Source organism: Lacinutrix undariae, assembly GCF_052934785.1.
The window spans coordinates 1,047,501-1,105,171 of sequence record NZ_CM128809.1 but is presented as its reverse complement, the minus strand read 5'-3'; the positions used below and the strand labels follow the sequence as shown (position 1 = coordinate 1,105,171).

Here is a 57,671-nt window from a genome sequence, read left to right as displayed (position 1 = left end):
TTTTTCCGATAAAATCGAAATAGTTACTATCTAAAGCTTTTTTAGCCGTTTCAAATGTAGGAAATGACTTGTATTGTGCGCTTGGGTAATCTTTTATTTGAGCTTTGCAGTCGTTCCAAGAATCAAAAACGCCTGTTTTATGACCTTTCCAAACGGTGTAATATTTTTTTTTCTTTTTAGACATGTTTTGTTAGCTATCAAATAAAAAATAGATGTAATCCTTATATAAGGTCTCTCTTAAGATAATAATTTTTCAACCACTTTAGGGAAATGTTCCATCTCTAATTCATGAATTTTGGCTGCTACGTCTTGTGGAGTGTCATTTTTTTCAACATTACATTTCGCTTGAAAAATAATTGCACCATCATCATAATGTTCATTTACATAATGAATAGTAATTCCTGTTTCGGTTTCTTTATTAGCAACAACAGCTTCATGTACATGACTTCCGTACATACCTTTTCCTCCAAATTTTGGAAGTAATGCAGGATGTACATTTATAACCTTATTAGGAAATTCGTTAATAATGTTTTCGGGGAATTTCCATAAAAAACCAGCTAAAACTATTAAATCAGGTTGCGATGCTTTTAGTATGTTAAGCACGTCTTCACGTTCTGTAAAAGCTATTCGGTTAAAAGATAATGCGCTAATCTTTAGTTTTTTGCAGCGATCTAGTACTTTGGCATGAGGATTGTTAGTTAATACCTGAATAACAGACGCATTATCTCTGTTGTGAAAAAACTTTATTAAATTTTCAGCATTAGATCCACTACCGGACGCAAAAATCACAATACGTTTCATCTGTTTGTTTTAGTTTTAAAATTAATATCAGAAGTTTCAATTGGCATCAAATTTACAACAATGTTTAGCAAAATTCTCAGTTAAAATTCATAATATTACAGACAATTTTGTTAGAGATATTCAAATAATAAAATAATAAATATTAACAATTAAAGGGTAAAACTGAAAGACTTAAAAGTAATTTTAGTAAATTACAAGCACATTTTTAAAGGAAAGGTGTGTTTTAAAATAAAGTTTTTTATTTTTGCCTTCTAATTAAAACTTAAAATTAAAAAAATTATGTCAGACATTGCATCAAGAGTAAAAGCGATTATCGTAGACAAATTAGGAGTTGATGAAAACGAAGTTGTTACTGAAGCGAGCTTCACAAACGACTTAGGAGCAGATTCATTAGACACTGTTGAACTAATCATGGAATTCGAAAAAGAATTCGATATCCAAATTCCAGATGATCAAGCTGAAAACATTGCAACAGTTGGTCAAGCTATATCTTATATAGAAGCTGCAAAATAATTCAAAAAGAATTTATGGAATTAAAGCGAGTTGTAGTTACCGGTTTAGGCGCTTTAACACCTATAGGGAATACCAAAGATGAATATTGGGATGCTCTTATAAGTGGTAAAAGCGGTGCTGCGCCAATAACATATTTTGATACCGAGAAGTTCAAAACCAAATTCGCGTGCGAACTGAAAAACTTTACCGCTACAGATTTTCTAGATAGAAAAGAGGCTCGTAAGATGGATAGGTTTACGCAATATGCCATGGTAGCTTCAGATGAAGCTATTGCGGACGCAAAATTGGACTTAGACAAGGTTAACAAATTACGAGTTGGCGTTATTTGGGGAGCTGGAATTGGAGGCTTGGAAACGTTTCAAAACGAAGTGTTAAACTTCGCACAAGGAGACGGTACACCAAGATTCAATCCATTTTTTATCCCTAAAATGATTGCAGATATTGCACCAGGAAACATATCTATCAAAAATGGATTTATGGGACCTAATTATACAACAGTTTCAGCTTGTGCCTCATCGGCAAACGCCATGATTGATGCTCTAAACTATATTCGTTTAGGACATTGTGACGTTATTGTTACCGGAGGAAGTGAAGCTGCTGTTACTATTGCAGGAATGGGAGGTTTTAATGCGATGCACGCCTTATCAACAAGAAATGAAAGCCCAACAACGGCTTCTAGACCTTTTGATGCAACCAGAGATGGTTTTGTTTTAGGAGAAGGAGCAGGAGCAATTATTCTTGAAGAATATGAACATGCAAAAGCAAGAGGCGCTAAAATATATGCAGAAGTACTTGGAGGCGGAATGTCTTCAGATGCTTATCATATGACAGCACCACACCCAGAAGGAATAGGTGTAATTGCAGTGATGAAAAATTGTTTAGAAAATGCAGGTCTTAAACCAGAAGATGTTGATCATATCAACACGCATGGTACATCAACGTCTCTAGGAGATGTTGCTGAACTTAAAGCGATATCTGAAGTGTTTGGTGATCATGCAAAAAACATTAATATAAATTCAACCAAGTCTATGACTGGTCATTTATTAGGAGCTGCAGGAGCTGTAGAATCTATTGCTTCAATATTAGCAATAGAACACGGTATTGTGCCTCCAACAATAAATCACAATGTAGTTGATGAAAATATTGATGCTAAATTAAATTTAACATTAAATAAGGCTCAAAAGAGAGACGTTAAAGTTGCTATGAGTAACACGTTTGGATTTGGAGGACATAACGCTTGCGTTGTATTCAAAAAACTAGATTAATTCCTGAATGAATTACATTCGTAACATATTAAATTCCCGTTCTAAAAGTAACGGGAATTTTTTTTTACAACTGAAGCAAATTATAGGCTTCAATCCTAAAAATAAAGATTTGTACGTAAAAGCATTTACGCATAGATCTATGAACATTAAGGACGAAAAAGGAAACGCTATTAATTATGAACGCTTAGAGTTTGTAGGAGATGCTATGTTAGGCTCTGTAATAGCCTTTTATTTGTTTAATGAAGTGCCGCATGGAGATGAAGGCTATTTAACAAAAATGCGCTCAAAAATTGTAAGTAGAGAGCATTTAAATACTTTAGGAAAAGACCTAAGGTTAATAGATTTAGTAGAAAGTAAAATACCAACCACAAATTTTGGTAATAATATTCACGGTAATCTTTTTGAAGCCCTAGTAGGCGCTATATTTTTAGATAAAGGCTACAAGCAATGTGAAAAATTTATTTATAAACGTGTGATTAATCCACACGTAGACATTGAAACTCTTGAAACTAAAGTTATTAGCTATAAAAGCTTACTTATTGAGTGGTGTCAAAAAGAAAAAAAACAGTTTGATTATAACGTGTATGAAGATACCGGTAATGATGATATCAAACACTTTTCGGTAAAATTATCTATTGATGATAAAATTATTGCAAAAGCACGTGCAACTTCAAAAAAGAAAGCCGAAGAAAAAGCTTCAAAACGTGCCTTTTTTGCATTTCAAGAAAAAATCACAGATTTTTATAAATAATTTTCAGTAGGAAAAGTTAAAAAAATATCAATTCAAACGTTTTCGCTTGCTATTACTGGTAATATTAATGAAAACTTCACATTAAAGTACCCGTATTATACTATATTTACAATTCATAGTTGATAGATTATGGTATTGCACAAACTACAAGTTGATGATTTTTACGACGCTTCCTTTGCGCTTCTAGCTATACATTGTAGGTTAGAAGACTATAGATTAGCATATCTTCTCAATAGGAAATTAGAAATAAGCCTACAACGAAAAGAACATGATTTGGATTATAAATATTTTGCAGCGACATATTCCATTTATGAATGGGAAAATGTTGAGCAATATACCACATGGAATTTAATCTCAAATGTCTGTAAAAAAGAAGAAGATGCGCTCCAAAGTTCTGGCTCGTTGTTTACTACAAAAAGTACAATGCTTAAAACATATCATTTAATTCCTGAATTAAAAAAGGTAGACTTTTTTATAAAGATTGATATTGACGATCAGTTTTTTAACGATAAAGATATCCTTAATAAAATTCAAGAAATACCACAGGTCATTACCGCTTATAGTGTGGATGCCGAACAAATAAAATCTAAGGACCATTTAATTTTTTAAATTGATGTTAAAAAGAAAAAAAACAAAAATAGTAGCAACATTAGGACCAGCAACAAGTTCTAAAGCTGTATTAAAAGGAATGCTTGAAGAAGGCGTAGATGTGTTTAGAATTAATTTTTCTCACGCAGATTATGCAGATGTTGAAGAACGCATTGCTATGATTAGAGAGCTTAACGAAGAGTTTGGCTATAACGCAGCAATATTAGGAGATTTACAAGGCCCTAAATTACGCGTTGGTGTAATGAAAGGTGAAGTTGTTGTTAATGAAGGTGACGAAATTATTTTTGCAACAGGAGAACGTTTTGAAGGAACTAAAGAACGCGTTTACATGACGTATGATAGTTTTCCTCAAGATGCTAAAGCTGGAGAACGTATTCTTTTAGATGACGGAAAATTAATTTTTGAAGTTATATCTACAGATGAAGTTTCTGAAGTTAAAGCACGCGTTATACAAGGAGGTCCATTAAAATCTAAAAAAGGAGTTAACCTTCCTAATACAGATATCTCTCAACCTGCACTTACTGAAAAAGATATTGAAGATGCAATTTTTGCTATTAAAATGAAAGTAGATTGGATGGCTTTGTCATTTGTACGTCATGCTGAAGATTTAATGCAATTACACGATTTAATTAGTGAGCATAGTGAACATAAAATTCCAATTATTGCTAAAATTGAAAAGCCAGAAGCTGTAGAGAATATCGATAAAATTGTTGCTCATTGTGATGGTTTAATGGTAGCTCGTGGTGATTTAGGTGTTGAGATTCCTGCTGAAGAAGTACCACTTATTCAAAAGCAATTAGTATTACGTGCTAAAAAGGCAAGAATTCCAGTAATTATTGCTACTCAAATGATGGAAACAATGATTAGTAGCCTTACGCCAACACGTGCAGAGGTGAATGATGTTGCAAATTCTGTTATGGATGGGGCTGATGCTGTAATGCTTTCTGGTGAAACTTCTGTAGGAAGTTACCCAATACAAGTAATTAAGCAAATGGCTAATATTATTAGAAGCGTTGAAGATTCTCCACTTATTCAAGTGCCACAATCTCCACCACATATTAAAACAAAACGTTATATCACAAAATCTATTTGTTACCACGCCGCTCATATGGCAAACGAAATTGACGCAAGAGCAATTTCTACATTAACAAATAGTGGATATACAGCATTTCAAATTTCTGCTTGGAGACCAAGTTCTCATATTTTAGTTTTTACATCTAATAAGCGAATTTTAACACAACTTAGTTTGCTATGGGGTGTTAAAGCTTTCTTTTATGATAAGTTTGTAAGTACAGATGAAACAATTGAAGATGTTAATGCTATTGCATGTAAGAAAGGATATATAGAAGCAGGAGATATGCTTGTAAGTCTAGCAGCAATGCCAATTCAAGAAAAAGGAATGGTAAATACATTACGTGTTACCGAAATTAAATCATGTAATCTTTAAGAACAAAGATTTATATATTAAAAAACTCCAATAGATGTAAATCTATTGGAGTTTTTTGTTTGTAATTATTATTTAGTTATTAGAAAGTTCCAATAAAATGGCTTCCTTCTACATTTACTAATTCTGCACCTTTAGTTACAATACCAGTTTCAGTATCTACAACATAAATGTTTCCATTTTGTCCAACAGGAGCTTGAGTTAGGTATATTTCTGTTCCATCAACTACAAAACCTTGGTATTGGAATAAGTAGAAATCTGGATCATAAGGAATAGTATCAATTTTAGTAGCAGTTTGGGCATTTAAATCAACAAGAGCAAAAAATCCTTGAGCACCAGCAACACCTTCTGCAGAACCATTATGACGGTAAGCAACTACAGCTTTTCCGTTTGCAGCAGGTCTCCAAGCAAGAATATAAGCACCTTCAATACCTAAAGCGTCATCTAAGTTAAAATCGTAAGAATTATCATAGGTATTATCTGCATTAATTTTTAAAATATGAGAACCTTCTGGATCACTTTGGTTAGCTTGATATACACTTCCGTTGTAAAGAAATGAATTAATACTACGGTATCCATTAGTGTTACCATGTCCTACTGTTGATGTAATTACTGTTGGATTTAAAAGAGAAGGGTAATCTAAAACAATAGTTTTTGATCCTAAAATTTCATAATCACTATCACTTTCAGTAGTTTCTGGGTTCACTTTACTTAAACGTGCTCCAATATATAATTTGTCGCCATCAAGATTTAAAGTTGGCATATCAATTCTTGAGATGTAGTATCCTAAAGCTTCTTCTTCAGCAGATAAAGGGACATCATGTTCTTGAAAATTGTTTATTAAAGAGTTTTCTAGATCTAAAGTTACTACACCAATAGTAGCATTAGTTCTTGTGTAATTGCCTTCTGCGTCTGCTTCATGTTCTGTTGATACATAAACAGCAGCACCCGTTTGGTCACCATCAAATAATTTAATCCATCGAGGTGCAGTTCCAACGTAAGGAGCAATACTAATTTCTGAACCTGTTTGTGTGTAGGTTTGACCACCTTCAACAAGGTATTTTGTGTAATTTCCACCAGTATCACCAGCGTAACTAATGTTAAAAATAGTATTACCGTCTTCTGAAGATTGTAAACGTGCTGTTCTATTTGAAGGAGCTATAAATCCGTTTTCAAATGGTTCAACAGAAAAATTTTCGTCTTTAGCGTCATCACTACTAATTGAGTAGATTAATGTACCACCATTTCCATCTCCAGGTGCTTCACCCATTCTAGCCGCTGCAACGGTTATCCATCTGTTACCATCTTCTAGTCCGCCTTCGCCTTGATCTGCGCTAGGAGAATCGTCACTACCACAACTAAAAGCTAGTAATGAAACACTAAATAATAGTGCTAATGTTTTAAGATTTAAAATCTGTTTTTTCATATTATTAGAATTTATTGATTGTATAATTAAGTTTAAAATAAAGTGCTCGTCCTGGTTTTTGAACTGAAAGGTTATCATAAACAGGCTCGTTAAAAATGTTTTTAATATCAAGGCTCATTACTAATTTCTTGTTAGGAAATGAATAAGTAACCCCAAAGTCTTGAACTAATTGTTCTGGAATTTTAAAGAAATCGTCTCCAACGGTATTAGAACCTTGAGAGACTAGGTATGAAAAATCGTCTGTGAAATACACCGAATAGAAAACGTTTAACAACGATTTTTTCTGAATAAGATTTTTAAATGAGTAACGTAAACTTCCATTCATTGTGAAGAATGGTGTGTTTGGAATATCAAACTCTGTTCCTCCTGTAGTTTCGCCTGTAAGATCAAAACGAGACATATTAAAATTAAATCCAAAGTTATTATTATAGGTATAGTTAAATTGTGCGTCTATACCTTTAGATTTTGCATTACCCTGATTAACGTATAATATTAATTCATCATCTACATTTAAAGAGGTTTCAATAGGTAAACCTATTCTATCTTTAATATCTCTTAAAAATACATTAGTTGAAAGGGTAAAACTGTGTTTTTTAAACTTGAATTTTCCAAATCTAAATCCTAGATTAAAATTATTACTCACTTCTGGATCTAAATATGGATTTGCAATAACATTATCTCCATCATTACCAAAAACTTCAGTTTCGTTGGGTAATCTTATCGCTTTTTCTGCAGATGTTAATAAAGTTACCGTTGGTATTATAGCATAAGATGCCGCAAAACCATAGCCTTCATATTTATTATTAGCTCTTACAATTTCATCAACAACAGTATTATTCCCTTCGCTATCAGTTGCAATTTCAGGATCAATACTTAAGGTTTTTTGATTATAATATTTACCAAATATGCTAGTTTTTAATTGATTGTTAACCGCAGATAATTCATAAGTTAACGCATATATGTTTTTATATAAATCTCTAGTTCCCATAAACGTGTTTTCTAATACCGTTTTTAAAGGATCACTATCTTCTCTTTCAATACTACTATATGCGTGGTTAAATAGTACTTTGTGATGTTCATTTATAGTATAAGCTATTCCGGTTCTAACCGAAGCAACTTGTCTTTCAATTTTAGCTAAAGTTGGTCCGCCTTCTTGTTGAGATCCCCAAGTATATTCATATTCGTTTCCTAAATAATCTATTGCTCTGTCACCATTCCAACTATATGCTGCAGCTAAGGTATCGTTTATATCTCTATCTCTTTTACCATATAATGCATTTACATTTACATCTAAGCCTTCTATAAAAAGGTCTTTCTTTTTGTAGTTTAAAGTTGATAATAGCGCGTTCGATTCTAAAAAACGATCTTTATATGGTGTTATTGTCATAAATGCACCATGTTGTACTTCTTTATAATCATCTGAAGCTGTTACACCAACAAAAAATTGATCGGCCCATTTTACGTTTGTAAAACCAACCTGTGCAACTCCTCCAGTTGACCTATATGCGTCATTAAAACGTCTTGCAGTAATAGGCGTTTGTACACCACCTAACCCAGTAACAACTACGCTACGTCCTGAAACTTTATAATCGTTATCTGAATAGTTATGAAACGCTGAAGCCTTAACCGTAAACCCAGATTTTTCTGAGCGATATAATCCATTTACATTGGTTTGAAATGTATTAAACGAACCATAAGAAGCAGATGCGTTTAAGTAGTTTTTACTTGTATTATGAAGTACAATATTAATTGCTCCTCCTAAAGCATCATCTGCTAAGTGACCAGGAACAACACCTTTATAAACCTCTATGTTTTTAATCATTGAAGCCGGAATACTATTTAAATTAAAAGAATTACCATACATTGAAATTGGAATTCCGTCAATAAATATCCTTACTGAATTTCCTGATAAACCATTTAAACTATATTCTACGCTAGAACCTAAACCTCCATTTTGACGAATTTTAACTCCTGCAGAAGTGTTAAGTAAATCATTTGTTTGAATGTTTCTAATACTAGCTTCCTTTGTTTCAATAACATTTACGGCAAATCCTTTATCTTCTATTTTCCTTTTTAAGGTTTTTGCATCAATTTTTATTTCTTCTAAATCTTGGTAAGTAGTATATACTAATGCTGTATTTAAGTTCTTTTTAGGCGTGTTTATTGTAACATTAATTATTTTTACTTTTGAATTTAACGAGCTAAATTCAAGGATGTATTCTCCGTATGGAATATTTTTAAAGAGGTAATTACCATTAATATCTGAATTCGCTTCTTTTTGAAAAGTAGCGCTTTTTAAAACAACATAAGTACCTAAAGCTGGCTCGTTGTTATCAAACTTAATAGTACCACTAAGTTCCCCTTCTTGGCTAAAAGCAAAAATGCTTAAGAAAAAAAATAAAAAAGTAGAGAATGTTTTTACTGATAACATGAGTAATATTTTTTACAAAAATACTCCTATTTATAATAAGTCCAAATAAGGATAACCTATTTATTGATAATTTATTAAGAAAGTGTTTATGTTGTTTATTTATAAAAAAAATAACATTATAATTGTGAATATATAGATTTTTGCTGCTTATAATAAGCTATTATAAATAACACCTGTTTTATGTTTGTAGGTTTAACTTTGTAAACAGGGATAAAACAGATTGTAGTCACTAAAATATTACAAATTAAGGATTTTAAAATTCAAATTTCAATTGTACTGTGACTGTTTTTTTTTCAGGCTTTTTAGCAGTTTCTGTGTTTAAATTAGATAGTGATATCCCTAATAAGCGTACAGAATTACTTAATTTTTCTTGATATAAAAGTTCTTTTGAGGCTTCAAGTATTAGCGCTTCATCATTTATAAAATAAGGAAGTGTTTTACTGCGTGTTTGTAATGTGAAATCGCTGTATTTTATTTTTAGAGTCACCGTCTTTCCTGATAGTTTATTATGTTGTAAACGTTTAGAAACTTCTTTAGCAATATGCTCTAGTTTTTGCAGCATAAATATTTCTGAAGATAAATTTTCACTAAAAGTGCGTTCGGCTGCTAAAGATTTTCTAATTCGGTTTGGACTAACTTGCGCAGTATGAATACCTCTTACAATATGATAGTAATATGCTCCTGATTTTCCAAAGTGTGTTTCTAAAAATTCTAAGGATTTCAATTTTAAATCAAGCCCTGTAAAAATCCCTTTTTGGTACATTTTTTCGGCAGTAACTTTACCAACGCCATAAAATTTTCTAATATCTAAGGCTTCCAAAAAAGTTAAAACCTCTTCTGGGTTCACTGTTTTTTGTCCGTTAGGTTTATTGTAATCACTCGCTACTTTGGCAACAAATTTATTAATAGAAATCCCAGCGGAAGCGGTAAGTCCAATTTCATCAAAAATGCGATGTCTTATTTCTTTAGCAATTAATGATGCACTAGGATGTCCTTTTTTGTTTTCAGTTACATCTAAATAGGCTTCATCAAGCGATAATGGTTCTACTAAATCTGTGTAATCTAAAAATATAGCTCTAATTTTTTTTGAAATCTCTTTGTAGCGTTCAAAATTGGGTTTTACAAAAATTAAATCCGGACAAAGGCGTCTAGCTTTTACCCCACTTATAGCACTGCGCACACCAAAAACACGTGCCTCGTAACTTGCAGCACTTACCACACCGCGTTTTCCACCACCACCAACGGCAATTGCTTTACCTTTAAGATCTGGATTATCCATTTGCTCAACAGAAGCATAAAAAGCGTCCATATCCACATGAATAATTTTTCGTATTGGTAAATCGTTTTGCATGACGTAAATTTATAACTTTAAATAAAATGTATGCGTTCAGTTTCCTTTTTTAATATGAAATTAACCATACTTGTAGTATATTATGATGATAGAAATAGAACGTAAGTTTTTAGTAAATTCAGAGGTATTTAAAACCGAGGCATTTGCCAAAACTCGCATTATACAAGGGTTTTTAAATACAGCTAAAGAACGAACTGTAAGAGTGCGTTTAAAAGGTGAATTGGGCTTTATTACTGTAAAAGGACAATCTACAAATGATGGTTTGTCGCGTTTTGAATGGGAAAAAGAAATTAGTAAAACTGATGCTGAAGCCCTTTTTAAACTTTGTGAGCCTGGAATGATTGATAAAACGAGATATGAAGTTAAAATTGGTGCTCATATTTTTGAAATAGATGAATTTTATGGCGATAACAACGGTTTGGTTGTTGCTGAAGTAGAATTAAATAGCACTAACGAAACATTTTTAAAACCCGATTGGTTGGGCTTAGAAGTCACTGGAGATTTAAAATATTATAATTCACAATTAAGTAAAACCCCATATAAAAATTGGAACTCATGAAAAAACTTGTAATACTAATAATAGCTATGGCTTTTGTAGCTTGTAAAAATGAAACTAAAACCATTGATACAAAATTAGAAACCACAATTGATACCGTTAAAGAAATAGATGTTGATAATCTAGTGATTGATAAAGATGTGATTGATGAAAATGGTAATATTGTATTTAATTCTATTGAAGAGGAGGTAGCTGATTTAAGATTAAAAGGGTTTAAAATTAAAGATGTAATTGATGATGCTACCAATGATACTATTATAATGCAAAAATATTTTATGGTATTTTTAAAACGTGGCGTAATTCATAATCAAAATGAGGAAGAAGCTGCGTTATTGCATGAAGAACATTTAGCATATTTAAAAAGAATGTATGAATTAGGTTATACTGATATTTCCGGACCATTTGAAGGCGAAGGTGATTTAAGAGCCGCAACAATTTATAATGTTCCAACACTTAAAATTGCCGATAGTTTAGCAAAAGTAGACCCTATTGTAAAGTCTGGACGTTTACAGGTTGAGATTCATCCTTGGTGGGCAGTAAAAGGAAACAGCTTACGATAAGACACAAAAAAGCCACTCATTGAGTGGCTTTTTTTATATAGTATAATTAAATAATTATGATTTTTTATCTGTAGTACAACAAGCTTTCTTACAATCTTTATCGCAAGTTTTTGCTTCAGCTTTTTCTGCTTCAGTTTTGTTTGCACAACACGCCATTTTACAGTCTGCTTTACAAGCCATTTTTTCAGTTTTTTCATTAGAAAAAGAGGTTACTGTTTTAATGTCTTTTACTTTGTACATATCTCCAGTTTTAGTAACTGTTTCTTCAAGAGAAGTTGGTGTTACTTTAGCTTGGTCATATTCAACCATTGCTAATTCTTTGTCAAAATCTACTGTTACAGATTTTACACCTTCCATTTTAGATAGTTTTTTTTCAATAGTTTTTGCACATCCAATAGCACATGTCATTCCTTCAATACCAAACTCTGCTTTTACATAAGTTGCATTAGGATCTAATTTTGCTACAGTTTTAGTTGTTGCTGTTTCTACAGTTTTAACTTCTGGTTGTGCATTGTTTTTACATGATACAATAGTAATTGCTAAAACGGCTATTGCTAAAATGTTTTTAATTGATTTCATAATAATATGATTAAAGGTGTTTGTTTTGTAATAGATAGCAAATCTAATAAATATAGTTATTTGTAGTTAGTTAATTAACTAAATTTATGATAAGTGGTTTTTGGATATAAAAAAACCGAAGCTATTAACTTCGGTTTTTATATGAATTTGCGTTATTGATTAGTTAAAATCAGCATCGCTAACCCCTTCGTTAAACTTAGTATCTACAGTAGATAAAAGAATAACTTGTGGTCCTGTTGTTACTTTTTGAGTATAAGGTACAAATACACCATTTACTGCTTTGTAGTCAGATAAATCAATAGTTGTAGTCATTGTTTGTTCTCCAGCTTTAACAGAAGTTTCTGTACGTACTAAATAAGACGTTTCAACGCTATAGTATTTGTAAGTTACATTGTCTCCAGTAGTTGCTTTTACTTTATAAACGTCTGTACCATCAATAGTAGCAATAGACTCTAAAGTAGCAGTAGCAGCATCAAAGTATAATTCTGGGAATAATCCTTTTTCAGCTTGTTTTAAAGCAACTTCAGTCTCAGACATTGGCATTTTTCTACCTTGTTGTTCAGCATATCCAGCAGTTCCGTTGAATTTTTGCTTCATAACAGTTCCCATTCCTTCAATGTTCATTTCCATAGAAGATTTATTTGGAGCCATTGCTTTAATTACAGCAGTTGGTTTAAAAGGCATACCTTCAATAGTAACGTTTGCATTTGTAAACATTGTTTTAACTTTCTCTAAGTTTTCTTTACCACCAATAGCTTTAATGTAGTCATTAACTACAGTTGTTGCTGTTACTCCTGCAGGGATAGGTTTTGAAAATACTGGTTTTTCAACGGCATTTGCAAACGTATCGTAATACTTAATAGGAATTCCAGATTTTTCAAGGTTTCCTAATACTTCACTTCCTTTTCCTACTACTATAATACGTGCGTTATCTGTAGAGAAATACTTTTTAGCTGCATTTTGAATGTCCTCAACAGTTAAAGCATTTAATTTTTGTAAGTAAGTTGTGTAAAAATCTTCTGGTAAGTCATTTAATTTAATGTTTAAAGCATACTCAGCAATAGTTTGAGGTTGCTCTAAAGCCATAACAAAACTTCCTACGTATTTAGCTTTTGCGCTTTTAAGAGCATCAGCATCTACTAATTCTGTATTGATACGAGTAATTTCTTTTAAGATTTCAACGATAGAACTATCAGTAACCATATTTCTTACACTTGCACTAGCAGAAAAGCGAGCTGCATTGTAGCGGCTAGATCCTACACTAGAGTAAGCACCGTAAGTATAAGCATGTTCTTCACGAAGGTTTTTAAATAAATAACCTTCACCACCACCACCTAAAATGTAGTTTGCAATTTTAGCTGCAAGGTAGTCTTCATCTTTCATTTGTAGATCTACGTTATTTGTAACAGTAACGTTAGATTGTACCGCATTTGGCATATCTACAAAGTTAATTTGTGTGTATTGTACGTTTGCGTTTGGTTGTTGAACAGTTCTAGAAATTTCAATAGATTTTTCCCAATCATTGAAATATTTCTTGATTTGTTTCTTAGCTTTTTTAAATTCGATATCACCAACAACAACTATGTAAGCATTGTTAGGGTTAAAGTATTTAGCATAAAAAGCCATAACGTCATCAAAAGTGATGTTGTTAATTGTTTCTTCAGTCATAAATTCACCGTAAGCATGGTTTTTACCGTAAGATAAAGCTCCACCAACACGTCCTGCAACTGCGTCTACACTTTTTGCATCATTTTTTAAACCTTCAATAAGTTTTGTCTTTTCTTTTTCAAACTCTTCTTCAGTTAATAAAGGATTGATTGCTGCATCTGCCATTAATTCTAAAATTCTTTCAGAATATTTAGCTAGTGAGCTACCAAAAGCACTTTGAGAACTAAATCCGATTCTTGCTCCTAAGAAATCAATTTCTTCATTAAAATCATCTTTAGAGATAGATGTTGTACCGTTTCCTAACATTGCACCAAGAATGCTAGATACTCCAGCTTTATTTCCTTCAACAATTGGAGAGTTGTCTATTCTTAAAGAATAAGAAACTCTTGGTAATTTATGGTTTTCAACGACTAAAACTTTAATTCCGTTTTTTAGTTCAAATTCACCAGGAACTTCCAAAGTAATTTTTGGAGCTGGTCCCGGTTTAGGTTGTTTAGATCTGTCTATTTGTGCTTGCGCTCCAATAGCCATTAAAAACAATACTAATACTGCTGATATTTTATTTTTCATTATTGTTTTGTTTTTTAGTTATCGCTTTTTTCTTCTGGTAAATACTCTAATAATAACCTTTGGTTAGGGTTTAAGTATTTTTTTGCAACGTTTTGGATGTCTTCTCTTGTAATAGATCTGTAAATTTCTATTTCGTTATTGATAAGGTTTACATCATCATGAAGCATATAGTAAGTTGCTAAAGAACTAGCAATACCTTCTACACTTGAATTTGAGCTTACAAAATTGTTTTCAAATTGATTTAATAATTTTTGGTGATCTCTTTCTGAAATTAATTCAGTTTGTAGATTTACAATTTCTTCATCAATTTCAGCTGTTAATTCATCAAGAGTAGTTTCTCCCATTGGCATACCAAATAAGATGTAAGCACTGTAATCTTCTTGACTAAAGTTGAAAGCTCCAACTTGTAAAGCCATTTTCTTTTCGTCAACTAATTTCTTGTATAATTTAGAAGATTTTCCACCACTTAAATAAGTTGAAATCATTTCTAATACATAAGAATCTCTGTCTTTGTAAGACGGTGTTCTGTATGCTGCAATTAAAGCAGGAATTTGAATGTTTGCATCATATTCCTTAACATGCATAGTTTCTGTAATAGGCTCTTCTTTAGCTAAGTTTCTTACTACATCAGCACCACGAGGAATTGGTCCAAAATAATCTTCGATCATTTTTTTAACCTCAGGTTTTTGAAAATCTCCAGCAACTACTAAAACAGCATTGTTAGGGACATAAAACTTTTTGTTGAAGGCTTGAAATTCTTCTAAAGTAGCAGCATCTAAATGATCCATTTTACCAATTGTTGTCCAACGGTAAGGGTGATTTTTAAATAAGTTTGCTTTAACATATTCTAAGAAACGTCCGTAAGGTGCATTATCAACACGCATACGTTTTTCTTCTTTTACAACTTCGTTTTGAGTATCAACACCAATTTGGTTAATTACTGGGTGTAATAAACGTTCAGACTCTAACCATAATCCTAATTCTAAGTTATTAGAAGGGAATACTTCGTAATAGTAAGTTCTATCGTCAGAAGTGTTTGCATTAAATTTTCCTCCATTAGCAGGAATAATTTTCATGAATTCTCCACGACCAATGTTTTCAGTTCCTTCAAATAAAAGGTGTTCAAAAAAGTGAGCAAAACCTGTACGTTCTGGGTTTTCATCTTTAGCACCTACATGGTACATAACAGAAGTAGTAACAACAGGAGCAGAGTTATCTTGATGAAGAATAACATGCATTCCGTTATCTAAATCATACTCTTCAAATTCAACTTTCTGTGCTGAGGCAAAATGTCCTACTAGCAACAAAGAAGCTAAAGAAAATAAGCATTTTTTCATTGTGAGTTTGTTTTAAGTTTATATCTATAACATGGTAAGTCTAACATTTTTTTAAATTGTTACACTTTCCACAAAAATAATAAATCAAAATTCGGTTTCTATAAAATTATAAAGAAAATATAATATTGTAATTCCTTTATATATAGACGTTTTTTGGTCAATTGATGTGGAATAAAAAAAAAAGCAAGTTTTATTTTACGTCTTAATGCACAAAAGCTTTGTATATTAAGAATATAGACATATATTTGCACTCATTTTTTATAATAATTAACATTAAAACGTTACGCTATGTACGCAATTGTAGAGATAGCAGGGCATCAATTCAAAGTTGAAAAAGACCAAAAGTTGTTTGTTAACCGTTTAGCTATAGAGGAGGGTCAGGAAGTTTCTTTCGACAACGTTCTTTTAGTAGCAGATGGTAGCAATGTAACTGTAGGCGCCCCAGCTATAGACGGAGCTCAAGTAGGAGCAAAAGTCATTAAGCACCTTAAAGGTGATAAAGTAATCGTTTTCAAGAAGAAAAGACGTAAAGGATACCGTGTTAAAAACGGACACCGTCAATCTTTAACTGAAATCGTAATTGAAAGTATTGCAACTTCTGGAGCTAAGAAAGCTGCTCCAAAAAAAGAAGTAAAAAAAGCTGCACCTAAAGCAACTGCAAAAGCAGATGATTTAAAAAAGATTGAAGGTATTGGACCGAAAATCGCAGAAACATTAGTTGCTGCTGGAATTGCATCTTATGCAGATTTAGCAAAAGCTGATTCAGCAAATATCTCTGAAATTATCGCAGACGTTCGTGGGAACCATGTTACTGATACATGGCCAGCACAAGCTCAATTAGCTGCCGATGGTAAATGGGACGAGTTGAAAAAATGGCAAGACGAATTAGATGGTGGTAAAGCGTAATTGCTTAATCACTTAAGTTTAACAATATAAAACCTTAAGACAATGGCTCATAAAAAAGGAGTAGGTAGTTCGAAAAATGGTAGAGAATCAGAATCAAAACGTTTAGGCGTTAAGATTTTTGGTGGACAAGCAGCTTTAGCTGGTAATATCATTGTAAGACAAAGAGGAAATACACATCACCCAGGTGAAAATGTGTATGGAGGAAAAGACCACACTTTACACGCGAAAGTTGATGGTTTAGTGAAATTCACAAAGAAGAAAGATGGTAAATCTTTTGTTTCTATTGAAGCTTTTGAAGCTTAATTGAATTTTACCCATAATATTAAAGCCCATTCTATTTTTTTAGAATGGGCTTTTTTTATACTTTATCTTAATGCTGAAATTTTCTGTTAGTCTATAATTTCCATTTTCTTTAATAAGAAGCTAGCATTCATATTTTGGCAAACCCCTACTTTAAATTTGTAGTCAAAATGTAATTCGTTGTCTATAATCTGCGCATCAAAAAAGTAGTTTTTTACTTCGCTTAATTCGTCTTCAATAGTACATAAACTTAAATCGTGAGTGGCGATAATTCCTGTGGCGTGAGTAGCTACTAGTTTTTCAACAAATTTCTTTGATCCAATAGCTTTATCTGTACTGTTTGTGCCTTTTAAAATTTCATCTAAAATAATAAAGTACGATTCTTTTTGTACTTCATCTACAATAAATTTAAGACGTGTTAATTCGCTAAAAAAGTAACTACTGTCATCTGTTAGAGAATCGCTTGTACGCATGCTTGTAATTAGTTTTACAGGGTTGTATTTACTAGATGTTGCACATACAGGTAAACCTACATTAGCCATTACGATATGAAGAGATATTGTACGCAAAAATGTGCTTTTTCCAGCCATATTTGCTCCGGTTACAATACAAAATTGTTGCGCATCAATCACCACATCACTATTTACACGTTTTTTAGCATCTAAAAGTGGGTGACCCAAATTTTTAGCATCAATGGTAATTTTATCTGTTGTGATAGTTGGGTAATTATAATCTGGATTATTAAAAGCATAATTACCTAAGCTATTATAAGCGTCAAAAAATGAAACAACTTCAAACCAATGTGCTACTTTATTACCATATTGTATCACCCATTGCTCTACTTTATAGCTGTTTTTTAGGTCTGATAAAAATAGTCCATTTCCAAAAATGGCTGAGATAAGATTATTACGGTTATCTAAAGCGTCTAAACTTTTTGAAAACTCTTTAAAGATTACGGAAGCTTTTTTGCTTTCGGCTTTAATTTTTTCTTGTTGAATTTTTAGTAATTGCGAAGAAAATTCTTGCTGTTCTATTTGGTCTAATAATAAAGCATATTGCCTAAATGTGTCTTTTATCTTGTCTGTATTGCCGGCTAAATTATTTATAGGTTTTATAAAACGTCCGGTAATTGCTAAACCAACTAAAAGCCAATAACCAATAAATGAAATGCCAATAATTTCTAAAACACCTAATGCAGCTATGGTTATTGAGCAGATGGTAAAAGCTAATGGCAACCATTTAATGTAGCTATTAGAAAACGTTTTGTAATCTGCTAACCATTCAATAATATCAGATGCTTTTGTTTCAACTTTAATAAGGCTTGCTGTTGCCGAAAATTTTTGTCGCCATTTAGGAAGTTCAGCTAATTCTTGAATCGCTTTTTGACGAGACTCAATGTTTTTAGTATTATTTTCGGTTAGGGATTTGGCAAGATTTTGAGCACCTTCATCTATAGAAGTTCTATTTATAAATTGAAAAAAGGAGCCTTTTCCGAACAAATCGATATCTAAACTGTAAAAATGTGTTGGGTTTTGAAACTGTAATCCATCATCTCTATCATGAAAATCTCCTGAAGCTATTTTTATTTCATCAGTATTAATTTTAACTAATGCTTTATGTAAGTTACGTTGGTTTTTAAGTCTTGTGTGCTTATTTAATAGTATGATAAATAATACAATTCCTACAACAGCAATTATTGCTGCAACTTGCCACATACTAAACGTAAAATATATTGCTATAGCGGTAATAATAAATACTGAGAGTCTTAGCGTACTTAGTATTGCTATCTTTTTTGAAAGCTGCTTCACGCGTGTTTGATGCGTTTTTAATTCTTGTTGATAAAACATGTTTGGTGCTTGCATAATATTGATGTTACTTGGTAAAGGAACAAAAAAAATCCCAAGATTGCTCTTGGGATTTGTTAATTGATATTTGATTTACGAGATTCCTGTTTTCACAGCAATTAATTATCCTTTAAGGCTCGCTTTTAAATATTCGTTATTCATGCGGGCTATGTTTTCTAAAGAAATTCCTTTAGGACATTCAACCTCACAAGCTCCAGTGTTGGTACAGTTACCAAAACCTTCTTCGTCCATTTGTTTTACCATGTTTAATACACGGTCTGTTGCTTCAATTTTACCTTGTGGTAATAATGCAAATTGCGATACTTTAGCACCAACAAATAACATAGCTGAAGAGTTTTTACAAGACGCTACACAAGCTCCACAACCAATACAAGTTGCTGCTTCAAAAGCAGTATCTGCATCATGTTTGTTTACTGGAATTGCATTAGCATCAATAGTGTTACCAGATGTGTTTACTGAAATAAATCCTCCGGCATGTTGGATTCTATCAAAAGCACCTCTATCAACAATTAAATCTTTTACAACAGGAAACGCAGTCGCTCTAAATGGCTCGATAGTAATTGTATCACCATCTTTAAACATACGCATGTGTAATTGACAAGTTGTTACAGCACGATCAGGACCATGAGCTTCACCGTTAATATATAAAGAACACATTCCGCAAATTCCTTCACGACAATCGTGATCGAAAGCTACTGGTTCTTCATCGTTGTTTACTAATTGTTCGTTTAAAACGTCTAACATTTCAAGGAAAGACATATCTGGAGAAATATCGGTAACTTTATAATCTACCATTTTCCCTTTATCACTTGCGTTTTTTTGACGCCAAATCTTAAGTGTTAAATTCATCATAGCTTCCTTTATTTGTAACTTCTTTGTTTTAATTCTATATCCTTGAACTCTAATTCTTCTTTGTGTAGCACAGCATCACTAGGCTCTCCTTTATATTCCCAAGCAGAAACATAAGCAAAGTTTTCATCATCACGTTTTGCTTCTCCTTTTTGTTCACCGTCTAACTCAACAGCATCTTCTCTAAAGTGTCCACCACAAGATTCTTCTCTGTTAAGAGCATCTTTAGCGAATAATTCACCAAGTTCTAAGAAATCGGCAACACGACCAGCTTTCGCTAATTCTTCGTTGTATTCATCATTAGATCCAGGAACTTTTACTTCTTTCCAGAATTGAGCTCTAAGCTCTTTAATTTCAGAAATAGCTTCTGTTAATCCTTTTACGTTTCTAGACATTCCAACTTTGTTCCACATGATTTTTCCTAATTTCTTATGGAAATAATCTACAGAGTGTTGTCCTTTATTAGTTACAAAGAATTCTAATGTTTTTCTTACTTCGTTTTCTGCAGCTTCAAATTCTTTTGAGTCTGTTGAAATTGCTCCAGTACGAATATCATTAGATAAATAATCTCCAATAGTATAAGGTAATACAAAATATCCATCGGCTAAACCTTGCATTAATGCCGAAGCACCAAGTCTGTTAGCACCGTGATCAGAGAAATTTGCTTCTCCAATTGCGTATAATCCAGGAACAGTTGTCATTAAGTTATAATCAACCCAAATTCCACCCATTGTGTAATGTACCGCCGGGTAAATCATCATTGGTGTGTTGTATGGATCTTGATCTACGATTTTCTCGTACATCTGGAATAAGTTTCCGTATTTGTTTTTTACAACTTCTTGACCTAATTTTTTTACTAAAGCAGCATCGTTAGCATCAAGATGTCTAATGATTGCTTGCTCTTTTCCGTAACGTTGAATTGCCGAAGCAAAATCTAAAAATACAGCTTCACCTGTTGCGTTTACACCGTAACCAGCATCACAACGTTCTTTTGCTGCACGAGAGGCAACATCACGAGGTACTAAGTTTCCAAAGGCTGGGTAACGACGCTCTAGGTAATAATCTCTATCTTCTTCAGCTAATTCTCTAGGCTTTAAAGCACCAGATTTAATAGCTTCAACATCTTTCATGTGTTTAGGTACCCAAATACGTCCATCATTACGTAAAGATTCAGACATTAACGTTAGTTTAGACTGATGATCTCCAGAAACAGGAATACATGTTGGGTGAATTTGTGTGTAACAAGGGTTTGCAAAGTAAGCACCACGTTTGTGAGCTTTCCAAGCAGCTGTTACATTACTTCCCATCGCATTAGTTGATAAGAAGAATACGTTACCATAACCACCAGTTCCAAGAACTACAGCGTGAGCTGAGTGGCGTTCAATTTCTCCAGTAATTAAGTTACGTGTTATAATTCCACGAGCTTTACCATCAACTTTTACAACGTCAAGCATTTCGTGACGGTTGTACATTTTAATTTTACCACGACCTATTTGACGGTTCATAGCAGAGTAAGCTCCTAATAATAATTGTTGTCCAGTTTGTCCGGCAGCATAAAATGTTCTTGATACAAGAACTCCACCAAACGAACGGTTATCTAATAATCCACCATATTCACGTGCAAAAGGAACCCCTTGAGCAACACATTGGTCAATAATATTAGCTGATACTTCAGCTAAACGATATACGTTAGCTTCACGAGAACGGTAATCACCACCTTTTACAGTATCGTAAAATAAACGGTACGTTGAATCCCCATCACCTTGATAGTTTTTAGCGGCGTTAATTCCCCCTTGTGCAGCAATTGAGTGCGCACGACGAGGAGAATCTTGAAAACAAAATGCTTTCACGTTGTATCCTAGCTCTGCTAAAGTTGCAGCAGCCGATCCACCTGCTAATCCTGTTCCAACAATAATAACATCAATGTTACGCTTGTTTGCAGGGTTAACTAAGTCGATATGATTTTTATAATCAGTCCATTTATCTTTAATAGGACCTTTTGGTGTTTTTGAATCTAAAGCCATTTTTAGATGTGTTTTTTAGTGATTAAAATGATGAACAAGCGCGATAACGATAAATCCTAATGGGATAATAACCGCATAGGCTTTTCCAAAACCTTTTAAACCTTTAGTGTATTTGTTGTTAGCTCCCATTGATTGAAATGCAGAACTAAAACCATGTAATAAGTGTAATGCTAAGAATACAAACCCTAAGCAGTATAAAGCAACTCTCCATAAAGGCACAAATTTCTCTTGTAACTCATGGAAATATCTAAACTCACCATTATGCATTCCTGTCATATCACCAACAATATATTTGGTGTTAATTTCTGGAATCCAAAAATCTAAAAAGTGTATTACTAAAAAGATTAAGATGAATAAACCACTGTAAATCATGTTACGGCTCATCCAAGATGAATTTGCAGCACCATTGTTTTTTGCGTAGCTTACTGTACGCGCTTTCTTATTTTTAATTTCTAGAGCAAATCCCATAATAAAATGAAATAATACACCAAAAATCAATACAGGTTGCATTACATATTGAATTGCCCAAAATGTCCCCATAAAGTGTGATACTTCGTTAAAAGCATCTGGACTAAATACAGATAAAAGGTTAATTACAAAATGTTGTAGTAAGAAAATCATTAAGAAAAGTGCCGAAAGTGCCATCGCTACTTTTCTTCCAATTGAAGATTTTAAAAATCCGCTCATTATTTTTTGAAGTTAGATTATGTATAACAAATGTAAGGCTGAATTAGATTATAGACAAAAAGTTGACTTATTAAATTTGTATTTAGAATCATTTTAATTAAAAAAAAGATATTAGCTCATGAAAATGACTTATTTTATAATTAAATTTCTAGTTTGCGAGTCTATTTTAAAAATATAATCGCCTTTAGGAAGATAGTAAAGCTCGTTTTCAGCTTTGTCAATTTGAATTTCAGAATGCTTTTTTAATAGTGCTTTTCGTCCTTTTCTAGATAATGTTAAGTGATAGTCCACCGCATTAAATCCTTTTATTACATTAACCGAAACCTCGTGAAGTAAATCATTATCTTCAGATATTATTTTTATCGTCTTTTTTTCGGCTTTCAAGCTGTAAAACTCTAACGTAGTTGTAGCTTCATAAGCTTGTGTATTGTTTCCATAAAAATTTCCCCAATATTTAGAATGTCTTATCGTTTTAGGAGTGAAAAGTGTAAGCGGTTGGTTTAGTTTTTCAACAGTCATTTCTTGAATGTTTTTAATATCAACCAAATAAATACTCCTTCCGTGGGTACCAATTAAAAGGTGTTTTTCTTCTGGTTGAACAACCATATCGTGTACTGCAACACTAGGAATTCCGTTACTAAAAATTTGCCAATTTTCTCCTTTATCAAACGACATATATGCGCCATTATCTGTTCCTAAATAGAGTATGTTTTGGTTTTCTGGATCTTCTTTAATTACATTTACCGGTGACCCCGGAAGCGTTACTGCGATATTTGACCACGTGGCTCCATAATTATCAGAGACGTAAACATAGCTGTTAAAATCATCCCATCTATAACCATTAAGTGCTACATAAACGCGTTCTTTTTTATGTTGTGAAGCAATTACTCGAGTTACCCAAAGATCTTTTGGAAATGATTCTGAAATTATTGTCCAATCATTCCCCGAATTTTTAGTAAGTTGTACCAACCCGTCATCACTTCCAGTGTAAATTACACCAAACTGAAATGGCGATTCGCTAATAGTAGTTAAAGTTCCGTAGGCTACGTTTCCTTTTTTTCCACCTTGAGTTAAATCGTTACTAATCGCTTCCCAATCATCACCTTTATTTAGAGAACGCATTAATTTATTACCTCCTAAATATAAAATATCTTGGTTGTGAGATGATAATAAAATAGGGGTTTGCCAATTAAAACGATAAGGTGTTTCTCCTAGTTGATGTTTCGGTTGAATGTAGATTTGCTTGTTTGTAGACGTGTTAATCCTAAAATAATTTCCAAACTGATAACCGGTGTACACAAGATCACTATTTCTGTTATCTATTTGAATTTGCATTCCGTCTCCACCCATAATTCGTGTCCATGGATATTGCCCTTCTTGATGCCATTTTTTGTCTTCTGGAGCGTTATATGGTCCGTGCCAAACGCCATTATCTTGCAAACCTCCGTATACATGATATGGTTTTTGATAATCTATATTTATAGCATAAAATTGACCTACTGCAGGTGAGTTGTTTTTTATCCAATTTTCACCATCATCATAAGTCATGTTTACACCTCCATCATTTCCATCAATTAAATGCCCTTGTTTTTTAGGATTTACCCATAAGGCTTGATGATCTGCATGCACGTTTTCTTTACTAATATTTGTAAATGTTTTTCCGCCGTCTTTAGATTTTAAAATAGGAACTCCTAAAACGTAAATTCCATTTTCATCTTGTGGATCTACTCGTATTTCGCCAAAATAATAGCCATAGCTATAATATAAATTATCTATGTTTTCTGTATGTGTTTTGTTCCAATTTTTACCGCCGTTAGTAGTTTTAAAAACTTCGGCTCCAATAACTGGCGCGTCAAATAACATGGCGTTGGCATCTTCTAGGTAATGTGCTAAATCAATAGGTTTTACATGCCCATTTTTTACCATTTGTTTCACGTTTTGTGCGCGGTATTTTTCCTGAAATCCATTCTGTTTTAAAAACCCATTTAGTTTTTTGTCTTCTAATTTTAAGAATGTTTCAGAACTCATGGTTTTAAAATCCTCTTTGTTGAGAATATTACTGTGTTGTGTTTTGCTTTCAGCTGTTCTTCGGAATTGACTATCTAATAATGCATATACTGTGTTTTTGTTAAAAACCGCCAAACCTATACGACCAACACCTTCTCCTGTTGGAAATCCACTATTTTTTGTTGATATTTTGGTCCAACTTTCACCTGCGTCTGTGCTTTTGTATAATGCTGAATTATGTCCGTTTCCATTAAAATTCCAAGCTTTACGTTCTCTAGTCCAAGAAGCCGCATACAAAATATTAAAATCTTCAGGAGCTGCTTGCACATCTATAATTCCGCTTTGCGCATCAATAAAAAGTGTTTTTTGCCATGTTTTTCCACCATCGGTAGTGGCGTACATTCCTCTATTTTCATTTTCAGAATATAAATGTCCGGTAACACCAACAATTACATGGTTTGGATTGTTAGGATTAATTAAAATACGCCCAATATGATGCGCGTCTTTTAGTCCCATATTTTGCCATGTTTTTCCGTTATCGGTAGATTTTAAAATTCCAATTCCAGCATAACTAGATCTTGACGAATTGTTTTCACCGGTACCAATCCAAATGGTTTTTGTGTTCCAATCTACAGCAATATCACCTACATTTTGGGTTTGGGCCGTATTGGTAATTGGGGTAAAAGTAGTACCGTTATTTGTAGTATGCCAAACACCTCCTGAGGCATAACCTGCATAAAACTCGGTAGGATCGTTTGGGTTTACTTCAAGATCTACAACACGACCACTCATAACTGTTGGGCCAATATTTTTTAAAGGTACTTGCTTAATAAGTGATTGCTCAGTAAGTTGTGCTTTTTGTTGTAAAGCTGTTTGTGTAGTTGCCGATGTTGTGGGGTGTTGGCTATAACAAACAAAAGATATCGTTGTAAAAAACAGACTAAAAGTCTTTGGGAATTTCATAATAGATGGTTTGGTTAAAAAACGAATTTCACCTTAAGTGGATAGGCGTATAAATATACAATTTATGTTTCATTTATATTGAAAGCAGATTATAAGATTATTTTATGATAGGCTATTCTTCTACCTTAAAATTATCTTGTACTTTTGAATATTCAATAAAAAAACACATCATGAAATATCTACCAATTGACCATAATTTATTCATAAAAAATCGTAAAAACTTTACTGCTCAGATGAAGCCAAGTAGTTTAGCGGTTTTTAACTCTAACGATATTTATCCTATAAGTGCTGATAGTACATTACCTTTTCAGCAGCATAGAGATATTTTTTATTTAAGTGGTGTAGATCAAGAAGAAAGTGTATTGGTATTGTTTCCAGATTGCCCAAATGCTGCGCATAGAGAAATTTTATTCTTAAAAGAAACTAACGAGCATATTGCCGTTTGGGAAGGTGAAAAATTAACTAAAGAAGCGGCTTTTACAACTTCTGGAATTAAAAAAGTATACTGGTTACAAGATTTAGAAAAAGTGTTATTTGAATTAATGACGCAATGTGATACTGTATATATTAATACGAATGAGCATTACCGTGCTAATGTAGAAACTGAAACTAGAGAAGCGCGTTTTGCAAAATGGTTAAAGGATAAATATCCTGCACATAGTGTAGCTAAAAGTAACCCAATTTTACAACGTTTACGTTCTGTAAAAGATCCTATTGAATTAGCATTAATGCAGAAAGCTTGTGATATTACAGAAATTGCATTCAGACGTGTGTTAGGCTTTGTAAAACCTGGTGTTTGGGAATATGAAATTGAAGCTGAAATGATGTATGAGTTTTTAAGAAACCGATCAAAAGGTTTTGCATACACGCCAATTATTGCTTCGGGAAATAATGCTAACGTTTTACATTATATAGAGAATAACCAACAGTGTAAAGCTGGAGATTTAATTTTATTTGATACCGCTGCTGAATATGCAAATTATGCAAGTGATTTAAGTAGAACGGTACCAGTATCGGGAAAATATACAGATAGACAACGCTCAGTTTACAATGCTGTAAATCATGTTAAAAAAGAAGCCACCAAACTTTTAGTTCCTGGAACTATTTGGGGTGATTATCATAAAGAAGTTGGAAAAATTATGACTTCGGAATTATTAGGTTTAGGATTATTAGATAAAGCCGATGTGCAAAATGAAAATCCAGAATGGCCAGCGTATAAAAAATATTTTATGCACGGTACAAGTCATAATATAGGATTAGATACGCATGATTACGGAATTTTAACTGAGCCAATGCAAGCTAATATGGTATTTACTGTTGAACCTGGAATTTATATTCCGGAGGAAGGGTTTGGAATTCGTTTGGAAGATGATCTTGTGATTCAAGAAAAAGGAGAACCATTTAATTTAATGGGAAATATTCCTATTGAAGCTGAAGAAATTGAAGATTTAATGAACGCTTAGTTTATTTATAAATAAAATAAAAACCCTCATAAGTGTACAGCTTATGAGGGTTTTTTATGATTAAGTTTTAGGGTTTTTAAAAGTGTTCAAACATTTCTAAACCGGCATAATCTTCATTGAGTTCTACCCAATTTACTGGGGTTTGTATTATAGATTTATATTCGCCTCCAATAGGTGTGAAATCTATAGTAATATCATGACCATTAGTGCTGTGACTGTTTTCGTAATAGTATTCGTGTTCTAAAAATAAACCTTGTAAATCTTCAATTATAGCATAATCAAAACGGTCTGTATAGTCTAGATATCTTACCCCATGAATTGTTGATTTTAAACCATTTATAATGGCGTAAATCTCTATTCTATTATCTCTATCAACAGTATTTACCTTATGTTTTAACTCAGGAAATTTACTTTTATATTCAATACCGTTTCCGGAATCTAGATACTGTTGTAGGTCTATTCGTGCTTGTTTATCTGTGGTTTGAATAGCTTCCATACCTTTGTATAAAACTTCTATAATACTAAAATAATGCTGAAAAGCTGCTTTTCGAGCTTCAATAGGTTCTGAATTATGAAAGGTTTTAGTGGTTTGTGCTAAATCATCTTCAGAATACATATCGTCATGAGAATCGTCATGCACATTCGGGATAGGTCGTCTCCAATATCTTGTTTCAATTTGGTAGTATATGCTCACGGTAGATGATTTATTTGGGTTAAAAAAGGTGTGTTATATTTTTGCTTTCTATTTAAAGCCAATCCATCATAGTTTTATTTAAAATATAGGAGTTATATAATTCTATAATTTCAGTGAAAGATCTTGTTGTAGTTTCTGAATTTTGTTTTTTAGTAGAAGTTGTAGTGTCATCTTCTATATTTAAGCTTAATCTTTGGTTTGGTAATTTTTTTAAGGTGATATCAATAAGTATTTTAAGTCTTTCTTTTTGCAGGTCTTCATCTTTCAATTCTATTTGATGATATTCTTTTACGTATGTTTTTATTGCTTCAAAATCTTTTTCCATAGCTTATCATTTTAAATTTATACAATGATATTGTCTAGGTTCGCCAAAGCGTGTCGTAATTCAGAAATAAAATAAAAAAAACCTCAAATTACAGATGTAAAATGAGGTTTAAAGAATATAATAATTCTTTTACGAGGGGTATTAAAATTTTCCTGATTCCACTTGTGGAAAATCAATGACAGTTTCTGCAATATGATTCACGTAATTTGTTAATGTGTTTGATACAACGTTTAATATCACTTCAACAACATCTTCATCTGTATATCCTGCGGCTTTAAAAGCGGCTAAATCATCATTATTCACTTTACCTTTGTTTTCAGTAACTCGTTTTGCAAATTGTAAACCGGCTTGTGTTTTTGAATCTTCAGATAATCCTTGACGATTGTTCTTAATTTCTTCTTCAGATAAACCTTGTTTTCCACCTATAAAAGTATGTGCCGATAAACAGTAATCACAATTGTTAGTTTCAGCAATTACTAAGGCTAATTGTTCTCTAAATTGAGGTTTAAAATTCCCTTTTCCGGTAAGCTGTCCAAGTGATAAATAGGTTTCTAAAGTTGCTGGCGAATTTCCCATCACTTTTAAAAGATTTGGAACCATTCCCATTTTACCTTTTACGGCATCAAATAATTCTTTAGATTTTCCTGTTGTTGTATCTGGGTTTAATGTTGCTATTCTTGTGCTCATAATATTTATGTTTTTGTAATTATTAATTTTATTTTAGTGTGCTAATTTTAGTTCTTAAGTCGTTTTCTGTAAGTAATCCGGTGTGTCTATCAACAGCTTTTCCGTCATTAAAAAATATTAAAGTTGGTATGCTTCTTACATTAAATAGTGCTGCTAACTCTTTGTCTTTATCAACGTTTACTTTTTTTATGATAACATCGTCTTTTAACTCTTCTGCTAATTTGTGTATTGTTGGTAATAATGTTTGGCAAGGTCCACACCAGTCTGCGTAAAAATCTAATACCACTGTTTTGTTGCTTTCTACTGTATTTTTAAAATCTGCTGTTGCTAATTGAATGTCCATAATTTGTAATATTTAAAAAGATTGTGTGTGTTGTTTTATTTTGATACTGCAAAGATGCAGCTTATATAAAAGTGAGTACATGGACAAAAGTTCCTAGTGCATGTACTCTGTATTTTGTGTTACTTTTTATTTTGTAGCGCTAATCCGGTTAACGAAAACACAAGTGCAATATGAATCATGATCATCATCCAGTTTCCTGGTTTTATTTGTGCAAGTACCAAGGCCATAAACATGGTAAAGGCTAAAAATATATAAGTTTCAAAAAGTTTTTTGTTGGCTAGTAATAAAACACCAGCAACCAATTCTAAGGTCGCAAGTACTACTGCAAGAATATAAGTTCCAGAGTCTCCTAAAAAAGCCATTGGTGTGCTTTTAAAAAAGTCAGCCATGTATTGTAAGCCAACACCTCCTAAAAAGCCTTCAATAAATTTTTCGAGTCCGCCCCAGATAAATAATATTCCAAATCCTATACGTATTAATAAGTTTCCATTTTTCATAGTGTAAATATGTTAAGTGTTAATGCTTGTTGTTTGTTACACTGCAAAGATGCGTGCATTTACACTTGATAAAAATGGACAAAAGTTCCTTATGCTTGTATTAAAGCAGTTTTAGAATGAATTTTACTTGTATAATCTATTTTTTGAAGTCTTTTTTATACTGAAGAGGAGATTTTGTAGTTGCTTTTGTGAAAAATCGACTAAAATACGCCGGATCATTAAATCCTAAATCAAAAGCAATTTGTTTTATCGATGTATCGGAATAAATTAACTGACGTTTCGCTTCTAAGATAATGCGTTGTTTAATAAAATCGCTAGGCGTATCTGTACCAATTTTTTGTAAATGTTTGGTGAGTGATTTTGGAGAAATTCCTAAACGATTGGCATAATCGGTAACGCTATGTAGAGTTTTAAAATTTTGTTCTACCAAAGTGCTAAAATCTTTAAAAAGCTTAGTGTCTTCATCAGTTTTTATAGTGCCAACATCTTTTTTAATTCTTACCGCATTTACAATAAACTGTTTTAGGTAGGCCTGAAGCATATCGTATTGCGCAGTTTCGGTATTATTAAACTCTTCAATTAGTCCTTCTAAAATAAGTTCTAATTTTAAATTATCTCTTTCAGCAGGTTTCACAAAAGGTGTTTCATACACATTATAAAAAAGAACACCATCGCAGGCTAACTCTTTATCGTGGATTTGAATGCAGTAAAAATCTCTAATGAAAGATAGTTTGTAGGCAGTTTTAATTTTTTCGTTAGCGACCGAAAATACTTGACCTGGCGATAAGAAAAATAAGACACCTCCATCAAAATCATAAGTTTTAAAATCGATATTGTAAGTCCCTTTTCCTTCTTTAATCCAATAGATATTATAAGATTCTACTTGTTTGGAGTGGTTTATCACGCAAGCTTTCTCAAAAGCGACAACGCTAAGTGAAAAAATGTCTTTATACGAATAACTAATAATATCTTGAATTGCCATTTTGCTAAATTAATTAAATTTTATGATATATAATTCTTTAGAAAAGGTGCTTAAACAAAAAAAAGCGAGCCATACAGCTCGCTTTTTTGTTATAATAAGAGGTGTTAAGCCAAAGCACTTTCGCTTTCAAAAACATAACGTTGTAATTTCTGTAACGTTTCAATTTTATCACTTGTATTAATAAGGAGCGAGATATTATTATCACTTCCACCGTAAGAAATCATACGCACATTTACATCTTGTAAAATCTGAAATAATTTAGGCGTTTCTGGATGGTACACAATATGATTTCCTACCAAACAAACTATTGTACGAAAGCTATCAACTTCAACTAATGAGAATTTTTCTAACTCTTCGGTAATACTTTTAAGGTGTGTGGTATCGTCAATAGTTAATGATACTGCAATTTCCGAAGTTGTAATCATATCAATTGACGTTTCATATTTTTCGAAAATCTCAAAGACCTTTTTTAAGAAACCATGCGCTAGTAACATTCTACCCGACTTAATTTTTATAGCCGTAATCCCATCTTTTGCAGCAATTGCTTTTATACCTTCTCCATGAATGTTATTGGTAATTAATGTACCGTATGCACTCGGAACCATTGTGTTTTTTAATCGTACCGGAATATCCAAATCACGAACAGGCATTACAGTTTGTGGATGTAAAATTTTAGCACCAAAATAGGCTAACTCTGCAGCCTCATCAAAAGATAAATTAGAAATAGCGACGGTGTTTTCTACAAAACGAGGATCATTATTATGAAAACCATCAATATCGGTCCAAATTTGTACTTCTTCAGCTTGTATTGCTGCGCCAATTATTGCGGCGGTATAATCACTTCCACCACGTTGTAAATTGGCTACATTTCCATCGGCATCCAAAGAAATAAATCCTTGTGTGATAAATATTTCGGCATCAGGAAACGCACTCATTGTACGATTAATGTTTTGTTTGATGTAAAAATTATCTGGCTCATTAGTTTTATCAATTCGCATAAAATCTAAAGCTGAAATTAACTGCGCATTAATATTTTGTTCAATTAAAAACTGACTAAATAAAAATGTAGATAATAATTCGCCTTGAGCAACAATTTTGTTGTAAACCAATTCGGTATATGATGTGTCTGCTAATGTTTCTAGTGTATTAAAAACAGTTTCAACGTAAGTATTACAATTTTTTATAGCAGTTTCGGTAGTTAATAATTCTAAAATTACGCGTGTGTAATTTGCATGAAGCGTATTAATTTTAAGTAATGCGTCTTCTGGAGTTTTCAATTTAATTGCTGTTGAAATTTCCACCAAAGCGTTTGTAGTTCCTGACATTGCAGATAATACTACCACCTTATTTTTACCATCGTTAATAATGTTTTTAACGTTGGTCATGTTTTCTACTGAGCCTACCGATGTGCCTCCAAATTTTAATACAAACATAGTAATCTTGTTTTTTTGTACCGCTAAAGTATTGAAGCTTGTCTTGGTATGCATAGAAATAAAAAAATTAAACTACTTTTGCACAAATAGTTAATTATTTAACAATATGAAAACCATTGCAGCTTGTGTAGAAGAGATTTTGGTAGCGCAACCTTTTTTGGAGGAAGCCTTATCAAGAAGTATTATTAATTATTCGGCTTTAGCTGAAGAACTTGTAACGCCAATAGGTGTTATGTTGCGAAAACCTGTAAAACCTGGAGCGATAATGATGGCGTTACGTCGTTATAATCCACCTAAAGATTTAGGAAGTTCGTTAAAACTAAAACGCGTTATGCAAAGTTTGGGGGATATTACGGTACGTTCAAATTTAAGTGATTTTACATTTCAAAATTCTAAAAGTTTAATTGATAGTCATTCTAAAATTTTAGAACATATTAATGAAAATGTTAATGTGTTTTATGCATTTACACGAGGTATTCATGAAAGCAATATTGTGGTGTCTAGTTCTGAAAAAAATGCTATTAAAACACATTTTAAAAATGAAGCTCAGCTAGGGGTGAAGGAGCAGTTATCAGCCATTAGTATTAATCTTCCGGTAAATAATTCTAAAATTACAGGATTGTATTATCAGATTTTTAAACGTTTGGCTTGGGAAGGTATTGCGCTTTACGAAGTGGTATCAACCACCAATGAGTTTACAATTTTGGTTGAAGATCATTTTGTTGATAAAGCTTTTTCGGTAATTAAGCGATTAAAGGAATAGTATTTATCTTTGTGTTTTAATCTAGATATGACAATTTCTTACAAAAATACTCAAATTTTTTATTCAGATACAGGGAAAGGAAACACCGTGGTATTGCTACATGGGTTTTTAGAAAGTCACAGCATGTGGAAGAATTTAATTCCCGATTTAGCTAAAAATCATCGCGTTATTGCTATTGACTTGCTAGGTCATGGAGCTTCTGAAAGTTTAGGTTATATCCATACAATGGAAATGATGGCTCAAGTTGTCGCTCAAATTTTAACCACGCTTCATATAGATTTAGTAACTTTTATAGGACATTCTATGGGAGGTTATGTCGCTTTAGCTTACGCTGAAAAATATCCATTTAATGTTAATGGTATTTGTTTATTAAACTCTACACCTGCGTCAGATAGTGCTGAGCGAAAACTAAATAGAGATCGTGCTATAAAAGCAGTAAAACATAATCCAAAGACCTTTGTAAGTATGGCAATTGGTAATTTATTTGCAGTAAATAATAGAGAACGCTTACAGACTGAAATTCAAACCGTAAAAGAAACAGCTTTAAAAACGCCATTACAAGGTGTTGTGGCAACTTTAGAGGGTATGAAAATTCGTGAAGATCGTACAGCATTTTTTGAACAAGCTACTTTTAAAAAAATGCTTATTATAGGAACTAAAGATCCTGTATTAAATCGTGATACGGTTTTAAAATGTGTAGAAAGTTCTGACGTAGAGATTGTTGAGTTCCCTGACGGACATATGAGTCACATTGAAAATAAGAAAGAATTGAACTACAGTATTTTGCGGTTTATCGAATAATAATGTGCTTTCTTCGTATTCCATTCCCTTTTTTATAGTTTTAAAGTGTTTTAAATATGATATAATGAAAAAAGCAACTCCCTTAAAGTATAAAAATCATTTACGCTGTGATATTTTTGGTCATAAATTTGAAGTGACCAAACATGTGACTTCTCATGTTAAAGAGTACACTTGCAAATGCTGTAAAAATCAATTAACTGTAAATGGTAATGGAGATTTAATTGAGTTAACTCCAAAATTTAAAGAGATAAATCTCATTTTAGCAGACCTATATAAACGAAGAACTCAAAGAATACGGTTTAAAAAAAGGAATACCGTAATGTTATAGCTTAATTTGTAGGATTTATCTTTGTTTTGTATATTTAAGCTTCCCTTCTGAGTAATAATAGTTAAAAGTAAAATAAATTTGAAATCTACCTATTGTTTAGTTTTTGGTCACGAATATAAAGTGTCTAAAAACGTAACTTTCCACGTAAAAGAATATACTTGTTCTAGGTGTAAAGCGCAAGTGACTACTAATAGTAAAGGTTATCTAACCCCGTTAACCCCCAAGTATAAGGAGATTAACAAGGATTTAGAGAAAATTTATAACTATCGTCTTTCAAAAAAAATGTAAAAAACGATCTGTGCTTTTATTCGTTAAGTGCATTCCAACCTTTTGCAATTAAAGGAATTTTAGTATCTCCTCTAGTTACTAAATGCATACCAGCGCTTTCTTCGGTCATATATCCAATAACTGTTAAGTTTGGATTTGCTTTAATTTTAGGGAAATCTTCTTGAGAAATAGTCATTAATAGCTCATAGTCTTCGCCACCGTTTAATGCGATAGTTGTACTGTCTATTTTAAATTCCTCGCAAGTAGAAATCACTTGAGGATCTAATGGAATTTTATTTTCATATAAATCTACACCAACTTTACTTTGCTTACATAAATGAATAACTTCAGAAGATAATCCGTCGCTAATATCAATCATTGATGTTGGTTGCACTTCTAAATCTTCAAGAAGTTTAACGATATCTTTTCGAGCTTCAGGTTTTAACTGACGTTCAATAATATATGAATAGTGATCTAAATCTGGTTGACTGTTAGGATTTACTTTAAATACTTCTTTTTCACGCTCTAAAATTTGTAATCCCATGTATGCAGCACCTAAATCTCCAGACACTACAAGTAAATCGTTAGGTTTAGCGCCATTTCGATACACTATTTTTTCAGCCTCAGCTTCACCAATAGCGGTAATAGAAATAATTAATCCAGAAGTTGATGATGTCGTATCACCTCCAATAACATCAACACCATAAATTTTGGCAGCAGTATCAATACCAGCATATAATTCTTCAAGCGCTTCTAAAGGAAAACGATTAGAAACCGCAATTGATACCGTAATTTGAGTAGCATTAGCGTTCATTGCATACACATCCGATAGATTAACCATCACCGCCTTGTATCCTAAGTGCTTAAGTGGCATGTAGCTCATGTCAAAATGAACATGTTCAATAAGCAAATCTGTAGTCACCACAATTTGTTTTGAATCAAAACTTAACACAGCGGCATCATCTCCAATTCCTTTAATTGTTGTGTTTTGTTTAATCTCAAAATGTTTAGTTAATTGCTCAATTAAGGCAAACTCTCCTAACTCAGAAAGTGGTGTACGTTGTTGATTTTTATCTTCTATCATGCCGCAAATTTAAAAATAAAGCAGATAATATACGAGTATTTTAAACATAAAATGTATCAATAAGCTCAATACCCCTATTTGCTAATATAATGTTAGGATGTATTGAAAAACATTACATATATTGTATATTTGCAGTCTATTTAGATATAATCTACATAACCTATGATAAAAGTATCAGAAACAGCTAAAAATAAAGTTGTACAATTAATGACCGAAGAAGGTTATGACGCTACAGCAGATTTTGTTCGTGTAGGCGTGAAAAGTGGAGGTTGTTCAGGATTATCTTACGATTTAAAGTTTGATAAAGAACAACAAGAAGAAGACAAAGTTTTTGAAGATAATGGTGTGAAAATTATTGTTGACAAAAAGAGCTTTTTATACCTTATCGGAACAACATTAGAGTATTCTGGAGGTTTAAACGGAGCAGGATTTGTATTTAATAATCCTAACGCCAACAGAACTTGTGGTTGTGGTGAATCGTTTTCACTATAACAACCCCCAAATAAATCTTTCTAAAAAGAAAGACTTTTTTAAATTTTGAACATCCAAGTAATGAGTAAATATACAGAAGACGACTTAAGAGAAGAACTAAAAACCAAGGAATATGAATATGGTTTTTTTACAGATATTGAATCTGAAACATTTCCTATAGGTTTAAATGAAGACATTGTACGCGCTATTTCTAAAAAGAAAGATGAACCACAATGGATGACAGATTGGAGATTAGACGCCTTTAAAGTTTGGAAAGGAATGGTTGAACCAGAGTGGGCAAATGTACACTATGCAAAACCAGACTTTCAATCTATAGCTTATTATTCAGCTCCGGTAGCTGTAGATCCTAATAAAACTTTAGATGATGTAGATCCAGATTTATTAGCCATGTACAAAAAATTAGGTATCTCGGTTGATGAACAGAAAAAAATGAACAATGTCGCTATGGATATTGTTGTAGATTCTGTGTCTGTTGCTACAACATTCAAAAAAACATTAGGAGAAAAAGGAATTATTTTCATGAGTATTTCTGAAGCTATTAAAGAGCATCCAGAATTAGTAAGAAAATATTTAGGAACCATCGTTCCAACAAAAGATAACTTTTACGCCGCTTTAAATTCAGCAGTATTTAGTGACGGATCTTTTTGTTACATTCCAAAAGGCGTAAGATGTCCTATGGAATTATCTACTTATTTTAGAATAAACCAAGGAGGAACAGGGCAATTTGAACGCACACTACTTGTTGCAGACGAAGGAAGTTACGTAAGTTACCTAGAAGGTTGTACAGCACCAAGTAGAGATGAAAATCAATTACACGCAGCCGTTGTAGAACTTATTGCTATGGACGATGCCGAAATAAAATATAGTACCGTACAAAACTGGTATCCTGGTAATGCAGAAGGAAAAGGTGGAGTTTATAACTTTGTAACCAAAAGAGGTTTATGCGAGAAAAACGCTAAAATTTCATGGACACAAGTTGAAACCGGATCAGCTGTAACCTGGAAATATCCATCATGTATCTTAAAAGGTGATAACTCAGTAGGAGAATTTTATTCAATTGCTGTCACTAATAATTATCAGCAAGCCGATACAGGTACAAAAATGATTCACTTAGGAAAAAACACAAAATCTACCATTATTAGTAAAGGAATTTCTGCAGGAAAATCTCAAAACTCATACCGTGGATTAGTGCAAATTGGAGCAAGAGCAGAAAATGCTCGTAACTTTTCACAATGTGATAGCTTACTAATGGGCGATCAATGTGGCGCACACACGTTTCCTTATATAGAAGCAAAAAATAAATCAGCAAAAATAGAACACGAAGCAACAACAAGTAAAATTGGTGAAGACCAAATATTTTACTGCAACCAACGTGGTATTGATACAGAAAAAGCCATTGCATTAATTGTAAACGGATTTAGTAAAGAAGTATTAAATAAATTACCAATGGAATTTGCTGTTGAAGCTCAAAAACTATTAGAAATTAGTTTAGAAGGTTCTGTAGGATAAACCAAATAGTATGAAAAAAACAAGTTGTATTCTTTTAGTAATGTTGGCTTTGGTATCATGTAAAAACGATGCAAAGCAAAATACAGAAACACCAATAAATACAGAAGCCGAAACCGGTAAAACTGTAAAACAAAACGATGGGTTAACACTCGTAGTTGGTGAATTTGTATATTATGAAAATGCTGCAGTTTTACAAACACGCACCGATATTTATGGTGTTATTGTAAACGAGAAAATGCAGGAACTAAATGCAATGGCAAAACCATACAAAAAAGACGATACAGATTATGTTACTGTTCAGGTAAGAGGGCAATTAGTTCCAAAACCAGAAACAGAAGAAGGTTGGGATTACCGCGTAGATATTAAAGAAATTATTAAAGTATCGCCAGTAGACGCCGAAGAAAAGAATGTTATAAAATTAGGATCAAAATAAGGATATGTTAAAGATTAATAACTTGCACGCAAGTGTAGAAGATAAAGCGATTTTAAAAGGATTAAACTTAGAAGTAAAAGCAGGTGAAGTACATGCAATTATGGGACCTAATGGTGCTGGTAAAAGTACCTTGGCAAATATTATTGCAGGAAAAGAAGAATATGAAGTTACCGCTGGAGCGATTGAGTTAAATGGTGAAGAAATTAATGAATTAGCTGCCGAAGAACGCGCTCATAAAGGTGTGTTTTTATCATTCCAATATCCTGTTGAGATTCCTGGTGTATCGGTGACTAACTTTATTAAAACCGCTATCAACGAAAACAGAAAAGCAAAAGGATTAGAAGACATGCCAGCTAAAGAAATGCTAGGAATGATTCGCGAAAAATCTGAGCTTTTAGAAATAGACAGAAAGTTTTTATCACGTTCACTAAACGAAGGTTTTTCGGGAGGAGAAAAGAAACGTAACGAAATCTTTCAAATGGCAATGTTAGAACCTAAACTAGCAATACTAGATGAAACAGATTCAGGTTTAGATATTGATGCACTTCGTATTGTTGCAAATGGTGTAAACAAACTTAAAAGTAAGGATAATGCTGTAATTTTAATTACACACTACCAACGTTTATTAGATTATATCGTACCAGACTTTGTACACGTATTATACAATGGTAAAATTGTAAAATCAGGTGGTAAAGAACTAGCTTATGAGTTAGAAGAAAAAGGATACGACTGGATTAAAGAAGAAGTAAACGCCTAATTGAGTTCACAGTAAAAAATAGTAGTTTTTATCAGATTATTATCTGAATTAATAACCAACTAAAACTGTAAACCACACACTGAAGATTGAAAAAAATGGACTTAAAAGATAAAATAGTTTCTTCATATTTTGCATGCGAAGATTATCTAGACGATAACTCACCGCTACACGATATTAGAAACAAAGCGATAAAAATATTTGAAGAAAAAGGCTTTCCTACAAAAAAGGAAGAAGCCTGGAAATATACCTCTTTAAACAGTTTATTAAAACAAGATTATTGTTTGTTCCCAAAGCACGAAACTGCAATTGAGCACAAGGACATAAAACCGTATTTAATTCACGATATCGACTCATATAAAATTATTTTTATAGACGGTAAATACTCATCACACCTATCGCAAACCACACACGATGGCGTAGATGTATGTTTGATGTCTTCAGCGTTATCAAAACCAAAATACCGCTTAGTTATTGAAAACTATTTCAATAAAGCAGCAACAAAAGATAGCTTATCATCTTTAAATACAGCTTTCTCAAACGAAGGTGCGTATATACATGTTCCTAAAAATAAAATTGTTGAAAAACCAATTCAAATTGTACACTTTTCAACAGGTACCGAAGCCGCTGCAATGTTACAACCACGTAACCTAATTGTAGTTGAAGAAAACGCACACGTACAAATTATTGAACGTCACCAAAGTTTAACAGATAACCCTGTTTTAACCAATTCAGTGACCGAAATTTTCGCTAATAAACGTGCTATTGTAGATTATTACAAAATTCAAAACGATAATAAAAACGCCTCTTTAGTAGATAATACATTTATCAAGCAAAAACAAGAAAGTATCGCATCAGTGCATACCTTCTCATTTGGTGGTAAATTAACACGTAACAATCTTAACTTTTTCCAAAATGGAGAGCGTATAGATTCTATCCTAAAAGGAGTTACAATTCTTGGAGATAAACAACACGTAGATCACAATACATTAGTTCACCATATTGAGCCAAATTGCGAAAGTCATCAAGACTACAAAGGTGTATTTGGAGACAGTTCAACAGGTGTTTTTAACGGGAAAATTGTAGTAGAACGCGAAGCGCAAAAAACAAATGCATTTCAATCTAATAATAACATATTAGTAAGTGACAAAGCGACTATTAACACCAAACCACAACTAGAAATTTTTGCAGACGATGTAAAATGTTCTCACGGTTGTACCATTGGCCAGTTAGATGATAGCGCCTTATTTTACATGAAACAACGTGGTATTCCAGAAAAAGAAGCCCGCGCATTATTAATGTACGCTTTCAGTAATAACGTGTTAAGTTCTGTGAAAATTCCAGAAATGAAACAACGTATCACCAAACTTATAGCCGAGAAATTAGGCGTAAATATTGGGTTCGATTTATAGTAGTATTTTTTGAAGCTAAATCCCGCTTTCGGCAGTCGCTCTTTTAAAGGAGCTCCAACAATGCCTTAATCGGGGCTAAACCCTAAACTATGTTCAACGTACAAACCATCCGAAAAGATTTCCCAATACTTAACAGACAAGTAAACGGAAAGCCATTGGTATATTTAGATAATGCAGCAACCTCACAAACCCCACAACAGGTCATTGATGTTATTGTAGATTATTATTCAAATTACAATGCCAATATTCACAGAGGCGTACACACACTAAGTCAAGAAGCTACAGATAAATACGAGCAAGCAAGACTAACAATACAAGCGCATTTTAATGCCGCAAAATCTAGCGAAATTATATTCACATCAGGAACCACTCATGGAATTAATTTAGTAGCCAACGGATTTTCAGCATTATTAAAAAAAGGCGATCAAATTATTGTATCAGCATTAGAGCATCACAGTAATATTGTACCGTGGCAAATGCTATGCGAACGCACAGGGGCAATTCTTAAAGTTATTCCAATGAATAACGACGGAGAATTAATCATGTCAGAATATGATAAATTACTTAACAAAAACACCAAACTAGTTTTTGTAAATCATATTTCAAACGCCTTAGGAACCATAAATCCTATTGAGTATATCATTGAAGAAGCACACAAAGTTGGTGCCGCTGTTTTAATTGATGGCGCACAAGCAAGTCCGCATGTAAAAGCAGACGTACAAGCTTTAGATGTTGATTTTTATGTAGTTTCAGCACACAAAATGTGTGGACCAACAGGCGTTGGAGCACTTTACGGAAAAGAAGAATGGCTTAATAAATTACCACCTTATCAAGGCGGAGGAGAAATGATTGATCAAGTCTCTTTTGAAGAAACCACCTACGCAGGTTTACCTCATAAATTTGAAGCCGGAACACCTAATATTTGTGGAGGTATCGCTTTTGGTGCCGCTATAGATTATATGAACGCTATCGGTTTTAAAACCATTGAAGCCTACGAACACGAACTTCTAGAGTATGCAACCGCTCAATTATTACAAATTGACGGACTTAAAATATACGGAACAGCTGCAAATAAAACATCAGTGATTTCTTTCAATTTAAAAGGTATTCATCCTTACGACGTAGGAACAATTTTAGATAAATTAGGAATTGCCGTACGTACAGGTCATCATTGTGCACAACCAATAATGAACTTCTTTAAGATTCCAGGAACCGTAAGAGCTTCTTTTTCATTTTACAATACAAAAGATGAAGTTGATACTTTAGTTGCAGGAGTGAAAAAAGCACAAATGATGTTGTCATAACAACTTTGGCGTTCTTTTTGAATAGAATAAGGTACTAACTTAAAATTTATTAATTATGAAAATAGTAACACTTATACTAAGCTTATTTATGTTACCATCTTGTGGAGCTGTAAAAGCATCAGATGAAACGGATAACACGCTTTCAGGAAGCTATAATGTTGTTATTTTTGATGATGAATCGTCTACTTCTGAAACTTTAAAACTTAATTTTAGTGAAACTGATAATAAGGTTTCTGGACATTCGGGATGTAATAATTTCTCAGGAACTTACACGGTTGATGGCGATAAAATATCAATTTCACAATTAGCTGCAACTAGAAAATATTGTCCTAATTTAGATTCCGAACAAAAATTATTAACGGCTTTAACCAGCGCAACTAGTTTCAGTATAAAAGAAAATGTACTACAACTTCGTAATGCAAATAAAATGCTTGTAAAAGCAAATAAGCAAGTGCCTGTAATAAAAATTGCTCAAGGAGAAGTTTATAATGTGTCATATACAGCAGTAACGCGTGGGTTTTCGTTAAGTATTTTGGTAGAAAACGATATTGTAACTTACAGAGTGAAAAAAGGACAAGATTTAAAATCACGACTTTGTACACAAAAAGAATTAGCAGCAATTTATGATAGTGTAAAGGCTATAAATTTAGCTGATTTAGGATTATTAGTACCACCTTCAGTAAAACATCAATCAGATGCAGCGCTTGGAGCAGCGTTAAAAATCACTTATAAAACTGAAGAATTTAAAACTAAAACATTTGATCATGGCAACCCGCCAAAAGAAATTGAAGCTTTAGTAAGTGTTTTGTTAACCTTGACAGAAAAGGTTGATTAACGACATAACAATTTGTAATTTTGTAAAAAATAAATCAGGTGAGTATAGAAGACATTCAAAACGAAATTATAGACGAATTCTCAATGTTTGAAGACTGGGAAGAACGTTACCAATATATGATTGACCTTGGTAAATCGCTTCCGTTAATTGACGAAGAGTTTAAAACCGAAAGTAATATTATAAAAGGCTGCCAAAGTAAAGTTTGGGTTCATGCCGTTTTAAATGATAATAAAGTAGTGTTTACTGCCGATAGTGATGCCATTATTACCAAAGGAATTATTGCCATCTTAATTCGTGCGTTTTCAAACCAAGAACCAAGTGAAATTATAAAAGCTAATACAGATTTTATTGATGAAATTGGATTAAAAGAACACTTATCACCAACACGAGCAAATGGACTGGTGAGTATGGTGAAAGAAATAAAAATGTATGCTATTGCATATCAAACACAAGTAAAATAATATGGAAACTACAATAGATACAAACGATTTAGGAGAGAAAATTGTAAAGGTTTTAAAAAGCATTTTCGATCCAGAAATCCCTGTTGATATATACGAATTAGGCTTAATTTACGACGTTTTTGTAAATGAAGATTACGACGTAAAAATATTAATGACACTTACAACACCTAACTGTCCGGTTGCAGAAACTTTACCTTTAGAAGTTGAAGAAAAAGTAAAATCTTTAGATGAAGTAAAATCTGCCGAGGTAGAAATTACTTTCGATCCACCATGGACACAAGATTTAATGAGTGAAGAAGCAAAACTTGAACTTGGAATGCTTTAATATATGGCACGAAGAGCTCCAAAGTCGTTAAAAGACGATAAGAAAACCAGTTTAAAATCGTCTTTTAATGCCTTGGTTTACATCCCAAGATTTTTTAAGGAAATATGGAATGTCAATAAAAAACTCTTTATGTTGGCGGCATTCTGTCGCCTCATTGGTGCATTACTTCCTGTTATTATTTTATGGATAGGAAAATTAATTATCGATGAAATTATCCTGCAAACAGGATTAGAAATTACAGATTACACACAACTTTGGACTTACGTTGGAATTGAATTTGGACTTATAATTCTTTCCGATTTAATAAGTCGTGCCATTTCTCTAACTGATGGGTTGTTGGGCGACGAATATAATATTGCTACTTCTGTTACCATCATAAAAAAGACCAATCAAATTAATATTAGTTTGTTGGAAGATGCTGAGTTTTATGATAAGCTAGAACGAGCAAGAACACAAACTACTAGTCGTGTAGGTTTAATGTCTAACGTGTTGGGACAAGCTCAAAGTGCTATTTCTATAGCGACACTTGTGGTTGGTTTAATTTACTTTGAACCGTACTTAATTATCCTTTTAGTACTTAGTATTATTCCGTCGTTTATAAATGAAGTCCGTTTTAGTCAACAACAATACTCGCTAGCTAGAAGTTGGACCTCAGAACGTCGCGAATTAGATTACCTCAGGTTTATTGGTGCAAACGATAAAACAGCTAAAGAAATTAAACTCTTTGGACTGACTGATTTTATTGTAGACCGTTTTCAAAATCTATCACAAGAATATTTTCAACTGAATAAAAAATTAGCAGTAAGACGATCTGCATTAGGGTTTTTATTCAATGTTTTAGGATCAATAAGTTATTATGGTGCGTATGTATTTATTATTTACCGTGTACTATCTGGTGCTATTACACTTGGGGAATTAACATTTTTATCAGGATCTTTTAATAGATTGATGAAAAATCTTCAAGACTTCTTTTCAAAATTCACACGTATTTCTGAAAGTGCTTTATATCTTAAAGATTATTTCGATTTCATTGATATTTCTATCCTTTCTAAGACGAAAGAAGATGTACCACTTCCAAAGAAGATACAACAAGGTTTTGAATTTAGAAATGTAAAATTTGCTTATCCAGGTTCTGATAATAATATTTTAAAAGGTATTTCATTCACCTTAAAAGCTGGCGAAAAATTGGCTTTTGTTGGTCAAAATGGAGCTGGAAAAACAACATTAACCAAATTATTACTCCGTTTTTACGAACCTACTTCTGGTGAAATATTATTAGACGGTGTAAATATTAATAGATTTAATAAAGCTGAATATCAAGCGTTTTTTGGTGTGATTTTTCAAGATTTCTTTAAGTATGAATTTACAGTGAAAGAAAATATTGCTATTGGTGATATTACTGAACTAGATAATCAAGAAAAAATTGAGAATGCTGCCGAATTAAGTTTAGCTGATGCTGTAATTTCCGAATTAAAAAACGGATATGATCAACAATTAGGAAAGCGTTTTTCTAGTGGACAAGAGCTTTCTGGTGGGCAATGGCAAAAAGTAGCTTTAGCAAGAGCTTACATGAAAAATGCCGAAGTTATGATTTTAGATGAGCCAACTTCTGCACTTGATGCTAGAGCCGAAAGTGATGTATTTACTCGATTTATAGGACTTACCGAAGGGAAAACAAGCATTATCATTTCGCACAGATTTAGTACTGTAAGACAAGCCGATAGAATTTTGGTGTTAGAACAAGGAAAAGCTTTAGAGATTGGTACACACGAAGAATTAATGGCAAATGCTTCTTTATATGCCGATTTATTTACGCTACAGGCGGAAGGGTATCAATAAAAAAACTTCTTCAAAACAGAGTTTCAAAGAAGTTTTAATCTAAAAAAAAATGCAGTTAGTGTTTTATTTCTGCAATCCATTCTGCACCACTAATATCAATAAGTTTAATACGATGTGGAATTTTATCATTCTCATTTAAGTTTAATGTCATATCAGCTTTTGCTCCTAATGGAATTATAAGACTGTGTGCTCCAGGTTTCACTTTTGCAACGTAATGGTTGTGAATTTGCTCTGTTGGAAATTGCGATAAGTCACTTCCATCTCTTTCTGAAATAATCATGTTATTTTCATCGAGTAGTTCAATTCCTATTAAAAAAGAACCGTAAACATCAACACCTTGTGTACGATATACCTGAAATTGTAACTGGTTAGTATGATAACTAATATTGCTAATTTCAACTAAAGGTTTTACAGATTTATTATGAAGTGTTCCGTAAACCCCACCGTGAAAATATTGATTAGTAAATAAGGTTAATCCTAAAATAACTAATGCGCCAGTGAGTGCAATTGGTTTTAGGTGTTTTAATTGTAAAACTCCCGAGCCTAAAAACGAAAACCATTTTGTTTGTGTGAACTTTAGCTTTTTGTCTATAAAATATTTATCTAAAGAGTAGTAACCACTTCCGCTTAAAAATAAGGTGAATCCTGAGGCAATTCCTAAGACACCAATTTGCCATTCGTCCAAACATGTTGTGCCAATCCATCCTGAGCCTAATAATATACCCATTGCTAAACCAAATACGCCAATACTCATAAGCCTTGTGAATAGTCCAAACATAATGCAGAGTCCAACGATACCTTCAATAATTGTAAAAATAGCCATAGACCACCAAAGGGCTTCAGGGTTTGAAACGAGGTATTCAATAATTGGTTTTATACCGAGAGCATTAGGAAGAAAATGATTGAATTTTTCTCCAATATACCCTGCTTCTTCAGGGTTTAATTTATTGGCTAAAAATAGTCTGCGCCAAAAGGCAGAGAAATAAGTCCACCCTACAACAAGGCGAATTGATAATGTGATAAGTCCCATCATATTATAGGACTGATTATTTGATATATGTTTCATGTTGAAATTGTATATATAATTAGATTGTAATAAAAAAATAAACCGGTATTTAGGTTATACGGTTTCTATTTTAAATCGTTTATATAATATATATAAAGGTTGGTGAATGCCTAAAGGAGTTTGATGTAAAAGGTCTTTAGATGTTTTTTTATATAAAAAAAGGGTGTTGGTAACAACAGTGTTAACGTTATGTGGCTGAAGTTGTTTTACACTTGTATTTGTATCCTGTTTTGTTTGAGTTACTATTAGGGAACTACAAGATTGTGTGTTGTTTAAAGTTACTTTTGTTTTATGTAAAGGACGCTGATACTCAATATTTAAAACTTCTAAACTCGCAATTTTTACAGTGCAAGGGCTAAGTGTAAATATCACAAAAAGTAGAAGTGCTAATCTTCTAAAATCTTTAATGTATCGTATTACGTTTTTCATAATTGGTTATAAAATTACACTATTTTTCAATCTTATATGAAAAGGGAATCTTAAAAATAAGTTATAAATTAATTACCTTTGTACTTATGGCAGAAGAGATAATAAACCGTGTTGCAAATAGCAAACTCGTTACAATAGATTTAGAAGATTTATACCCAAAAGGCAATCGTGTTCTTTTTGATATTAAGGACTGGTTGTATATGGAGTTGATTTTAAAAGAAACTGAATTTAGAGATTATGTAAAAACACATGATTGGAGTCAGTATAAGAATAATTATATGGCGCTAACCTGCTCTGTAGATGCAATTATTCCGTCATGGGCTTATTTATTAATAGCTGCAAATGCTGCTGAATATGCTAAAAAAATTGTTGTTGGAGATTTAAAAACGTTAGAAACAGCTATTTATCAAGAGGTAGTTTCAGAGTTTGATGTCTCAGAGTTTATGGATAAACCAGTAATTATTAAAGGATGCTCAAACAAACCAATCCCGGATACGGCGTATATTCAGTTAATTTCAAAACTACAAGGCGTTGCACGATCTGTCATGTATGGTGAAGCTTGCTCAACAGTGCCACTTTATAAAAAGAAAAAATAGTGACTTTTTTGTTTTTGTTGTGTCTTAATAAAAGAACTATTTTTGTTACCTTATAATTGATTAAAAACACCTAACTATGAAAAAATTAATACTTACAGTTGCGTTATCTGTAGTAGCTTTTAGCTCTTATGCGCAAACTAAAGAAGAATTATTGGCAGAGAAAGCTATAAAAAGTGATTCAATATCTGCAATACAAGGTCGTGTTAACGCGATTCAATCACAAATAGATGCACTTCCAGGATGGAAATTTGGTGCTTTTGGTACTATTGGAGGAAGTTTATCTAACTTTAATAACTGGTACGCACAAGGATCACCAAATAATTCGTCTGGAAATATTGGTGTAACTTTTAATGGTCATGCAAATTTAATTCAAGAGAAATTTTTCTGGAGAAATTCATTAACTGCAAACTTACAATGGATTAAGTTAGATGATAAAGATTCTGCTTTAGATGATGATAACTTTAACCCAACTACAGATGTATTCAATATTACATCTTTATACGGTAGAAATATTACAAGTAAAATTGCTGCGTCTTCTTTATTAGAATATAGAACTACAATTTTAAATAACTTTAACGATCCAGGATATTTAGATATTGGGGTTGGTTTTACATGGACGCCAATACAAGATTTAATTGTTGTGGTACATCCTTTGAATTACAATTTTGTGTTTGCTGATAATGATGCTGCTTTTGAATCTTCTTTAGGGGCAAAAATTGTTGCAGATTATACAAGACAAATTGGTGCAATTAACTTTAAATCTAACGTATCTGCTTTTCAAAGCTACAAATCTTCAGATCTATCTAACGTAACTTGGACAAATTCTTTTGGATATACACTTTGGAAAATGATTGGTGTAGGATTTGATTTTGGTTTAAGAAGCAATAAACAAGAAGCGTTAAATTACGCTTTATTACAAACACCTGCTACTGCAACTTCTTTTGATGATGTAGATAATGACTTACAAACATTTTGGACAGTTGGTTTAAGCTACAAGTTTTAAACTACAAACAGTATTTATATAAAAAAGCGTGCTAATTATTTAGCACGCTTTTTTTTGTTATATATATATGGTGTAGAAATTATTCTTCTTCTTCAGAAAAATCAATGTCTTCATAATCTGGATATAAGAAATGATTGTAAGGAAATCTCGTTATATGTATTTGTCTTACCTCATTATACACACGTTTTTTAAAGTCGTCTAGGTTTTCTTTATTTATTGCTGAAATAAATAAGGCATAATCCCCAATACGATTCATCCAAGTGGTTCGCCATTCTTGTAAAGAATAATGAGCTTCAGTACGTTCTGCAATTAAATCGGTTTCATCAAAAGGTTCCGCTTTGTAAGCATCAATTTTATTAAAAACCATAATAATTGGTTTATCGGCACTTCCTATTTCTGTTAAAACTTTATTTACAGACTCAATGTGTTCTTCAAAATTAGGGTGAGAAATATCAACAACGTGTAATAATAAATCGGCTTCTCTAACTTCGTCAAGTGTACTTTTAAAACTATCTACAAGCTGTGTAGGCAATTTTCTAATAAATCCTACAGTATCACTCATTAAGAAAGGTAGATTTTTTATCACCACTTTTCTTACGGTTGTATCTAAGGTTGCAAAAAGTTTGTTTTCAGCAAACACATCACTTTTACTCACAACGTTCATTAAAGTAGATTTTCCAACATTGGTATAACCCACTAAAGCAACACGTACCATTTTTCCGCGATTACCACGTTGTATGGCCATTTGCTTATCTATCGTTTTAATTTTAGATTTAAGTAATGCAATTTTATCACGTACAATACGTCTGTCTGTTTCAATTTCTGTTTCCCCAGGTCCGCGCATTCCAATTCCCCCTTTTTGACGCTCAAGGTGTGTCCACATTCCTCTTAGTCTTGGGAGTAAGTATTCGCATTGCGCTAATTCTACTTGAGTACGAGCGTAACTTGTTTGTGCACGTTGTGCAAAAATATCTAGGATTAAATTGGTACGGTCTAAAACTTTACAATTTAATATCTGACTAATATTTCTTTCTTGTGCCGGAGAAAGTTCATCATCAAAAATGGCGGTACCTACATTATTGTCTTCAATATATTTTTGTACATCTTCCATTTTACCAGTTCCTATAAATGTTTTAGGATTTGGCATGTCCATTTTTTGGGTAAAGCGTTTTAAAACTTCTCCACCAGCAGTAAATGTTAAAAATTCTAACTCATCTAAATACTCTTGAGATTTTTCTTCGTTTTGATCTTTGGTAATTACACCTATTAAAACGGCTTTCTCTAAAGTAATGTCCTTTTTTTCTAGCATATATCAATTTATAAGTACAAAGTTACGTAAATGTTAGCATTTTAATTTTTCTATTTTAAAAACTACCTTTGATAATTCAATCTATATAAAAATTACATCAAATATATGCAACATACAATCGCATTTTACAACATTGAAAATTTATTTGATACCGTAGATGATCCTCAAACTAATGATGACGATTTTTTACCAAACTCAGATAAACGTTGGACAGAAAAACGTTATCATAAAAAACTTGATAAATTAGGGTCTGTTATCTGTAAAATTGGAAATAATACAAAAGCACCCCCTGTAATTATAGGGTTGGCAGAGGTTGAAAATGATTTAGTGCTTAAGGAATTACTGAAAAGTGATAAAATGAAAAAGCATGACTATAGTTTTGTTCATTATAACTCTATGGATGAACGTGGTATTGATGTTGCATTATTATATGATAATGAGAGGTTTAATGTAATGTCTTCTGAAATTTTTAATGTGCATTTAGAAGCAGATGGTGAGATTGATTATACAAGAGATATATTATTGGTTTCTGGGGAGTTAGATGGAGAAATGATTCATGTAATAGTTAATCATTGGCCATCACGAAGAGAGGGTGAAAAAGTATCAGCTCCTAAGCGAATGATTGCAGCCGAAAAAGTACTTTATATTATAGACAAGTTGAAAGTTGAATTTCTAGATCCTAAAATTATTGTTATGGGAGATTTTAATGATAACCCAAGTAATGATAGTCTTAAGTTTTTAGTAGATAAAGGTTTGTTGTTTAATCCAATGGAAACCTTATTATCTATTGATAAAGGAAGCTTGAGTTATAATTCTGAATGGAATCTTTTTGATCAAATCTTATGTTCTATAAATTTTATGGAAACAAAATTAGGGGCTTTAAAATATAAATCTGTTGATGTCTATGATGAGAAGTTTTTAACCCAATATGAGGGTAAATATGAAGGCCAACCCTTTCGAACTTATGTAGGAAAAAATTATAAAGGAGGTTTTAGTGATCATTTTCCCGTATATATTAAGGTGAAAAAGAATGTTTAAACCTTTAAATGCTAAAATAAATAACGTTTTATCGATGTAATTTGCTTTTTATCTATTAAAGCAATGTTAACACTACGTTAATATTCATTTTTATTATCTTCGGTTACTTAATTAAGCTTGTGTGAAAATGAAGGTTTTTAGTGTAAAATCGGATAATAATATAAGCTTTTTGTTAAAGGTCTATCTTTTAACGTTTTAAAAAAAAATAACTAATAGAATCAAAACCTATGAAAAAAATTACTTTATTGATTTTTGCGTTTTTGTCTGTTCTTTGCCAAGTCAATGCTCAAGTAGCTGTTGGATCTGGTAATTTAGAGAGTGAAAATGCACCTTTTGACCCTTATTTTGGATACTCATATACACAGAGTGTCTATTTAGCATCAGAAATTAATGCTTCAGGGACAATTACTGCAATACAATGGTATTACAGTGGAGCATCAGATTTAGATAATTGTCAAGAGCTTGTTATTTACATGGCAGAGTCTACCAGAGCAGATTATGCAGATACTTCAGATTGGGAACCTATAGCTTCTTTTACTCAAGTATACGCTGGAGGCATTGATGTGTCAGCAGGAGCAGGTTGGGTACAGCTAACATTAGATACACCTTTTGTTTATACAGGTGTAGATAACTTAATTGTTGCAGCTGAAGATAATATGGTTGATTATGATACTAGTGCTGATGATTTTTATAATTCAGATGTTGCTACAATGAGAACGATATCTTATTATAGTGATGGAACAAATCCAGATCCAGCGGCTCCGGTTACAGCAAGTAATATTGATGATACTATTCCTAATATAATTTTAGATGGTATTCAACAATCTTGTCCAACACCTTCTACCTTGGTAGCAGGTTTAGTTACATTTGAAGGTGCTGAGTTAAGTTGGGAACAAGTTGGGACAGCGACATCTTGGAATATTGAAGTTGTTCCTGCTGGAGATGCTCCAACAGGAGTAGCAACAGCAACGGGAGTTTCAAGTCCTTATACACTTTCAGGATTAGAAGCTGTAACCGCATATGATTTTTATGTGCAAGCAGATTGTTCTACCGAAGTTAGTGCTTGGGCAGGACCAGTATCTTTTACAACAACATGTGGTATTTTTACTCCAGATTATTTAGCAACATTTGATTCATTCTTACAAGAATGTTGGGAAGAAGCAGGCGATGGAGATCCAACAACAGGTCCTACAGGTATAGGAGCTGGAGGATGGTCTTCAGATGGTTTTGCAAATGTTGGTTTTAATGGCGCAAACAAAATTAATTTATATAATACAGGAGATAATGAATGGTTATTAAGTCCTCAGTTTGATTTAACAGGCGGTCCTTTTCAAGTAGAATTAGACTTAGCTATTATGGATTATTCAAGTTCTACTACTGCAAGTTTATTAGGGTCTGATGATCAAGTACAAGTTTTAATTTCAACAGATAATGGCGTAACATGGACACCAATCATGCTTTGGGATAATACATCGGTAGTACCAGCAGGAGGGTCACATTATGTATTTAACTTAGATGCTTATTTAGGTATGACTGTTCAATTTGCTATTTGGGCAACAGAAGGAACTGTAGATGATCCAGAAGATGTAGATGTGTCTGTTGATAACTTTGAAGTTAGAGCAGTACCAACATGTGCTGAACCAAGTGAATTAGCTGTGTCAGGAGTAACATCTGATGGTGCTACTTTTGGTTGGTTAGAAAACGGAACTGCAACATCTTGGAATATTGAAGTTGTTGCTTCTGGAGAGACTCCAACAGGAACACCAACAGTAACAGTATCTACAAATCCATACACAGTAACAGGATTAAATGCTACAACAGATTATGATTTTTATGTACAAACGGATTGTGGTGCTTCAGGAACTAGCTCATGGGAAGGTCCAGTAACATTTACAACATTATGTGATGTATATGTGCCAGATTATTTAGCAACTTTTGATTCATTCTTAGAAGTATGTTGGGATGAAGCAGATAGTGGTGATCCAACAACAGGTCCTGGAGATTTAGGAGCAGGAAGTTGGACAGGTGATGGTTATGCAAATGATGGTTTTAATGGTGCAAACAAAATTAATTTATATACTACAGGAAAAAGTGATTGGTTATTAAGTCCGTTATTCGATTTAACAGGTGGTCCTTTTCAAGTAGAATTAGATTTAGCTATTATGGCTTATGCAAGTTCTACTAATGAAAGATCTTTAGGATCAGATGATCAAGTACAACTTTTAATTACAACTGATAATGGCGCAACATGGACACCAATTATTCTTTGGGATAATACATCGGTAGTACCAGCAGGAGGATCACATTATGTATTTAACTTAGCGGCATACGCTGGTATGACTGTTCAATTTGGTATTTGGGCAACAGAAGGAACTGTAGATGATCCAGAAGATGTAGATGTATCTGTAGATAACTTCCAAGTTAGAGCAGTACCAACATGTCCTGAACCAACCGAATTAACATCAACAAACTTAAGTTTAACTTCAACAGAAGTTGCTTGGGTAGAAAATGGAACAAGTACAACTTGGAATATAGAATTAGTTGCTGCAGGTGATGCACCAACAGGAGTGCCAACAGTAACAGGTGTAACAACTAACCCATATATACTTACTGGATTAAACCCTGATACAGCATATGAATTTTATGTACAAGCAGATTGTGGAGGAGCCGAAGGTACAAGTTCTTGGACAGGACCATCAGGATTCTTTACTGGATATTGTGAATCTATACCAACAAGTAATGATGGTAATGGAGTAGGTAATGTTTTCTTTGGAATTACAAACTTCCCAAGTTTTGGAGACGAAACTTATGAAAATCATACAGCTACAGTTGTTAATGCTTTTCAAGGATTTAATACCAACTTACAAGTTACTTTTGTAACAGGAACAACTTACGGAACAAATGTTTGGATTGATTTTAATGACAACCTTGTTTTTGATGCAGATGAGCTTGTATATCAAGGAACATCTTTAGGAGATAATCCATCAACATTAGATGCTTCTTTTATGATGCCAGCAGATGCTGCTATAGGAGAGCACAGAATGAGAATAGGTACAGCTGATTTTGGTCAATCAACACCAAACCCGTGTTACTCAGGGTCTTGGGGTGTTACATTAGATTTTACTGTAAACATTTTAGAACCAACATGTGTGAATCCAGAAGCGACTTATACTGTAGTTAACGATTGTGAAAATGGAGATCAATTTTTAGTAGATGTTGTTATAACAACTATTGGAGATGCAGATTCATTAACAATTTCTAATACTATTGATTCAGTAGCTTCAACAGAAAACGTTATTGAACCAGGAACATATCAAGTAGGTCCATTCCCATTCTTAGAAGATGTAATTATAACAATTAGTAATGATCAAGATGAAAATTGTGTAATTGTAAGTCCAGTATTTAACTTACTAGCATGTCCTCCTGATAATGACAACCCATGTAACGCTACTATAGCAGTTGTAAATGATAATGACACATGTGACGTTTTAACATCTGGAACATTAGTAGCTTCAACAGATTCAGGAGTACCAACACCAGAATGTTCTGGTAACCCAGATGACGATGTATGGTTTGAATTTGTTGCTTTAAACGAGGTTCAATTAATTTCAATTACTAATATCATAGGTGGTACAACAAATATTGATCACGCTGTATATGAAGGAACTTGTGATACCTTAGTAGAATTATATTGTTCTACAGATACTTCAAGTATTACTACAGAATTAACAGTAGGTAACACTTACTTTATTAGAGTATACAGTTCAGGAACAGGAGACGAAACTAGTACATTTGATTTATGTATTAAAGAAGCTCCAGCAAATACTATTTGTGAAGATGCTTCTCCTTTCTGTGGATCAGGTGGTGCACTTTACGGATCTAACGTTATTGGAATTCCTAGTAGTGGTTCTGTAGCATGTTTAGGATCTATTCCTAACCCATCTTGGAACATTCTTCAAATTGGAGAAACTGGACCAATTAACATTCAAATTGAACAAAATACAGAGTTTGATGATGAAGGTAATGGTATTGGTCAAGGATTAGATGTTGATTTCGTATTATGGGGACCTTTTGATAGCACAATGGACTATTGTGAATTAGATCTTTTAGTAGATTGCCCAACATGTCCTAACAATACCTCAAATCAAGCTTTCTATCCTTTTGAAAACATTGTTGACTGTAGTTACTCAGGTGCAGATACTGAAACTGTAACTATTGAAAATGCTGTTGAAGGTGAAATCTATGTTTTATTAGTAACTAACTTTTCTAACGACCCAGGAACAATTCAAATAGAACAAACAAACGCAACCACTGATGGTTCAGGATCTGTAACAGCTGAAATTGAAGTTGATTTAGGTGAAGATCAAAACTTATGTGGATACGATTCTTACGATCTTATTGCTGAATCACCATTTGCAGATAGATATGAATGGTACAAAAATGGTATTGTTATTGAAGGTGCTTCTACAGGTATTCTTACGGTAACTGAAACAGATACTTATACAGTAATTGCATACGATGATAGTTGTGAAACTCAAGCTCAAGATTCTGTAACAATTATCTTTGGTATTGAACCAACAGTAAACGTAGTTGACTTTTTAGAAACATGTGATGATACTTCAGCAGACGGAATTGCAGAATTTAATTTAGCATTACAAACTTCTGCTATTTTAGGAACTCAAGATCCAGCGTTGTTTAATGTAACATACCACGAATCATTATCAAATGCACAAACCGGAACAGATCCAATTGATCTATCTTTACCTTATACAAGCATATCTAACCCTCAAACAATTTATGTTAGAATTCAAGATGCAAATGCAACATTTTGTTCTGTAACAAATAGTTTTGAATTACAAGTTAATGGAACATGTATCTTCCCAGAAGGAATTTCTCCAAACGGTGATGGTGTAAATGATAATTTTGATTTAAGAGTTCACAATGTTGATAAAATTGAAATCTTCAACAGAAATGGTACTTTAGTTTATTCTAAGAAAAATTATATTGACGAATGGCACGGACAAAGCGATAAAGGTGATATATTGCCAGTCGGTACTTATTTTTATACGATGACGTATAATAATGGTACAGAGTCTCGTAGCGCTTGGGTATACATAAACAAATAAGATAAAAAACTAAATTAACAGAAGAATAATAGAAAAATATGAAAAAAATATTTATCATACTCGTATTTCTGGTAGCATCACAAATGCAAGGTCAACAAGACCCACAGTACACACAATACATGTATAATATGAATGTTATTAACCCTGCTTATGCTGGCTCGAAAGACAACTTAAGCTTCGGTATGTTATACAGAACACAATGGACCGGTTTAGAAGGTGCCCCAAAAACAGGAACGTTTTTTGGGCATGTACCAGTCGGAGAAAAGGTAGGCGTAGGTCTATCTTTAATTACTGATCAGGTAGGACCAGTGAGAGAAACTAACTTATATGCAGATTTTTCTTACACACTTAACTTAGGTGGAGAACACCGTTTAGCTTTTGGTGTTAAAGCCGGAGCAACTTTTCATGATATTGGATTACAAGATTTAGATTTAATTGATCCTAATGATCCTTTCTTTTCTGAAAATGTAAACAGTGCAACACCAAATGTTGGTGCAGGTTTCTTTTACTACACAGATAACTATTATTTAGCTTTCTCTGTACCAAATATTTTAAACTCGGTACATCTAGATGCTAATGGTTATGATTTAGGAACAGAATCTAGTCACTATTTCTTAACAGGGGGATATGTATTCCAGGTATCAGAAAACACGAAATTAAAACCAACATTTTTAGTGAAGTCTGCATTTGATGCACCAACATCTTATGATGTTAACTTAAATGCTTTGTTCTTTGAGAAATTTGAAATTGGAGCATCTTACAGATTAGACGACTCTTTTTCAGGTTTAGTAAACTTTGCAATCACGCCTTCTATGAGAATAGGGTATGCTTATGATAACGTAACATCAGATATCAAAAAGTACGCACCAGCATCTCATGAAATCATGATATTATTTGACTTGAATTTCCCTAAGAAAATTTCACGTTCACCAAGATACTTCTAAACCAGATAAGCTATAAAATATGAAAACTAAAAAACTATATTTAATACTTTTATGTCTGAGTTCTTTCAGCATAATCGCCCAAAATAAGAATACTAAAAAAGCGGATAAGCACTTTACTCGCTACGAATTTGTAGAAGCAGCTGAAGACTATTCTAAATTAGTAGAAAAAGGTGATGCAGATGCTTATGTATATGGGCAATTAGCAGAATCTTATTATAATATCTTTAATACTGTTGAAGCTGAACGCTGGTACGCAAAAGCCTTAGAAACTTCTGAACAGCCAGAAATGATTTATAAATATTCTCAAATGCTTAAAGCAAATGGGAAATATGAAGAATCAAACGTACAGATGGCTAAATTTGCTTCTATGCGTCCTAGTGATGATAGAGCAGTAGCATTCAAAGCAAATCCAGATTACTTACCTAAAATTTTAGAAAAAGGTAAAAAGTTTAACGTTCAAAACTTACCTTTTAATACAGAATCTTCTGAGTTTGGTGGTACTTTAAACGATGGTAAATTATACATTACTTCAGCTAGAAATAGCAGTAGAAAAACTTACGGATGGAATGAACAACCATTTCTAGACATCTACACGTTAACTGAAAACGAAGACGGAAGTTATGCTGATGCTGTTTTATTAAGTAAAGAGATAAACACTAAATATCACGAAGGAATTGTTTCATTTAGTCCTGACGGTGAAACAATGTATTTCTCAAGAGAAAGTTTTTATGAAAAAGAATATGAAAAAGATTCTATCTCTCAAAACAGATACAGTACGTTGCAATTATTTAAAGCGTCTAAGTCTGGTTCAGAATGGGATAATGTAGAAGGTTTTGCTGTAAACAGTAAAAACTACTCTGTAAAAAATCCATCGGTTAGTGCAGATGGAAAAACATTGTACTTTGCATCTGATATGCCAAACGGTTTTGGAGGATTTGATATTTATAAAGCATCTATTAATGAAGATGGTTCTTTAGGAGAAGCAACTAACTTAGGGCAAAAAGTAAATACTGAAGGTCAAGAAATGTTTCCTTTCATTAGCAGTAATAACACTTTATACTTCTCTTCAAATGGGCATTTAGGCTTAGGAGGATTAGATGTATTTTACTCTAAATTGGTTGACGGTAAAATGGGACCAGTTCGTAACATTGGTATTCCAATAAATAGTAATGCTGATGATTTTGCTTTCAGTATTGATGAAGATACTAAAGATGGATTTATTTCTTCTAACCGTGAAGGTGGTGTTGGAAGTGATGATATTTATGGAATTAAAAAAATACAACCTTTATGTGATGTATTAGTTACTGCTACAGTAACAGATGCTAAAACAGGAGCACCTTTAAATGCTGCATCTGTATCTTTATATGATGCTCAAGGAAATAAAGTATTATCTAAAGTTACTAACACTGATGGAACTGTTGAGTTTATTGTTGAGTGTAGTAATGATACATCTTATGAAGCTTCTTTAGATGGTTACGAAAGCAACCAAGTTCTTCTTAAAGGAACAGATGAAGAAGAAGCTGCTGTTAGTATTCCTTTAACTCCAATTGAAGACTTAATTGTTGCTGATAAAGTAGTATTAAACCCAATCTATTTTGATTTTGATAAATCTAACGTAACTGCAAAAGCTGCTTTTGAATTAGATAAATTAGTTCAAATCATGAAAA

General features: G+C 32.7%; 54 protein-coding genes (2 of these 54 cut by a window edge). 30 read left to right on the top strand and 24 right to left on the bottom strand.

Annotated elements, in window-relative coordinates; translation table 11 throughout:
* Together ACU4C5_RS04910 and purN are read right to left on the bottom strand one after the other, a co-directional pair.
* On the bottom strand, positions 1-184 hold the 5' portion of the coding sequence (locus ACU4C5_RS04910; protein ID WP_446845937.1) for a ribonuclease H1 domain-containing protein. 458 nt of this gene lie to the left of the window's left edge; only the first 184 of its 642 coding nucleotides appear in the window; the start codon lies at positions 182-184; its stop codon lies off the left edge, out of view.
* Between the two features lie 53 nt (positions 185-237).
* A complete protein-coding gene (purN, locus tag ACU4C5_RS04905) occupies positions 238-801 on the bottom strand; it encodes a phosphoribosylglycinamide formyltransferase (RefSeq protein ID WP_446845936.1) in 564 nt (187 codons plus the stop codon).
* Positions 802-1,080: 279 nt separating this feature from the next.
* On the opposite strand from purN, the gene ACU4C5_RS04900 reads away from it, so the two are divergent.
* From ACU4C5_RS04900 to pyk, 5 genes are all read left to right on the top strand, one after another.
* Complete coding sequence (locus ACU4C5_RS04900; protein WP_007647141.1) at positions 1,081-1,314, top strand: acyl carrier protein; 234 nt, start codon at positions 1,081-1,083, stop codon at positions 1,312-1,314.
* 14 nt (positions 1,315-1,328) lie between these two features.
* On the top strand, positions 1,329-2,579 hold the full coding sequence (gene fabF / locus ACU4C5_RS04895) for a beta-ketoacyl-ACP synthase II (RefSeq protein ID WP_446845935.1): 1,251 nt from the start codon (positions 1,329-1,331) through the stop codon (positions 2,577-2,579).
* Between the two features lie 7 nt (positions 2,580-2,586).
* Positions 2,587-3,330 (top strand): ribonuclease III, encoded by a 744-nt coding sequence (gene rnc / locus ACU4C5_RS04890; RefSeq protein ID WP_446845934.1) that lies wholly within the window; start codon positions 2,587-2,589, stop codon positions 3,328-3,330.
* Positions 3,331-3,459: 129 nt separating this feature from the next.
* Entirely contained in the window at positions 3,460-3,939 is a 480-nt protein-coding gene (locus ACU4C5_RS04885) for an IPExxxVDY family protein (RefSeq protein ID WP_446845932.1), read from the top strand.
* A 4-nt stretch (positions 3,940-3,943) separates the two neighbouring features.
* Positions 3,944-5,386 (top strand): pyruvate kinase, encoded by a 1,443-nt coding sequence (pyk, locus tag ACU4C5_RS04880; RefSeq protein ID WP_446845931.1) that lies wholly within the window; start codon positions 3,944-3,946, stop codon positions 5,384-5,386.
* Positions 5,387-5,465: 79 nt separating this feature from the next.
* Here the strand turns inward: pyk and ACU4C5_RS04875 are convergent, their stop codons facing one another.
* From ACU4C5_RS04875 to dinB, 3 genes are all read right to left on the bottom strand, one after another.
* The gene (locus ACU4C5_RS04875) at positions 5,466-6,809 is read right to left on the bottom strand and encodes a DUF4374 domain-containing protein (protein WP_446845930.1); all 1,344 of its coding nucleotides are present in this window, start codon (positions 6,807-6,809) and stop codon (positions 5,466-5,468) included.
* A 4-nt stretch (positions 6,810-6,813) separates the two neighbouring features.
* Entirely contained in the window at positions 6,814-9,240 is a 2,427-nt protein-coding gene (locus ACU4C5_RS04870) for a TonB-dependent receptor (RefSeq protein ID WP_446845929.1), read from the bottom strand.
* 253 nt (positions 9,241-9,493) lie between these two features.
* Positions 9,494-10,591, bottom strand: a complete 1,098-nt coding sequence (gene dinB / locus ACU4C5_RS04865; protein WP_446845928.1) for a DNA polymerase IV — start codon at positions 10,589-10,591, stop codon at positions 9,494-9,496.
* Between the two features lie 85 nt (positions 10,592-10,676).
* Here dinB and ACU4C5_RS04860 point away from each other — a divergent pair, with 85 nt between their 5' ends.
* Together ACU4C5_RS04860 and ACU4C5_RS04855 are read left to right on the top strand one after the other, a co-directional pair.
* Positions 10,677-11,150, top strand: a complete 474-nt coding sequence (locus tag ACU4C5_RS04860; protein WP_446846429.1) for a CYTH domain-containing protein — start codon at positions 10,677-10,679, stop codon at positions 11,148-11,150.
* Entirely contained in the window at positions 11,147-11,707 is a 561-nt protein-coding gene (locus ACU4C5_RS04855) for a YciI family protein (protein WP_446845927.1), read from the top strand. The genes ACU4C5_RS04860 and ACU4C5_RS04855 overlap by 4 nt, the downstream gene beginning before the upstream one ends.
* Before the next feature lie 54 nt (positions 11,708-11,761).
* Here the strand turns inward: ACU4C5_RS04855 and ACU4C5_RS04850 are convergent, their stop codons facing one another.
* The 3 genes from ACU4C5_RS04850 to ACU4C5_RS04840 all read right to left on the bottom strand — a co-directional run bounded on the left by ACU4C5_RS04850 (position 11,762) and on the right by ACU4C5_RS04840 (position 15,861).
* The gene (locus tag ACU4C5_RS04850; RefSeq protein ID WP_446845926.1) at positions 11,762-12,286 is read right to left on the bottom strand and encodes a cation transporter; all 525 of its coding nucleotides are present in this window, start codon (positions 12,284-12,286) and stop codon (positions 11,762-11,764) included.
* A gap of 159 nt (positions 12,287-12,445) precedes the next feature.
* Positions 12,446-14,524, bottom strand: coding sequence for an insulinase family protein (locus tag ACU4C5_RS04845; RefSeq protein WP_446845925.1), 2,079 nt, complete (start codon positions 14,522-14,524; stop codon positions 12,446-12,448).
* 14 nt (positions 14,525-14,538) lie between these two features.
* Positions 14,539-15,861, bottom strand: a complete 1,323-nt coding sequence (locus ACU4C5_RS04840; RefSeq protein WP_446845924.1) for a M16 family metallopeptidase — start codon at positions 15,859-15,861, stop codon at positions 14,539-14,541.
* A 288-nt stretch (positions 15,862-16,149) separates the two neighbouring features.
* On the opposite strand from ACU4C5_RS04840, the gene rplU reads away from it, so the two are divergent.
* Positions 16,150-16,767 carry a 50S ribosomal protein L21 gene (gene rplU, locus ACU4C5_RS04835; protein ID WP_446845923.1) on the top strand — a complete coding sequence of 206 codons (618 nt, stop codon included), beginning with the start codon at positions 16,150-16,152 and terminating at the stop codon, positions 16,765-16,767.
* A gap of 42 nt (positions 16,768-16,809) precedes the next feature.
* Positions 16,810-17,070, top strand: coding sequence for a 50S ribosomal protein L27 (rpmA, locus tag ACU4C5_RS04830; protein ID WP_323787581.1), 261 nt, complete (start codon positions 16,810-16,812; stop codon positions 17,068-17,070).
* A gap of 86 nt (positions 17,071-17,156) precedes the next feature.
* Here rpmA and ACU4C5_RS04825 read toward each other — a convergent pair whose 3' ends face one another.
* From ACU4C5_RS04825 to ACU4C5_RS04805, 5 genes are all read right to left on the bottom strand, one after another.
* The gene (locus tag ACU4C5_RS04825; RefSeq protein ID WP_446845922.1) at positions 17,157-18,929 is read right to left on the bottom strand and encodes a MutS-related protein; all 1,773 of its coding nucleotides are present in this window, start codon (positions 18,927-18,929) and stop codon (positions 17,157-17,159) included.
* 105 nt (positions 18,930-19,034) lie between these two features.
* On the bottom strand, positions 19,035-19,781 hold the full coding sequence (locus ACU4C5_RS04820; RefSeq protein ID WP_446846428.1) for a succinate dehydrogenase/fumarate reductase iron-sulfur subunit: 747 nt from the start codon (positions 19,779-19,781) through the stop codon (positions 19,035-19,037).
* Between the two features lie 11 nt (positions 19,782-19,792).
* Complete coding sequence (locus ACU4C5_RS04815) at positions 19,793-21,805, bottom strand: fumarate reductase/succinate dehydrogenase flavoprotein subunit (protein ID WP_446845921.1); 2,013 nt, start codon at positions 21,803-21,805, stop codon at positions 19,793-19,795.
* Between the two features lie 15 nt (positions 21,806-21,820).
* Positions 21,821-22,492 (bottom strand): succinate dehydrogenase cytochrome b subunit, encoded by a 672-nt coding sequence (locus ACU4C5_RS04810; protein ID WP_446845920.1) that lies wholly within the window; start codon positions 22,490-22,492, stop codon positions 21,821-21,823.
* 129 nt (positions 22,493-22,621) lie between these two features.
* Entirely contained in the window at positions 22,622-25,462 is a 2,841-nt protein-coding gene (locus ACU4C5_RS04805; RefSeq protein ID WP_446845919.1) for a WD40/YVTN/BNR-like repeat-containing protein, read from the bottom strand.
* A gap of 170 nt (positions 25,463-25,632) precedes the next feature.
* Between ACU4C5_RS04805 and ACU4C5_RS04800 the strand changes: the two genes are divergently transcribed.
* Positions 25,633-26,925, top strand: coding sequence for an aminopeptidase P N-terminal domain-containing protein (locus ACU4C5_RS04800; RefSeq protein ID WP_446845918.1), 1,293 nt, complete (start codon positions 25,633-25,635; stop codon positions 26,923-26,925).
* A 76-nt stretch (positions 26,926-27,001) separates the two neighbouring features.
* On the opposite strand, the gene ACU4C5_RS04795 is transcribed toward ACU4C5_RS04800, so the two are convergent.
* From ACU4C5_RS04795 to ACU4C5_RS04765, 7 genes are all read right to left on the bottom strand, one after another.
* Positions 27,002-27,619, bottom strand: coding sequence for a hypothetical protein (locus ACU4C5_RS04795; protein ID WP_446845917.1), 618 nt, complete (start codon positions 27,617-27,619; stop codon positions 27,002-27,004).
* Between the two features lie 52 nt (positions 27,620-27,671).
* Positions 27,672-27,944, bottom strand: a complete 273-nt coding sequence (locus ACU4C5_RS04790; protein WP_446845916.1) for a hypothetical protein — start codon at positions 27,942-27,944, stop codon at positions 27,672-27,674.
* Between the two features lie 141 nt (positions 27,945-28,085).
* Entirely contained in the window at positions 28,086-28,631 is a 546-nt protein-coding gene (locus ACU4C5_RS04785) for a carboxymuconolactone decarboxylase family protein (protein ID WP_446845915.1), read from the bottom strand.
* Positions 28,632-28,659: 28 nt separating this feature from the next.
* Positions 28,660-28,974: a thioredoxin gene (gene trxA, locus ACU4C5_RS04780; protein ID WP_446845914.1), complete on the bottom strand. Its 315-nt coding sequence runs from the start codon at positions 28,972-28,974 to the stop codon at positions 28,660-28,662.
* 119 nt (positions 28,975-29,093) lie between these two features.
* Complete coding sequence (locus ACU4C5_RS04775) at positions 29,094-29,471, bottom strand: DoxX family membrane protein (protein WP_446845913.1); 378 nt, start codon at positions 29,469-29,471, stop codon at positions 29,094-29,096.
* 136 nt (positions 29,472-29,607) lie between these two features.
* On the bottom strand, positions 29,608-30,453 hold the full coding sequence (locus ACU4C5_RS04770) for a helix-turn-helix domain-containing protein (RefSeq protein ID WP_446845912.1): 846 nt from the start codon (positions 30,451-30,453) through the stop codon (positions 29,608-29,610).
* A gap of 104 nt (positions 30,454-30,557) precedes the next feature.
* On the bottom strand, positions 30,558-31,886 hold the full coding sequence (locus ACU4C5_RS04765; RefSeq protein ID WP_446845911.1) for an aspartate kinase: 1,329 nt from the start codon (positions 31,884-31,886) through the stop codon (positions 30,558-30,560).
* Positions 31,887-31,992: 106 nt separating this feature from the next.
* On the opposite strand from ACU4C5_RS04765, the gene ACU4C5_RS04760 reads away from it, so the two are divergent.
* The 4 genes from ACU4C5_RS04760 (at position 31,993) to ACU4C5_RS14890 (ending at position 34,066) form a co-directional block, all read left to right on the top strand.
* Positions 31,993-32,649: a hypothetical protein gene (locus tag ACU4C5_RS04760; RefSeq protein ID WP_446845910.1), complete on the top strand. Its 657-nt coding sequence runs from the start codon at positions 31,993-31,995 to the stop codon at positions 32,647-32,649.
* Positions 32,650-32,676: 27 nt separating this feature from the next.
* Positions 32,677-33,450: an alpha/beta fold hydrolase gene (locus ACU4C5_RS04755; protein WP_446845909.1), complete on the top strand. Its 774-nt coding sequence runs from the start codon at positions 32,677-32,679 to the stop codon at positions 33,448-33,450.
* A gap of 64 nt (positions 33,451-33,514) precedes the next feature.
* Positions 33,515-33,778, top strand: a complete 264-nt coding sequence (locus ACU4C5_RS04750; RefSeq protein WP_446845908.1) for a DUF1660 family phage protein — start codon at positions 33,515-33,517, stop codon at positions 33,776-33,778.
* 78 nt (positions 33,779-33,856) lie between these two features.
* Positions 33,857-34,066: a DUF1660 family phage protein gene (locus ACU4C5_RS14890; protein ID WP_514132397.1), complete on the top strand. Its 210-nt coding sequence runs from the start codon at positions 33,857-33,859 to the stop codon at positions 34,064-34,066.
* A 16-nt stretch (positions 34,067-34,082) separates the two neighbouring features.
* On the opposite strand, the gene thiL is transcribed toward ACU4C5_RS14890, so the two are convergent.
* The gene (thiL, locus tag ACU4C5_RS04745; RefSeq protein ID WP_446845907.1) at positions 34,083-35,129 is read right to left on the bottom strand and encodes a thiamine-phosphate kinase; all 1,047 of its coding nucleotides are present in this window, start codon (positions 35,127-35,129) and stop codon (positions 34,083-34,085) included.
* Between the two features lie 162 nt (positions 35,130-35,291).
* Here thiL and ACU4C5_RS04740 point away from each other — a divergent pair, with 162 nt between their 5' ends.
* The 10 genes from ACU4C5_RS04740 (at position 35,292) to ACU4C5_RS04695 (ending at position 44,493) form a co-directional block, all read left to right on the top strand.
* The gene (locus tag ACU4C5_RS04740) at positions 35,292-35,621 is read left to right on the top strand and encodes a HesB/IscA family protein (RefSeq protein ID WP_446845906.1); all 330 of its coding nucleotides are present in this window, start codon (positions 35,292-35,294) and stop codon (positions 35,619-35,621) included.
* A 60-nt stretch (positions 35,622-35,681) separates the two neighbouring features.
* Positions 35,682-37,130, top strand: a complete 1,449-nt coding sequence (gene sufB / locus ACU4C5_RS04735) for a Fe-S cluster assembly protein SufB (protein WP_446845905.1) — start codon at positions 35,682-35,684, stop codon at positions 37,128-37,130.
* A gap of 10 nt (positions 37,131-37,140) precedes the next feature.
* Positions 37,141-37,563 (top strand): hypothetical protein, encoded by a 423-nt coding sequence (locus tag ACU4C5_RS04730; RefSeq protein WP_446845904.1) that lies wholly within the window; start codon positions 37,141-37,143, stop codon positions 37,561-37,563.
* A 4-nt stretch (positions 37,564-37,567) separates the two neighbouring features.
* A complete protein-coding gene (gene sufC / locus ACU4C5_RS04725; RefSeq protein WP_446845903.1) occupies positions 37,568-38,320 on the top strand; it encodes a Fe-S cluster assembly ATPase SufC in 753 nt (250 codons plus the stop codon).
* Positions 38,321-38,415: 95 nt separating this feature from the next.
* The gene (gene sufD / locus ACU4C5_RS04720) at positions 38,416-39,729 is read left to right on the top strand and encodes a Fe-S cluster assembly protein SufD (RefSeq protein ID WP_446845902.1); all 1,314 of its coding nucleotides are present in this window, start codon (positions 38,416-38,418) and stop codon (positions 39,727-39,729) included.
* Between the two features lie 89 nt (positions 39,730-39,818).
* Positions 39,819-41,033, top strand: a complete 1,215-nt coding sequence (locus ACU4C5_RS04715; protein ID WP_446845901.1) for an aminotransferase class V-fold PLP-dependent enzyme — start codon at positions 39,819-39,821, stop codon at positions 41,031-41,033.
* Between the two features lie 55 nt (positions 41,034-41,088).
* Positions 41,089-41,868, top strand: a complete 780-nt coding sequence (locus tag ACU4C5_RS04710; RefSeq protein WP_446845900.1) for an META domain-containing protein — start codon at positions 41,089-41,091, stop codon at positions 41,866-41,868.
* A gap of 38 nt (positions 41,869-41,906) precedes the next feature.
* Positions 41,907-42,329 carry a SufE family protein gene (locus ACU4C5_RS04705; protein ID WP_446845899.1) on the top strand — a complete coding sequence of 141 codons (423 nt, stop codon included), beginning with the start codon at positions 41,907-41,909 and terminating at the stop codon, positions 42,327-42,329.
* A 1-nt stretch (position 42,330) separates the two neighbouring features.
* On the top strand, positions 42,331-42,654 hold the full coding sequence (locus ACU4C5_RS04700) for a DUF59 domain-containing protein (protein ID WP_446845898.1): 324 nt from the start codon (positions 42,331-42,333) through the stop codon (positions 42,652-42,654).
* A gap of 3 nt (positions 42,655-42,657) precedes the next feature.
* Entirely contained in the window at positions 42,658-44,493 is a 1,836-nt protein-coding gene (locus ACU4C5_RS04695) for an ABC transporter ATP-binding protein (RefSeq protein ID WP_446845897.1), read from the top strand.
* Between the two features lie 55 nt (positions 44,494-44,548).
* Here ACU4C5_RS04695 and ACU4C5_RS04690 read toward each other — a convergent pair whose 3' ends face one another.
* Positions 44,549-45,559, bottom strand: a complete 1,011-nt coding sequence (locus ACU4C5_RS04690) for a TQO small subunit DoxD (protein WP_446845895.1) — start codon at positions 45,557-45,559, stop codon at positions 44,549-44,551.
* Positions 45,560-45,613: 54 nt separating this feature from the next.
* Complete coding sequence (locus tag ACU4C5_RS04685) at positions 45,614-45,988, bottom strand: hypothetical protein (RefSeq protein ID WP_446845894.1); 375 nt, start codon at positions 45,986-45,988, stop codon at positions 45,614-45,616.
* A gap of 86 nt (positions 45,989-46,074) precedes the next feature.
* On the opposite strand from ACU4C5_RS04685, the gene ACU4C5_RS04680 reads away from it, so the two are divergent.
* Positions 46,075-46,584, top strand: coding sequence for a DUF2480 family protein (locus tag ACU4C5_RS04680; protein ID WP_446845893.1), 510 nt, complete (start codon positions 46,075-46,077; stop codon positions 46,582-46,584).
* Positions 46,585-46,660: 76 nt separating this feature from the next.
* Entirely contained in the window at positions 46,661-47,587 is a 927-nt protein-coding gene (locus ACU4C5_RS04675; RefSeq protein ID WP_446845892.1) for a DUF3078 domain-containing protein, read from the top strand.
* A gap of 79 nt (positions 47,588-47,666) precedes the next feature.
* Here the strand turns inward: ACU4C5_RS04675 and hflX are convergent, their stop codons facing one another.
* Positions 47,667-48,896: a GTPase HflX gene (gene hflX, locus ACU4C5_RS04670; protein WP_446845891.1), complete on the bottom strand. Its 1,230-nt coding sequence runs from the start codon at positions 48,894-48,896 to the stop codon at positions 47,667-47,669.
* A gap of 105 nt (positions 48,897-49,001) precedes the next feature.
* Here hflX and ACU4C5_RS04665 point away from each other — a divergent pair, with 105 nt between their 5' ends.
* The 4 genes from ACU4C5_RS04665 to ACU4C5_RS04650 form a co-directional block, all read left to right on the top strand.
* Positions 49,002-49,934 (top strand): endonuclease/exonuclease/phosphatase family protein, encoded by a 933-nt coding sequence (locus ACU4C5_RS04665; RefSeq protein WP_446845890.1) that lies wholly within the window; start codon positions 49,002-49,004, stop codon positions 49,932-49,934.
* A gap of 227 nt (positions 49,935-50,161) precedes the next feature.
* Entirely contained in the window at positions 50,162-55,060 is a 4,899-nt protein-coding gene (locus tag ACU4C5_RS04660; protein WP_446845889.1) for an FIDD domain-containing protein, read from the top strand.
* Positions 55,061-55,098: 38 nt separating this feature from the next.
* The gene (locus tag ACU4C5_RS04655) at positions 55,099-56,004 is read left to right on the top strand and encodes a PorP/SprF family type IX secretion system membrane protein (protein ID WP_446845888.1); all 906 of its coding nucleotides are present in this window, start codon (positions 55,099-55,101) and stop codon (positions 56,002-56,004) included.
* A gap of 19 nt (positions 56,005-56,023) precedes the next feature.
* Positions 56,024-57,671 carry the 5' portion of an OmpA family protein gene (locus ACU4C5_RS04650; protein WP_446845887.1) on the top strand. Its footprint extends 257 nt past the window's final position, so 1,648 of the gene's 1,905 nt are visible here — the first part of the coding sequence; it begins with the start codon at positions 56,024-56,026; its stop codon lies off the right edge, out of view.

Excerpts from the sequence above, each read along its gene's own strand:
- ACU4C5_RS04860 (WP_446846429.1), top strand. The coding sequence starts at position 10,677 with ATGATAGAAATAGAACGTAAGTTTTTAGTAAATTCAGAGGTATTTAAA.
- ACU4C5_RS04900 (WP_007647141.1), top strand. The coding sequence starts at position 1,081 with ATGTCAGACATTGCATCAAGAGTAAAAGCGATTATCGTAGACAAATTA.
- ACU4C5_RS04765 (WP_446845911.1), bottom strand. The coding sequence starts at position 31,886 with ATGTTTGTATTAAAATTTGGAGGCACATCGGTAGGCTCAGTAGAAAAC.
- trxA (WP_446845914.1), bottom strand. The coding sequence starts at position 28,974 with ATGGACATTCAATTAGCAACAGCAGATTTTAAAAATACAGTAGAAAGC.
- dinB (WP_446845928.1), bottom strand. The coding sequence starts at position 10,591 with ATGCAAAACGATTTACCAATACGAAAAATTATTCATGTGGATATGGAC.
- rnc (WP_446845934.1), top strand. The coding sequence starts at position 2,587 with ATGAATTACATTCGTAACATATTAAATTCCCGTTCTAAAAGTAACGGG.
- ACU4C5_RS04675 (WP_446845892.1), top strand. The coding sequence starts at position 46,661 with ATGAAAAAATTAATACTTACAGTTGCGTTATCTGTAGTAGCTTTTAGC.
- ACU4C5_RS04785 (WP_446845915.1), bottom strand. The coding sequence starts at position 28,631 with ATGAGCACAAGAATAGCAACATTAAACCCAGATACAACAACAGGAAAA.
- sufC (WP_446845903.1), top strand. The coding sequence starts at position 37,568 with ATGTTAAAGATTAATAACTTGCACGCAAGTGTAGAAGATAAAGCGATT.
- ACU4C5_RS04750 (WP_446845908.1), top strand. The coding sequence starts at position 33,515 with ATGAAAAAAGCAACTCCCTTAAAGTATAAAAATCATTTACGCTGTGAT.
- sufB (WP_446845905.1), top strand. The coding sequence starts at position 35,682 with ATGAGTAAATATACAGAAGACGACTTAAGAGAAGAACTAAAAACCAAG.
- ACU4C5_RS04660 (WP_446845889.1), top strand. The coding sequence starts at position 50,162 with ATGAAAAAAATTACTTTATTGATTTTTGCGTTTTTGTCTGTTCTTTGC.
- ACU4C5_RS04870 (WP_446845929.1), bottom strand. The coding sequence starts at position 9,240 with ATGTTATCAGTAAAAACATTCTCTACTTTTTTATTTTTTTTCTTAAGC.
- fabF (WP_446845935.1), top strand. The coding sequence starts at position 1,329 with ATGGAATTAAAGCGAGTTGTAGTTACCGGTTTAGGCGCTTTAACACCT.
- ACU4C5_RS04740 (WP_446845906.1), top strand. The coding sequence starts at position 35,292 with ATGATAAAAGTATCAGAAACAGCTAAAAATAAAGTTGTACAATTAATG.
- ACU4C5_RS04840 (WP_446845924.1), bottom strand. The coding sequence starts at position 15,861 with ATGAAAAAATGCTTATTTTCTTTAGCTTCTTTGTTGCTAGTAGGACAT.
- ACU4C5_RS04775 (WP_446845913.1), bottom strand. The coding sequence starts at position 29,471 with ATGAAAAATGGAAACTTATTAATACGTATAGGATTTGGAATATTATTT.
- hflX (WP_446845891.1), bottom strand. The coding sequence starts at position 48,896 with ATGCTAGAAAAAAAGGACATTACTTTAGAGAAAGCCGTTTTAATAGGT.
- purN (WP_446845936.1), bottom strand. The coding sequence starts at position 801 with ATGAAACGTATTGTGATTTTTGCGTCCGGTAGTGGATCTAATGCTGAA.
- rplU (WP_446845923.1), top strand. The coding sequence starts at position 16,150 with ATGTACGCAATTGTAGAGATAGCAGGGCATCAATTCAAAGTTGAAAAA.
- ACU4C5_RS04665 (WP_446845890.1), top strand. The coding sequence starts at position 49,002 with ATGCAACATACAATCGCATTTTACAACATTGAAAATTTATTTGATACC.
- ACU4C5_RS04805 (WP_446845919.1), bottom strand. The coding sequence starts at position 25,462 with ATGAAATTCCCAAAGACTTTTAGTCTGTTTTTTACAACGATATCTTTT.
- ACU4C5_RS04770 (WP_446845912.1), bottom strand. The coding sequence starts at position 30,453 with ATGGCAATTCAAGATATTATTAGTTATTCGTATAAAGACATTTTTTCA.
- ACU4C5_RS04810 (WP_446845920.1), bottom strand. The coding sequence starts at position 22,492 with ATGAGCGGATTTTTAAAATCTTCAATTGGAAGAAAAGTAGCGATGGCA.
- ACU4C5_RS04680 (WP_446845893.1), top strand. The coding sequence starts at position 46,075 with ATGGCAGAAGAGATAATAAACCGTGTTGCAAATAGCAAACTCGTTACA.
- ACU4C5_RS04715 (WP_446845901.1), top strand. The coding sequence starts at position 39,819 with ATGTTCAACGTACAAACCATCCGAAAAGATTTCCCAATACTTAACAGA.
- ACU4C5_RS04790 (WP_446845916.1), bottom strand. The coding sequence starts at position 27,944 with ATGGAAAAAGATTTTGAAGCAATAAAAACATACGTAAAAGAATATCAT.
- ACU4C5_RS04655 (WP_446845888.1), top strand. The coding sequence starts at position 55,099 with ATGAAAAAAATATTTATCATACTCGTATTTCTGGTAGCATCACAAATG.
- ACU4C5_RS04825 (WP_446845922.1), bottom strand. The coding sequence starts at position 18,929 with ATGCAAGCACCAAACATGTTTTATCAACAAGAATTAAAAACGCATCAA.
- thiL (WP_446845907.1), bottom strand. The coding sequence starts at position 35,129 with ATGATAGAAGATAAAAATCAACAACGTACACCACTTTCTGAGTTAGGA.
- ACU4C5_RS04760 (WP_446845910.1), top strand. The coding sequence starts at position 31,993 with ATGAAAACCATTGCAGCTTGTGTAGAAGAGATTTTGGTAGCGCAACCT.
- ACU4C5_RS04875 (WP_446845930.1), bottom strand. The coding sequence starts at position 6,809 with ATGAAAAAACAGATTTTAAATCTTAAAACATTAGCACTATTATTTAGT.
- ACU4C5_RS04700 (WP_446845898.1), top strand. The coding sequence starts at position 42,331 with ATGGAAACTACAATAGATACAAACGATTTAGGAGAGAAAATTGTAAAG.
- ACU4C5_RS04815 (WP_446845921.1), bottom strand. The coding sequence starts at position 21,805 with ATGGCTTTAGATTCAAAAACACCAAAAGGTCCTATTAAAGATAAATGG.
- ACU4C5_RS04885 (WP_446845932.1), top strand. The coding sequence starts at position 3,460 with ATGGTATTGCACAAACTACAAGTTGATGATTTTTACGACGCTTCCTTT.
- ACU4C5_RS04820 (WP_446846428.1), bottom strand. The coding sequence starts at position 19,781 with ATGAATTTAACACTTAAGATTTGGCGTCAAAAAAACGCAAGTGATAAA.
- ACU4C5_RS04730 (WP_446845904.1), top strand. The coding sequence starts at position 37,141 with ATGAAAAAAACAAGTTGTATTCTTTTAGTAATGTTGGCTTTGGTATCA.
- ACU4C5_RS04710 (WP_446845900.1), top strand. The coding sequence starts at position 41,089 with ATGAAAATAGTAACACTTATACTAAGCTTATTTATGTTACCATCTTGT.
- ACU4C5_RS04855 (WP_446845927.1), top strand. The coding sequence starts at position 11,147 with ATGAAAAAACTTGTAATACTAATAATAGCTATGGCTTTTGTAGCTTGT.
- ACU4C5_RS04800 (WP_446845918.1), top strand. The coding sequence starts at position 25,633 with ATGAAATATCTACCAATTGACCATAATTTATTCATAAAAAATCGTAAA.
- ACU4C5_RS04690 (WP_446845895.1), bottom strand. The coding sequence starts at position 45,559 with ATGAAACATATATCAAATAATCAGTCCTATAATATGATGGGACTTATC.
- rpmA (WP_323787581.1), top strand. The coding sequence starts at position 16,810 with ATGGCTCATAAAAAAGGAGTAGGTAGTTCGAAAAATGGTAGAGAATCA.
- pyk (WP_446845931.1), top strand. The coding sequence starts at position 3,944 with ATGTTAAAAAGAAAAAAAACAAAAATAGTAGCAACATTAGGACCAGCA.
- ACU4C5_RS04755 (WP_446845909.1), top strand. The coding sequence starts at position 32,677 with ATGACAATTTCTTACAAAAATACTCAAATTTTTTATTCAGATACAGGG.
- ACU4C5_RS04685 (WP_446845894.1), bottom strand. The coding sequence starts at position 45,988 with ATGAAAAACGTAATACGATACATTAAAGATTTTAGAAGATTAGCACTT.
- ACU4C5_RS04845 (WP_446845925.1), bottom strand. The coding sequence starts at position 14,524 with ATGAAAAATAAAATATCAGCAGTATTAGTATTGTTTTTAATGGCTATT.
- sufD (WP_446845902.1), top strand. The coding sequence starts at position 38,416 with ATGGACTTAAAAGATAAAATAGTTTCTTCATATTTTGCATGCGAAGAT.
- ACU4C5_RS04695 (WP_446845897.1), top strand. The coding sequence starts at position 42,658 with ATGGCACGAAGAGCTCCAAAGTCGTTAAAAGACGATAAGAAAACCAGT.
- ACU4C5_RS04850 (WP_446845926.1), bottom strand. The coding sequence starts at position 12,286 with ATGAAATCAATTAAAAACATTTTAGCAATAGCCGTTTTAGCAATTACT.